This window comes from Bradyrhizobium sp. JR4.1 (genome assembly GCF_040548605.1).
GTDB lineage: Bacteria > Pseudomonadota > Alphaproteobacteria > Rhizobiales > Xanthobacteraceae > Bradyrhizobium > Bradyrhizobium canariense.
In genome coordinates, this window is sequence record NZ_JBEPRY010000003.1 from 391244 (window position 1) to 447169 (window position 55926).

Consider the following 55926-nt stretch of genomic DNA (forward strand, 5'->3'; position numbering starts at 1 on the left):
GCGGGCTCGGCCACGGGCACGCGGGTGTGAAGGCGGATGATCTTGACGTGATCGATTCCGGCAAGATCCGCCATGATCTCGCTCATCCGCCGCGGCGACAACATCAGGGGATCGCCCCCGGTCAGGATCACCTCCCAGATCTCGCTGTGCGATCGGATGTAGTCGATCGCGGCGCGATAGGCGCCGTCCGAGAGCGCGTTCTCCTTGCCGGGTCCAACCATCTCGCGGCGGAAGCAGAAGCGGCAATAGACCGCGCAGACGTGAACGAGCTTGAACAGCACACGGTCGGGATAGCGATGCACGATCCCGGGAACCGGCGAGTACGGATGATCGCCGATCGGATCTGCGTTCTCGCCCGGCTGCATCTCGAGCTCCGCGGCAGTCGGAACGAATTGCCGCGCGATGGGATCGTCGGGATCGGACCTGTCGATCAGATCGACCAGCGCCGGCGTGATCGCAACCGCATAGCGTGCGGCAACGCGATCGAGCACCGGCAGCGCTGTGGCTGATACCAGCTGCTCGGCAACAAGTTCGGCCGGCTCGCGCAATGTGCGCGCAAGATTGCTCTTCATCATGTCTCGCTTAACGTTTCATCTGCAGGTGGCGTCCAGACCACCTGATCAATTCGCGATGCGCCGCTCGCCAGCATCACCAGCCGGTCGAAACCGAGCGCGACGCCGCTCGCCTCCGGCATCGCCGCGACCGCGGCCAGAAAGTCCGCGTCCAGAGGATAGGCTTCGCCGTAGCGGCGTTGCTTCTCCACCATGGATTGCGTGAAGCGCTTGCGCTGCTCCTCGGCGTCGGTCAGTTCGCCAAAACCGTTGGCGAGCTCGACACCGCAGGCATAGACCTCGAACCGCTCGGCAACGCGGGGATCGCCTGCCTTCACGCGCGCCAGTGCCGCCTCTGGAGATGGGTATTCGAACAGAATGGTCAAACGGCCCTGCCCCAGATGCGGCTCGACATGCTCGACCAGAACCTTGCTGAAGATGTCGGACCAGGTGTCGTCCTCGGCCACACGGACCTTGCCGGCAGCGGCCCGGGCAAGCGCGGCGCGGTCGCCTTCGCCGCCGGAAATGGTCGCAAGCAGGTCGATTCCCGCAAACTGCTCGAAGGCGCCGGCCACCGTCACAAGTTCAGGCTCGGCGAAGGGATCGGCGGTCCGGCCGCGGAAGGCGAAGGTGCCAATCCCGGTCGCTTGGGCGGCGCGGCCGATGAGGACGACGCAGTCGGCCATGATGGCGTCATAGGGGGCGCCTGCCCGGTACCATTCTAGCATGGTGAATTCGGGCAAATGCAGGTCGCCGCGCTCGCGGTCCCGGAACACCCGGGCGAACTCGAAAATCCGGGTCTCCCCGGCCGCCAGCAGCTTCTTGCAGGCGAATTCCGGCGAAGTCCGCAAATATCGGCTCACACGGCTGCCGTCGGGTCGCACGATCTCGGTCCGGGGGGCGTGCAGGTGGGTCTCGTTGCCCGGGGAGACCTGGAGAACGGAGGTTTCGACCTCGACAAAGCCCTGCTCGGCGAAAAATCCCCGTAGAGCCCCGGTGATTGCTCCCCTGGCCTGCAGGAAGGGCCGGCGGTCGAGATGCCGCGAGGGGGACCAGAACGGCGACATCGGCTTGTCCCCAGCCATTAACCGGCCGTCCCGCAGGCCAGCAAAATGCTGGCATCCAACGGCAAAACCAGTATGTTGCGGCCCGAAACGGGTGCCGCGGTCTGATTTGGGGCCCCAGGTCCCCCATCAATTTGACCACGTCCTGGCCCGAGCCGGGCCAAGCAAGCAGGAAATACAGCTTTGAGAGTCATCGCCAGTTCTATTCGCAAGGGCAACGTGATCGAGCAAGACGGCAAGCTATATGTCGTCGTGACCGCCGAGAACATCCATCCCGGCAAGGGCACCCCGGTCAGCCAGATCGAAATGCGCCGAATCTCGGACGGGGTAAAGATCTCCGAGCGCTACAAGACCACGGATCAGGTCGAGAAGGCCACGATCGAAGAGCGCAACTACACCTTCCTGTATGAAGATGGTGACGGCTATCACTTCATGAACCCGGAGACCTATGATCAGGTCCAGGTCTCCAAGGACGTGATCGGCGACGCGGCGGCCTATCTTCAGGAGAGCATGACGGTCAAGCTGTCGCTGCACGGCGCCAATCCGGTATCGATCGCCCTGCCGCAGCGCGTGACGCTGGAAGTGGTCGAGACCGAGCCCGTGACCAAAGGCCAGACCGCCTCCTCGTCCTACAAGCCCGCCGTGCTCTCGAACGGCCTGCGCACCACGGTGCCGCCGCACATCGCCGTCGGCACCCGAATCGTCGTGATGACCGAAGACGGCTCCTACTCCGAGCGCGCCAAGGACTGACGGAACCAAAGCGAGCGCAACAGGTGCCGCCGGGGGGCGAGACAGTGGTTGGGAAAAATTTCCGCTTCGTCTCGCAACTTCTGGCGTCGCTTTCGCTCCTCATTGCCTCTCCGCTCACTGCGGATGAATTCCGCAGCCCCTCGCTCACGGCGCTGCGCGTCGATTGGCGCGCGGCGCTCGATCAGCTGCGCACCGAAATCAACGCCCATCCCCGGGTCGCGGACGATTTCATCTTCGCGCCCCGTCGTTCGGTGCCGCGCTATGATCCGCGCACGATGCCGGCGCTGGTGCAGCTCAACGCGATCTCCTCGCAATTCTTCACCGGCATCTCCCGCAGCTCCGTGCCCGTGCTGCTGCCGTTCGACGCTGCTGCGCATTTCGAAGCACGGCGCAATGGTGCGCCAGCGACCGTCGCGCTGTCGCGCTACCAGGCCGACTTCAATTCCGTCGACATGTTCGATGCCGGCCCCGCCGGCTACAGCGCGACCTTCTCGTTCGAGCCTGGTACCGGAGACGGCATGCCGAGCCGGGTCTTCGCAAGACCGGTCGAGGTGCAGATCACGGGTTCGGCGCTCGTCTATGACATTGCCGATCCCTCGGGCGGCAAGGGCGAGCCGGTCAAACCGCTCGCAGCGCTCTACCCGGACCTGCGCAAATTCATCCGGGAAGGCTATGTGCGCTACGCTTTCACCCGTTTCGGCGTCGCCTATGTGGTGTCGATCCAATGCCTCGACAGCGTCGCCAAGCCGCGGCGGCTTGCCTGCAAGGAGGCCTATCCGGTCGCCGAGCGCTTCCTGAAGGCGCTGCGCGTGGCGGGCGGCCAGCGCATGCGGCCGCTCACGGACATCGCTTCCAACATTCTCGATCGTCCCGCGGCGCGTTCCCCGGACTTCACCTATCGGCCGAGCGGCGACATCATCCCGAACACCGGTTATCGCAAGCAGGGCGGCCATCCCGACGTGATGGCCTACGCACAGATCCGCTTTCCTCTCGAGAAGGCGCCCGCTTTCGTACACTCGCAATCCTATGCCAAGCGCGACAAGATGGAGAGCACGACCGCTTACCCCTGGCGCGACAATTTCTGCGAATCCCGCAGTTTCGAGGTCTGGCAATGCGGCGGCGGTTATGGCCATCAGGGCGAGGACATCCGCGCGGCTGAGTGCCCATCGCCTGGTGAAGGCCGCCAAGCCTGTGATCCCAAGCAGCGCGCCATCGTCGCCGTGCGCGATGCGAGGGTCATACGCGCTTCCAAGGACCAGGCCGTGACGCTGCAAATCAACAGCCGGACCGAGCACATCCGTTTCCGCTACATGCATATGAACCCGCAGGCGCTGAACGCCGATGGCCTGCTCAATGGTCGCATCGTATCGGAGGGTGAGAAGATCGGCGTGGTCTCGAACTATCTCGATCATCCCGCCGGCACCTCGATGCACCTGCATTTCGACGTGCAGGTGTTCACCCGCGACGGCTGGATCTGGGTCAGTCCTTACGTCACGTTGGTCTCGGCGTACGAGCGTCTGATCCATGCCCGCGGCCGCGAGGTCGGCCCGGAGATCGCCGGCACGCCGCAGCCCGTGGCACATGCGCTGCCGGAGGACGTGCTCAAGCCGGACCTGCGCGAGGGATCGGGCGGCGACGAGAATTGACGCTGCTTGCGCCATCTAGACAGCCAACCAAACTGTCTGATGACGGTCCTATGACAGCGAATTGCACGCACACCGCCTGACCGGCCCGGCCTCCTTATGACGGAGCCTTCTCTGGCCTCGAAATTGTCTGGCCTCAGAATTGCTTTCCTCCCCACGGATAAACAGGATGAAGGGAAGCACATGCGTTGTCTCACAATAACGGCCATTCTGGCCGTCGGGCTCGGCGTGCCGGCTCATGCGCAGGAATTGAGCGGGACCTTGAAGAAGATCAAGGACACCGGCGCGATCACACTCGGCGTGCGCGACAGTGCGGTGCCCTTCAGCTATATCGACGAGAAGCAGAAGACCGTCGGCTACGCCATCGACATCTGCATGAAGATCGTCGAGGAGATCAAGGCCGAGCTGAAGCTGGACAAGCTCGCGGTCAACGAGAACCTGGTCACCTCGTCCAGCCGCATTCCGCTGATGGCGAACGGCACCGTCGATCTCGAATGCGGCTCGACGACCAACAACGCCGATCGCCAGAAACAAGTGTGGTTCACCAACACGCATTTCCTCACAGCGAGCCGCTTCGTGTCCAAGAAGACTTCGAGGCTCGACCAAATCGCCGATCTCAAGGGCAAGGCCGTCGTCTCCGTCTCGGGCACCACCAACATCACGCAGCTCAACAAGGCCAATGCGGCCCGCTCGCTCGACATCACCGTGATGAACGCGAAGGATGTCCCCGAAGGGTTCCTAATGGTCGAGACCGACCGGGCCGTGGCCTTCGTCATGGACGACATCCAGCTGGCGGCGATGATCGCCTCCTCGAAGGATCCGTCGCTGTACGCGATCAGCACCGGCGCGTTCTCCGATCCGGAGCCTTACGGCATCATGCTGCGCAAGGACGACGCGCCGTTCAAGGCGGTGGTCGATCGCGCGACCGCAAAACTCTACAAGAGCCCGGAGATCGAGAAGATCTACAACAAATGGTTCATGGAGCCGGTGCCGCCGCGCGGCCTGAACTTCCACGTGCCCATGCCGGTGTCGATGAAGAAGTCGTTCGAGCACCCGTCGGACAACCCTGATCCAGCATCCTACGGCGGCTGACGAGAGAGCACGCTGGTAACGTTGCCCGGATGAGCGAAGCGACATCCGGGACTCACGCGACGACTGCCCCGGGTGTCGCTTCGCTCACCCGGGCTACGGATCAATCCAGCAACGTCGTCAGCTGCGCGCCCTCGTCTGCCACAAACACGGCGATCAGTTCCGCCGGCTCCGTGGTGCTGGCATTGGCCGAGACCAGATGCGTCGAGCCGGGCGGCTCGAAGAAGGACTGGCCAACGCCGAACGTCTCGACCGGACCGCCGCCGAGCTGAGAGCGGATCTCGCCTTTGGTGATGTAGGCGGTGACGGATCCTGCGTGACGATGCGGCCGCGAGAACCCGCCGGGGCCGTAGAACACGCGCACGATCGTGACGCGCTTGCCCGGCACGTTCGGCAGCGCGTAGGAGCCGATCGGTTCGACCTTGTCGAGCGGCGAGCTTTCGGCGGCGGTGGCGCAGAGCGGCGAGAGTGCGCCGGAGATGGTGTCCATCGTCACCGGCAACGTCTTCCCGATCGCAAACGCGCAGGCAAGCCCGCCGACGACGGCGATCGCCATCGAACGCGATGGCGCCGGACGCAGTGTGGTGGAAACACTCATTGCTGTCATCGTGATCTCCCTTCGTTGCAGTCAGGATGCCGCCGCATTCGCTGCGACCGGCCGCGTCGCCGGCGTCCAGCGAAACGCCGCACCGAAACGGTTCCAGATGTTGATCGAGGCGACCGCCGAGGTCAGGTACGTCAGCTCGGTCTCGGAGAATTCACGGCTCGCCTCGGCGTACACGTCTTCGCCGACGCCGTCGGGCAGGCAGGTCAGCGCCTCGGCCCAGGCCAGCGCGGCACGCTCCCGCACCGAAAAGATCGGCGCCTCGCGCCAGACCACGAGCAAATTGAGCTTGTCGACGGGCACGCCGATCCGCTCCGAAAGCAGGATGTGATGCTGCAGGCAGAAGGCGCAGCCGTTGATCTGCGATGCCCGCAGCTTGACCAGTTCGAGAAGCTGCTTGTCGAGGCCGGCCTTGGCCGCGACCTGACCGAGCGCCAGCACCAGCTCATACGCGTCGGGCGCGATCCTCTTGAAATCCTCGTATTCGCTGCGGGCGTATGACATTGCCGTTCACCTCGTGGTATTGTAAGAGTGCTGACACATTATAAGAGCACTTACATGTTGCGCAAGCCGCCCGATATCACGAGATCGCAACCGCGGCGGAAGGCCCCCACGTCTGCCCCGGCGGTGCGCGTGCCAGCCCCAGGGGAAGGCAAGCGCGGCGAGCAGGGCTATCTCGGCTATCTGCTGCGCCAAGCCCACGCCGCGGTCCGTCTGACGATGGAGCGGTCGCTGGCCGATCTCGGTGTCACCTCACCGCAATTCGCGGTGCTGACCATGCTCAACGCCTATCCGGGCCTCTCGGGCGCCGACGTTGCCCGCCTCACCTTTCTGACGCCCCAGACCGTCGGCGTCATCATCCGCAATCTCGAACGCGACGGTGCGATTGTGATGACGCCGCATCCCGTCCACGGCCGCATCCAGCAATGGACACTGACGCCGCGCGGCGCGACGCTTTTGAAAGCGTGCCGGGAAAGGGTGATCGCGTTGGAGAAGCGGCTGGCCGCCGGGCTCGATGCCAAGGCCGAGGCAAGCATTCGCCGGTGGCTCGCAGGCATCGCGGCCGATTTGCAGGAGGACTAGGCGAAGCGCGCTTGCCGCTGGCGGGACCTAGTCGCCGCCTCCTCCGTCGCCGCAGCCGCCACCATCCGAATCCGAGAAGTCACTGACGGCGCCATCGCCTTGAATACCGCGCCCAAAGTTCTCCGCCAGGATCATCAGGATGACGACGAACAACCCGGCGCCGAACGGCCAGGGATTAGCGCGGATGATGTCGAACAGCTCCTGCATTCACGCATTGTGCACAGAGGGAAACAAACCGACCGTAAAGTTGCAGGCTCAAAATTCGGGACATCCGTTACGGGCGCGCGCCCTATTTCCCCTTCAACACTTTCTTAACCTCGCCATCAGGCCAGGTCTCGCCCGCGGCAATCACCCGGACGCGGCTTTGATCGGTGTCATTCACCAGCTCATGCGAACTCACCCGGTCGCAGCTTCGCTCCAGGCGCAGGTCGGTTTCGGGCTTCCAGCTCAGCGTGGTCGCGAGATCGCCGGGAAAGATCTGCCATTGCGATCCGTCGTCGAGTTCGACGACATGACTTTCCGCATGCGCGCGTATCTTCATTCCACCCCGAATTATCGATGAACGGACTGCGTGCGACGGCAGGCCCCGGCCATCGGCCGGGGCCCCACTCCATCAGTCGTTGTCGTGATGAATCACGGTCTTGCTGCGATTGCCGAATTCATCTTCCTTCTTGATCACCGTGGTGCGATCGGCAGGTTCACGCTCCTTGATGACGGTGGTGCGGTCGCGATCGCGGTCCCGCTCACGATATTCGTGAGACTGTCCGACCGTCACGCCGGCACCGACCGGACCGACGTGAACGCCGACTTCGTCGGCAAAAGCAGGCGCAGCGATGGCGGTGACCATGGCCGCGGCAAACAGATATTTCCTCATCTTCTTCTCCTCCAAATTGGTGCTGGGGGAATGCGGGAGTGCGACAGTTTGTTCCGGGGAACGCGGGGCCCGCGTCTGTTCCTCCAGTTCCAGGAACCGGTCACAGCCGCCATGTTTCCCGCTAGAATGCATCCATGAAACACGCTGATTCTATATCCTCTCGCAGCCGCCGCGCTCTGCTTCGATCGACGCTCGGCGCAGCCGCCCTCATCGCATTCCCAACGCGCATCCTGGCCGCACCTCCGGGCTTCGAGGAATGGCGTGAGGGTTTTCGCGGTCGTGCAATGGCCAAGGGCATCTCGGCTGCGACATGGCAGCGCGCGATGGCGCGGGTCGAGCCCGACATGAGCGTCTTCAAGCAAATGCGCAACCAGCCCGAATTCCACGAGCAGGTCTGGCAATACATCAATCGCCGCGTCTCCGACTGGCGCATCATCAACGGCAAGATCGCGCTGAAGAACAACGAGGCGCTGCTCGCGCGCATCGAGCGCGATTTCGGCGTCGAGCGCGGTACGCTGCTGGCGCTGTGGGGCGTCGAGTCCGCCTATGGCGATCCGCTGGTGCAGCAGAACCACATGACGCCGGTGTTTCCCTCTCTCGCCGCCCTCGCCTGGAACGAGCCGCGCCGAAAAGCCTATTGGGAAACTGAGCTGATCAACGCGCTGCGCATCGTCGACAACGGTTGGAGCACGCCTGAGCAGATGCAGGGATCCTGGGCCGGCGCAATGGGGCATTCGCAATGGATGCCGGAAGTCTGGCTCAATGTCGGCATCGACTATGACGGCGACGGCAAGGTCTCGCCGTTCGGCAAGCCCGACGATGCCCTGGGCTCGACCGCAAAATATCTCGTCAATCGCGGCAAATGGCACCGCGGCGAGCATTGGGGCTACGAGGTGCGCACGCCCGGTGAGATGAGCGGCAGCCGGACCTATGCGGCTTGGCAGGCGGCCGGCGTCACCCGCGCCGACGGCCAGCCGTTTCCGCAAGCCTCCGCATCCGCGCAGATGTGGACGCCGGTTGCAGGCGGGCCGACATTTCTGCTGGGACCGAATTTCAACGCGGTGAAGAGCTACAATCCCTCGATGAACTATGCGCTGGCGATCTGCCATCTCGGCGACCGCTGCCTCGGCGCCCCGCCTTTCATCCAGCCATTCCCCGGCTCCGAGCGCGCATTGACGCTCGCCGAGGTGCAGGAGATGCAGACGCGCCTGACCAAGGCGGGTTTCGATACCGGCGGCACCGATGGCCGTGTCGGCAACGACACCATGAAAGCGATCAAGGACTTTCAGCAGCGCGCGGGCATCACGCCTGCGGACGGCTATGGCGGGCTGAAGGTGCTGGCGAAGCTGCGCCAGGGGTCTTAGTTATGGCTCCATCCGGGCTACGACGCGATCGCTAGTGCCGGTACTGCGGCTCTTCCGCATCGAGCTGGCGGCGGATTGCGGCAAGATGCAGCCGCGCGGATTCGGAATCTCCCTCGCGCATCTGCCTGTAGGTTTCGGCCGCAATCGCGGGATCGACCGGCAGCACCTGTCGCCCGGTCGACATCGCCAACACCTGCACCTCGGCGGCGCGTTCGAGATAATAAAGATCGTCCCAGGCCTCCGCGATGGTCGGCGCCAGCACCATCACGCCGTGATGCTTCATGAAGATGATGTCGGCATCCCCCACGGCCGACGCGATGCGTGCGCCTTCGCGGTTGTCGAGTGCGAGGCCGTTGTAGTCGCGGTCCACGGCCGTTCGACCGTAGAATTTGAGCGCGGTCTGGCCGGCCCAGATCAGCGGATCCCCCTCGGTCATCGACAGCGCCGTGGCGTAGGGCATGTGGGTGTGGAAGGCGACCTTGGCGCGCGGCAGGCGCTTGTGCATCTCGGCATGGATGTAGAACGCGGTCGCCTCGGGCACGCCCTCGCCGTCGAGCACATTGCCGTGGAAGTCGCAGATCAGAAGTTTTGACGCGGTCAGCTCGCGGAAGGCGTAGCCGTAAGGGTTGACCAGGAAGAGATCGTCATGGCCCGGCACCACGGCCGAGAAGTGGTTGCAGATGCCCTCCTCAAAGCCGTTGCGCGCCGCCATCCTAAAGCAGGCGGCAAGATCCTCGCGCGCGCTGCGGATCGCGTCGCTCGCGAGATCCGGACGGTTCGATCGAAACGTTGCTGGCGTGGATGACGAAGAGTCAAGGCTGTGCGCCATGGCGGAAGGACACCTCTGTCGGTCGGAAGACGCCCGCGTTGTACAGGTCCGACGCCTGCGCGTCAGCCCCCGCGGGCGCCACCCTGCCCTTCGCAGCCCGCGCGGCGGGCTATTGCCGCCGCTGTACGCCGCCGGCATTCATGCCGCCGTCGATGACGAGCTCGCTGCCGGTGACGTAGCGCGAGGCATCGGAGGCCAGATACAGCACGCCAGAGGCAATTTCCGCAGCCTGACCGGCGCGGCCGAGCGGCGTTACGACGCGCGCACGCTCCTCGGGATCGATCGGCGCATTGCCCTGGTTGCCGGTCGCGCCGGTCGGGATCTTGCCCCAAATCGGTGTGTCGATGATGCCGGGATGGACGGAGTTGACGCGGATGCCGTCACAGGCCGCCGCGCACTCCATCGCGATCGATTTTGCGAACAGCCGCACGCCGCCCTTGGTCGCCGAATAGGCCGACAGCCCGGGCGCGCCGCGCAGGCCCGCGAGCGAGGACATCATGACGATCGAGCCGCCGCCGGTCTTGCGCATCAGGGGCAGGCAATGCTTGACCGAGAGGAAGACGCCGTCGAGGTTGATCGCGTTCTGCTTGCGCCAATCGCTGAGCGTCATGTCGACGATCGAGGGCACGGCAATGCCGATGCCGGCGTTGGAGACGAGAATATCGAGCCGGCCAAAGCGCTTCGCGATCTTGGCTGTGATCTCGATCCAGCGCTCTTCGCTGGTGACGTCCTGCTCCAGGAAAATCGCCTTGCCACCGGCCTTGGTGATGCGATTGGCGAGCTCGGGGCCGCGCAGCTCGTCGATGTCGGTGGCGATGACGGTGGCGCCCTCGCGCGCGAACATCTCGACGACGGCCTCGCCGATGCCGGAGGCGCCGCCGGTCACCAGCGCGACCTTGCCCTCAACCTGCCCTGCCATGTTCACTCCCTTTTTTGCTATTCGTTTTTTGTTGTTTGCCGGACCTATCTAATCATGGATGGTCCCTGGTCGGGTAGCGCGACGTCGACGACGCGGAATTGCACACGCTCGGCGCCTTGGTAGCGATCGAGCGACAATGATCCCGCGACATGCAATTGCTGGCCGCGATTGGCAACGAGCGCATTGCCGAGCTTCTGTCCGATCGAACGGAACGCGATGCCGTTGACGATGGCGCCGTCGCCCGACTTGAAGCGTAGCCTCAAATGTGCCTGTCCCACCTCGTCGGCATAGACGAGCTGGTGCGCCGGCAGCGCCAACACGACTTCCGGATTGCCGCTGCCGAAGGGACCGGCGCGGTTGAGCGTCGTTGCAAGCTCGGTCGTCACCGCGCGCGCGGAGACCGCGCCGTCGATGTAGAGCTCGTTGACGTGGCGCGCCTCGGCAACGTCGCGGGCCAACGCATGCTCGAGGTAGGCGCGAAATTCGGCGAGCTTTTCCTTGCGCAGCGTGACGCCCGCGGCCATGGCGTGGCCGCCGCCCTTGAGCAGAATGCCGTCGGCGACCGCCTGGCGCACGGCCTTGCCGAGATCGACTCCGGCAATCGAGCGGCCGGATCCGGTGCCGATGCCGCCGGGCTCCAGCGCGATCGCGAAGGCGGGCCGCGAGAACTTCTCCTTCAACCGGGACGCAACGAGACCGACCACGCCGGGATGCCAGCCTTCGGAGGCCGTCACGAGCACGCCGATCTTGTCCTCGAGCCCGATCGAGGCGAGCGCCTCGGCTTCGGCCTGCGCTTCGGCCGCCTGCTCGATGATCCGGCGCTCGCTGTTGAGGCGGTCGAGTTCGGCGGCGATCCGCGCGGCCTCGACGCTGTCACCCTCCAGAAGCAGCCGCACGCCGAGATCGGCGCGGCCGATGCGGCCGCCGGCATTGATGCGCGGCCCCAGCATGAATCCGAGATGCCAGGCCTCCGGCGGGCCGTTGAGCCGCGCCACGTCCATCAGCGCGGTGTGGCCGACATGGTCGCGCCGCCGCATCGCGATCAGGCCTTTGGCGACGAAAGCGCGGTTGAGACCGATCAGCGGCGCGACGTCGGCAACCGTGCCGAGCGCAACGTGATGCAGCATGCCGAGCAAATCCGGCTCGGGCATCTCCGCGGTCCAGAAGCCGCGCTGGCGTAATTCACGATTGACCGCGACCAACGTCACCAGCACGAGGCCGACGGCGGCGAGATGGCCGAGGCCGGAGAGATCATCGAGCCGGTTCGGATTGACCAGCGCATCGACCAGCGGCAGCTCCGTGCCGGCTTGGTGATGGTCGATCACGACGACGGACATGCCGAGACGTTTTGCTTCGGCGAGCGGCTCGATGCTGGTGGTGCCGCAATCGACGGTGACGAGCAGCGTGGCGCCCTTTTCGGCCAGCGCACGCACGGCTTCCGTGTTGGGCCCGTAGCCCTCGAAGATGCGGTCGGGAATGTGGATCAGCGGATCGAGCCCGCAATGGCGCAGATGCCAGGTCAGCAGCGCCGCCGAGGTCGCGCCGTCGACATCGTAATCGCCGAAGATCGCGACCTTCTCACCGTTCCCTGCGGCATCCGCGATCCGCTTCGCGGCGGCCTCCATCTCCGTCACCGTGAACGGGTCCGGTAGGAGCTTGCGGATGGTTGGATCGAGGAAATCTGCGACAGCGTCGCTGTCGACACCACGGCCCGCCAGCACCCGCGCCAGCAGCTCGGGCAGTTGGTGGCGCTGCACGATGGCAAGCGCCTTCGCCGCCCCGCGCCCATCCAGCCGGTCGCGCCAGAGCTTGTCGGTGAGCGAGCGCGCCACCCCCAGGAATGCCTGGGGCGCTTCGACGGGCAAGGCGGTGGCGGGCGGCGTCATGAACAGCGGTCGGTTTGAGGAACCTGGGAGCCGGAGGTATTGCATCGCCCGGCCGACGGAACGATTGGCCCGCAATCCCCCGGGATTTGCAATGTCTGCGCCGCACAAAGCGGTGGATTGCCGCTTTGCTGCGCGGACTGACTATCATTTGAGCATTCCGCAAAACAGCAAATTAAGCAGGCGTTAGGCGGAATCTTCGAAAAAGAATTGTATTCGATCTGTCAGTGATTGTTCCGGGTTCGTTGCAGATCAGACCTCATTGCCAAGGGAAGCCCCCGATGTCTGCTGCGCTGGGTCTCAAAGCCAAGCCGATCGCAAATGAATCCGCCGAGGATGATTCCGACATCTCCGCGCTGATCAACCGCCTCACGGCGGAGGTCAACCAGATCGCGGTCGACAAGACCAAGTCGATCCAGCAGATCACCAACCAGATGAAGATGCTGGCACTGAACGCGCTGATCGAAAGCTCGCGCGCCGGCGCGCAGGGCGCAGGCTTCGCCGTGGTGGCGCAGGAGGTCCGCGGCGTCGGCCAGCAGGTCGAGACCATCGCCCGCGAGCTCGAAAGCCAATTGACGAAACGGACCGGCGATCTCGTCTCCTCGATCGACCGGATGAGCCAGCGCTCGCGCGGCGAGCGCATGGTCGATTTGTCGCTCAACGCCATCGAGCTGATCGACCGCAACCTCTATGAACGGACCTGCGACGTGCGCTGGTGGGCGACCGATTCCGCGTTGGTCGATTGCGCGGCCTCGCCCGACGGCGCGGCCGTGTCCCATGCCTCGCAGCGTCTCGGCGTGATCTTGGGGGCCTACACCGTCTATCTCGACCTCTGGCTCTGCGACCTCGATGGCAACGTCATCGCCAACGGCCGCGCCGATCGGTTTCACGCCGTCGGCCAGAACGTCGCCCACACCAAATGGTTTCGCGAGGCCAAGACCCTGCGCTCCGGCGACGACTATGTCGCCGGCGACGTCGAGAACCAGCCGCTGCTCGGCAACGCCCAGGTCGCGACCTATTGCGCCAGCGTCCGCGCCGGTGGACAGGCCAACGGCACGCCGATCGGGGTGCTCGCCATCCATTTCGACTGGGAGGCACAGGCCCGCGCCATCGTGCAAGGCGTGCGTGTCGGCGACAGCGACAAGGCGCGCGTGCTGCTGGTCGATTCCAATCTTCGCGTGATCGCCGCTTCCGACGGACAAGGCATTCTCAGCGAACGCATCTCGCTGTCGCTCAATGGCCAGCGTTCCGGCTTCTATCAGGACAGCTCGGGCACGCTGGTCGCGTTCCATGCCACCCCGGGCTACGAGACCTATCGGGGTCTGGGCTGGTATGGCGTGATCGTCTGCGGGGCGTAAAGCTGAAGGCGGCCTGCCTATCCAACTCAAAACCGTGAAAACAACCCCATGCACAGTAGCCATCTGGTTGTTTTCATGACGGTTTTTTTCGCCGTTTCACGCCGGCAAAACACCGGCACGCATGCCATCATGGCGTCGTTCGCGGTCCAGACTCAGAGCGCTAGGCTCCGGTGATATCGTCTTCGACGGCCTGCATCGTCGCAATTCCAAGCGTTTGCGACGGACGCTCCCCGAACATTGCCAGGTAATATTGCGAAAACCGGCCGAGCTCGTAAAAGCCCTGTTGCATGGCGACGGCTGTCACGGTGGTCGAGCCAGGTGCGCTCTGGTGCAGGATCGAATGAACAGCGCAGAGACGCTTGTGCCTGAGGAAGGTGACCGGGCCGAGACCGAATACCTCCTGAAAGGCGCGGTGGAGGGTGCGCCGCGATACGCCGAGCGCCGCGCAAATTTCCGACACGTGCACCGGACGGGTGCCCGCGTCGTCGAGAAACTCCTCGACCTTGCGAATCAGCCGTCGCGCGGAAGGCAGCCAGCCGTTGCCATCGGGTGGCAGCGACGACGCGACGTTGGCAGCCATGCATTCGGCGATCGATCGTTTCCAGAAATCGGCCGTTGATGGCGTCAGCCCATATTTGTTGTCGCGTAGGTGCGACATGATCCGGACCAGGCGGCGCGAGGCGATCGCGCCGGTCTCGATGTGCGCGCGGAAATGACCGCGGCTGCGCCAAGTGTCGGGGTCGCTCAGCCGTGCTTCTCCGCCGAACAGCGTCGCGACCTCGTTGAGGTCGAACCGCATGGCGGCGTAGGCGGAGCCGCCGTGAAAAACACCGTCATGTTCGAGCCGCGGCGGAATGACGAGCACATCGTTGAGCTGCATGTCGAACGACCAGTGGGCGACGCGCTCTTCGGCCGCGAGCAGCATCCCGATGATCAGTCTGTCGTCGCTGGAAACCCGCTGCGTGCGCATGCCGACGTTGAAAGCACCAATGCTGAGCGAGAAGTCGCCGATTCCGACATGGGATAAAGTTCCGCGCAACCGACCGCGGCCGAGTTGCATCACATCGACATGCGAGCCGTGGACGGCCTGCTGAAGACCTTCGAAACCATCCAGCTTGCGCGAATCAACCAGAAGGAATTGCCCCATGGCTGTACCGTGTTACTGAAGCGCGACAATTCTGCGGCACGCGATAGCAAAGTACCACTACAACGCGAGGTGGGTACGACAAGCTGACTTCGCGTTTTCAGGCAAGTCATCGCCGAATTTGTCGCAAGATTTGCTCTCAAATGCCTCTGCACTGAAGGATCTGAGCCATGGGGCACTAGGTCTCACTGCCCGGGCAGACTGGCACAAATTGCACATCACAGCCGTCCAATCTTCGAGTATCATTTGCAACCTTAGCGATATTAAGCGGAAGCGTTCTGCGGGTGGCAGAGCGCACGCGGCATGGATTTGCCGCGTGTTCGAAGACGTGCGTGCAAAGGAAAGAGATGTGGACGCAATGCAGCGTCCTCCTCTGCCCGGAGCGCCAAAAAAGTGGGGGACCAGACAATGCGTCCAATGGGCCGGGCAAGGAGCCATCGTCGAAGTCTGCCAGAGGTAGCGCAGTAGCATCGGGTGGAATGCGGGTATCGGAGCTTCCACCATGTTGCGAGCGGATCTGGATCACTGCGAGTGGTTGCCGGATGATTTGAAGACCGGCGAGATGGTCTTCATTCCCGGCGGAACCTTTCGCATGGGGTCCGACCATCATTATCCGGAGGAAGCGCCGAGCCATCGCGTCGCTGTCGACGGCTTCTGGATGGACCGCACGCCGGTGACCAACCGACAGTTCAAGCAGTTCGTCAACGCAACCGGCCATGTCACCGAGGCGCAGATCGTTCCCGATCCGAACGATTATCCAGGCGCGCTGGCAGAGATGCTGTACGCGGGATCGCTGGTGTTCTCACCGCTGCCGCGCATCACCGATCTGACCGATTGGAGCCAGTGGTGGACATTCTTGCGCGGCGCCAACTGGCGTCATCCCTATGGTCCCGGCAGCAACATCAAGGACCTCGACGACCATCCCGTCGTTCACGTCTCCTTTAGCGATGCGGCAGCGTATGCCCACTGGGCCGGCAAGGACTTGCCGACGGAGGCGGAGTGGGAGTTCGCCGCGCGTGGCGGCCTCGAGGCGGAGGAATACGCCTGGGGCGATGCGCTGGTGCCGGGCGGCAAGCACATGGCCAATATCTGGCAGGGCAACTTCCCCGTCCAGAATCTCGGCGAGGATGGGTACGAGCGTACCTCGCCGGTCATGGCCTTCCCGCCGAACGGCTACGGTCTCTACGACATGATCGGCAACGTCTGGGAGTGGACCTCCGACTGGTGGTCGTCGAAGCACGCCGCCGACGCTGCAAAGCCCTGCTGCATCCCCAAAAATCCCCGCGGCGGCGGTGAGCACACAAGCTACGACCCTCGCCTCCCCGACATCCAGATTCCGCGCAAGGTCCTCAAGGGCGGCTCGCATCTTTGCGCGCCGAACTATTGCCGCCGATATCGCCCGGCTGCGCGGCACGCCGAGCCGGTCGATACCTCGACCGGCCATGTCGGGTTCCGCTGCGTGGTGCGAATGCCGTCTGTAACCGAACGCCAACGAGACGGACGTGCTGCAATCTAGCGAGCGCCGCTGGCGGATGCCGGCGTCAGCGGTGCGCTCCGTGCGTCGGACTATTTCGATACGCAACTTTATCTATCGGCGATTGGACAGACGTCTTCAGCATTTTTGGACAAGGCAGGCCGGTTACAGGCAAGAGCCTGCCCCATTTCCCCGGTAAGAGTCGCCTCATCGCTTTCGCGACGCGGGCGCCGTCGATCCTGAAAGGCTCGCGCTCGCAACGTGCCGAGGAGATAGGCCATGAAGATCGTCGTGATCGGCGGGACCGGATTGATCGGATCCAAGCTCGTAACGAAGCTCAAGCAACAAGGCCACGACGCTGTTGCGGCTTCGCCGAAGTCAGGCGTGAACGCCGTGACCGGGGAAGGCCTCGCAGCCGTGCTGGCGGGTGCGGATGTCGTGGTTGACGTTGCCAACGCGCCGTCCTGGGAGCCTGCCGCCGTGCTCGAATTCTTCGAGCGTTCGAGCAAAAACCTCGCTGCGACCGAGGCGGCTGCGGCCGTGAAGCATCATGTGGCGCTCTCGATCGTCGGGACCGAGCGCTCGCCCGACATCGCCTATTTTCGTGCCAAGCTGGCGCAGGAGACCATCGTCAAGGCATCTCCGGTCCCCTACTCGATCGTCCGCGCCACCCAGTTCTTCGAATTCCTCAGCGCCATCGGTGACATGGGTGCGGCCGAGGGCCGGATCGTCGTTCCATCGGCATTGTTTCAGCCGATCGCAGCCGAGGACGTCGCCGATCGCCTTGCGGAGGTCGCGATGGGCCAGCCGCTCAACGGCACGATCGATATCGCAGGACCTGAGAAGGCGCCCTTCAACGAATTCATCGCACGGCGCCTGAAGGCGTCCGGCGACGCTCGACCCGTGGTGGGAGACCCAAAGGCGCCGTACTACGGCGCTCCCATCGACGACACATCGCTGAACCCTCTCGGCGAGGCGCGGCTCGGCAAAACGTCGCTCGCAACATGGCTCGCGAGACTTTGAGGAGATTCCCATGCGCAGATTGCTGATCGCAACCGCTGTTTATGCCGCATCATTCCTGACGACCCATGCCGCCGAGACGGCGCCACCCACGGCCAAGGTGACGGTCGTGTTCGACCAGGCGCTGCCCAATGTTCCGGGCAAGAGCATGAAAGGCGTGCTGGTCGAGTATGGTCCCGGAGGGTCCTCACCGGCCCACATCCACGCGCCCTCGGCTTTCATCTACGCCACTGTCCTGGAAGGCGCGATCCGCAATCAGGTCAATGACGGCCCCGCCAAGGTCTTTCACAAGGGCGAGAACTTCTCTGAAAAGCCCGGCGACCGTCATGCCGTCAGCGCCAATGCCAGCGACACCGAACCCGCAAAATTGCTGGCTGTCTTCGTGGTGGATACGGCCGACAAGGAGCTGACGATGCCGATCCCGAAATAGCGCACAATCGGCGAGCGGCGTTGCCACCTCGAGGCGTTCGTTCATCCGGGGCTGCCCACGAATGCCACCGGCGTGCCTTTCGAGACACGGCCGGCGACGCGCTCGGCATCCCAATTGGTCAGACGCACGCAGCCGTGAGATTCCGCCTTGGAAATCTTCTCCGGCGAAGGCGTGCCGTGAATGCCGTAGCCCTCGGCAGACAGGTTGATCCAGACCGTGCCGACCGGATTGTTCGGGCCGGGCTTGATGGTGAAGGGCTTGCGGGAATGGACGCCCTTGAAACGATAAGCGGGATTGTAGCGATAGTACGGATTTCGGCTGACTTCCGTGACCTTGAGCGTGCCTGAAGGCGACGGCTTCTCTTCGCTGCCGACCGTCGCGGGATAAAATCCGATCAGCGCATTCGATTTGTCGAACAGTTTTACAGTCTGCCTGACCTTGTCGACCTCGATCCTGTCGGCCTTGGTGGAGATGCCCTCGCCTGCGCCTGATGTGTCCACCACGACGATGGTGTCGCCGGCGCGATCGAAATGGCGCCCGGAGTTGAGCGCGGCCAGAAGCTGCTCGCTCATGTGAAATTTCTCGGCCAGGGCCTCGCGCGCACTGGTGAAGCCTAGCTTTGTAAGCTCCATCATGTCCTCCATCTTCGACGGCAGCTTTTTCAGGAAAGGACCCGCCACGTCCTGCTCGGTGATGGCATAGGTCATCGTCACCGGCCGGTCGTCCGCCCGTAACGCGGTCCAGACATCGTCCGTCACGGTGTCCGAAACCGGCAGCTGCCGCGCTTCGGCATAGGCCCGCAACGCCTTTTTGGCGTTCTCGCCGAACCTGCCGTCGATCTCGCCGGGCGAGAAGTGCGCGCGGTCCAGCAGGACCTGCAACCGGACACCCGCCGCGGTCGGCTTATCGTTCGACAGGGTTTTCTTCGACGGCTCAGCGACCTTGATGGCAGCGGCGTCGATCTCCGCGGCGAACGCCGGCGGCGCAGCCAGAGCGAAGACCAGAAAGATGCAAATCTGCCCCGCTTTTCCGAGCGACATCGCCGGGTCCTTTCACGTTTCCGACGGTTCAGTGATCAACTCCCGAGCCGCGGCGGCAGCCAGTTTGCGGTACTGGTCTTCGTACTGCCTCGCCATTCGGCTCGCGGAAAAGCGCTCCTCGAAGCGGGCGCGCACCTTCCTTCGATCCAGCTTGCCCAATTCGCCGACTGCCCTGACGGCCTGCTCCTCGTTCTCGACGATGAAGCCTGTCAATCCGTGCTCGACGACTTCGGGGACAGAGCCGGAGCGATAGGCGATCACCGGGGTTCCGCATGCCATGGCTTCGATCATGACCAGCCCAAACGGCTCCGGCCAGTCGATCGGAAACAACAGCGCAGCGGCTTCGGCAAGGAAGGGCTGTTTCTTCGCGTCATCGACTTCACCAACAAGCTGGATGTTCTTACCGTCGATGTTGGGCTCGATGTGCTTCCTGAAGTAGGCTGTCTCGGCGCGGGGGACCTTCGCGGCGATGCGGAGGGGCATCTGGACCGCACGTGCGATGCGAATGGCGTCTTCCGGACCTTTGTCTGCGGTGAGACGCCCGAGAAACGCCAAATAGGACCCCTGTTCGTAGGACGGACGAAACAGGTTGGACGGCAGCCCGTGCTGGATGGTTCCGATCCATTTCGCATCGGGAAGCGGCAGGCGCTGATGATCGGAAATCGACACAAAGCATGCTTCAGGGAATTGCCTGGCTACGTCGGGTAGCCCAGGCAAGTCGAGGCGACCGTGCATGGTCGTGAGGAACGGCACGCCGAGACGGCTGAGCAACGGCAACGACAGCCAGTCGACATGCGCGTGGATCACGTCGAACTCCTTCGCACGCCTTGCAATCGCCTCCATCAGCATGGCGCTCGCGGCCGTCGGGTCCGCCCCCTTCCGCCCGAGACGCAGCGCGCGTGGCCAAACCGGATGAAGCGCACCATTCGTCCTGGAATCGCCGCTCGCAAACAGCGTGACCTCGTGGCCGAGCTCGACCAGCCCATCCACCAGCCAGGCCACTACCCGCTCGGTGCCGCCGTAAAGTTTCGGAGGGACGCTTTCGGCGAGGGGAGCAATCTGAGCGATGCGCATGAGAGGCTACCCGTTAAACCGCCGCACGCACGACCAGAATGATCGCGGCGGACAGAAGGTTCGAAATCGCGAGCAGCGTCCAATTCGGCCTGGCACTTGCGGCCGCGACCCGGCAGACGAGCCCTTCCATGAGCCTCAACATTCGTCGTCAGGAAGCCGATCGAGGAAGGCAATCCCGAATTGCGTGAGTTCTTCGGCATCGCTCCCGCGCGCTTTCCATCTCCCTTGCAGATGACGCTCAAGCAGGCAGCGACGACTATCCGCGGCATCGACGTGGCGATGCCGGGCGCGGTAAACGGACCAAGCAATATCCACCGCCGTTCGTAGCGGGTCGTCGTCGACCATGTTCCAACTCCGAGATTGGAGACGTTCATGCGACGGCAACTCGTTACGAGGACGGAAGTTTCCACTTCTTCCCGGAAAGTCCGAAACTGCGCGGCCACCGCAGACACAAGCAGGCGCCCACCTCCCCGTCGGAGAAATCAGGCGACGCGACGCACGGCCATCTCCGCGGCGAGCAACACCGCGGCACGACTGGCACCGACTGATGCAATGCCTTGGCCGGCGATGTCGTAGGCAGTGCCGTGCGCCGGCGTGCAGATCGGAAATGGAAAGCCGCCGAGCAACGTCACGCCGCGATCAAAGCCCATCAGCTTCATCGCGATCTGGCCCTGGTCGTGATACATCGTCAGCACTGCATCGAAGGCGCCGCTTTTGGCGCGCAGGAACACGGTGTCGGCCGGGAACGGCCCTTCGGCGGCAATGCCCTCGCGCTGGCCGGCCGCGACCACGGGTGCGATGACATCGATCTCCTCGCGGCCGAAATTACCGCCGTCGCCGGCATGCGGATTGAGACCGGCGACCGCGATGCGCGGCCGGGCGAAGCCGGCATTGCGCATGCAGGCATCAGTCAGCTTGAGCGCGCGATGGATACGTTCGCCGGACAGTCGCGCGGCGACGTCCTTGAGCGGGATGTGGGACGTCACGCGGGCGTTCCAGAGCCGGTCCAGCACATTGAACTCGCTTGCGGGAGTTTTGAGTCCGACCACTTCGGCGGAGAACGCGATCTCATCGTCATACTCGGCGCGGGCCAGCCGCATCGCCTGCTTGTTGAACGGCGTAAAGCAGGCGGCATCGACCCGGCCGTCGCGGCCGAGTTCGAGCGCGTGCTTGTAGTTGGCAAGCGCGAACTTGCCGCCGGCGAGGCTCGCGATCCCCTGCTGGACCTCGCCGGGATCGAGGTGGCCGAGATCGACGAACAGCGTCTCGCCCACCGCCTCGCGCAGATCGGCCCCCTGCTCCACCATGGTCAGCTCCGGCTTGACGCCGGCAACGCGCGCGCCATCGTCGAAGATGCGGCGGTCGCCGATCACGACGATCCGGCAGCGGGCGCGGATGTCGTCCTGCACCACGAGCTTTGCTGTCAATTCCGGGCTGATGCCAGCGGGATCTCCCATTGCTAGCGCAATGAGCGGCTTTGCGGTCATATGATCACCTTCTCTCGAGCGGTCTCTCGAGCTGTGTTCTGGACTGTCGTCTCGTGGATCGACGGCGCAGGCTTGCGCAGCAAGCGCGCAAGCTGCAGCACGAGCGGAAGCAGCAACAGCACGATGCCCGCCACGATCAGGCATGTCACCAGCTTGTTGGCGAAGAATATCCCGAGCGATCCCTTGGACATCAGCATCGACTGCCGGAACGCGTCCTCAGCCTTGTCGCCGATGACGATCGCGAGCACGAGTGGCGCCAGCGGATAGAACAGCTTCTTGAAGAGATAGCCGACGATTCCGAAGCCGAGCATCATGACGACATCGAGATAGGAGTTCGACACCGAATAGGCGCCGACAACGCAGATGATCACGATCAGCGGCGCGATGATCACGAAGGGAATCCGCATCAGCGCCGCAAAGACCGGCACGGTCAGCAGCACCAGCACAACGGCGACGATGTTGCCGACATACATCGACGCAATCAGGCCCCAGACAAAGTCCTTTTGGTCGACGAACAGCATCGGCCCGGGATTGAGGCCCCAGATCATGAGCCCGCCCATCATGACGGCCGCGGTGGCCGAGCCGGGAATGCCGAGCGAGAGCATGGGCAAAAGCGCGCTGGTGCCGGCGGCATGATCGGCCGTCTCCGGCGAGATGATGCCTTCGACCTCCCCCGTGCCGAAATATCGGCCGCGGCGCGAGAAGCGTCGGGCGATGCCGTAGCTCATGAACGACGCCGCAGTCGGACCGCCCGGCGTGATCCCCATCCAGCATCCGATGGCCGCGCTCCGCAGCAGCGCAACGCTATGGCGCGGCAGGCGGACGACGGCACGAAACACCTCGCGCCACTCTATCTTCGACGAGACTGCGCGGGCATGAAACTCTTCTTCGACGGCGACGAGCAGCTCGCCGATGCCGAACAGGCCCATCACCGCGACGACGAAGTTCACGCCTTTGACGAGCTCGTCGACACCCATGGTGAGGCGCACGCTGCCGGAGACCGTGTCGATGCCGATGGCGGCGATCGCAAAGCCGATCGCCAGCGCGACGACGGTCTTGATCGGGGCCGCCCCGCCCATGCCGACGAAGCTGGCGAAGGCCAGGAAATAGACTGCAAAATATTCCGCGGGCCCGAAGGCGAGTGCGACCTGTGCCACCCATGATGCGAGGAAGGTGATGAGGATGACGCCGATCAGCGCGCCGAACGCCGCCGAGCCAAAGGCGGTGGCGAGCGCCGTCGTCGGCCGTCCGTCGCGCGCCATCGGGTAGCCGTCGAAGGTGGTGGCGACAGACGACGGCTCGCCCGGGATGTTGAACAGGATCGAGGTCACGGACCCCCCGAATAACGCGCCCCAATACATGCTGGAGAGCAGGATGATGGCAGAGACCGGCTGCATGCCGAAGGTCAGCGGCAGCAGCAGCGACACCCCGTTCGGAGCACCCAGCCCAGGCAGCACGCCGACGAGAATGCCGAGCAGCACGCCGATCACCATCAGCGCCAGATGCGGCAGCGTGATCGCGATGCCAAAGCCGTGAAGGAGTTCCCCGAGATTGTCCATCGGCCTCTCCGTCAGAAGCCGAATGCCGCGGCGAGCGCGCCATGCGGCAAGCTCACCTGGAACATGCGCTCGAACACGACGTAGAGCGCAAGCGCTGTCGCCGCCGCCATGCCAAGCGCGCGCGGCACGGATTGTTGTCTGGGGATCGCCAGCACCGCGAAGATGTACAGCGCCGAGGCGACGTACATCCCGGCCAACGGGATCGCAGCCACGAAAATCGCGGCCGGCACGAACAGGCCGGCAAGCCGGCGTAGCTCGATCGATGTGATGGCAATTGGGACGTTCGCCAGTGACGCAACCGGCATCAAACCGCGCACCAGATTGTAGAGACTTCCGAGCACGATGATGATCCCGGTCAGGAACGGAAACGTCCCGGCGTCCACGCCCGCGCTTGACCAGCCGATGCCGTTGCCGAGACTGGAAACGACGACGGCCACACCAAAGCTGCCGGTGAGAACGGCGGTCGCAAGTTCGAGGGCGCGGCGCGAGATCATGGGCCGCTCCAGCGAAGCGCCAGATGTTTGCTCAGTCCTCGTCCTGAGGAGCGCGCTTTGGCGCGCGTCTCGAAGGACGGCTCCGGACGACATCCCATCCCCGGCCATCCTTCGAGACGCCCGCCTGCGGCGGGCTCCTCAGGATGAGGACGGTGGTTGAACTCGGCTGCGCGATCGAACGCCATCGGCCGCCTCACTTGACCAACCAGCCCTGCTCGCCCGCGACCTGCTTGACGTGCTCGAGGTCCTCCTTGATGAACTTGTCGAGTTCGGCGCCGGTCAGGAACGTGTCGACCTGGGAGGTTTTCTCGATGTAGTCCTTCCAGTCCGGCGTCGCCTGCACCTTCTTCATGAGGTCGACATAGAACGCGGCCTGGTCCGGGGTGACCTTGCCGGGGAGCCACACCGTCCGCGGCTGCTCATATTGCTTGATGTCGAGACCCTGCTCGACGCAGGTCGGAACGTCGCCCCAGCCTTCGGTCGCGGTGACCTTGGCGCCCTGCGGCAGCCGCTTCGGGCTGAAAACGCAAAGCGGTCGTTGCGTTCCACCGCGCCATTGCCCGAGACTTTCGCTGGGATTGTTGACGTGGGAGTCGAGGTGTCCGCCGGCGAGCTGCACGGCAGTCTCTGCGCCGCTCTTGAAGGGGATGTAGGTCAGCTTGATGTGGCCGGCTTTCTCGATCATGCGGGTCAGCACCTCGTCGGTATCCTTCGACTGCGCGCCACCCATCTTGAATTCGCCCGAGGCGGCCGCCTTCAGATAGTCGCCCGCCGTCTTGTAGGGCGCGTCCTGCTTGACCCAGAGCAGGAACTCGTCCTGCGCCATCGCCGCGATCGCTGTGAGATCGGTGTAGTTGAAGGCGACCTTGGAGACGAGCGGCTGCTGCCAGGCATTCGACGTGCCGAAGATCACCTTGTAGGGATCGCCGGCGGACGCCTTGCCGTAGACATAGCCTTCCGCGCCGCTGCCGCCCCCCTTGTTGACGACAACGATCGGCTGCTCCACCAGCTTGTGCTTGGTGATGATGTTCTGCACCGCGCGCGCGAGATTGTCGGTGCCGCCGCCGGGCCCGGCGGTCGCCACGAACTCGATCGGCTTTTGCGGCTGCCAGGCGCTGAGCGCCGGCATCGTGCCGGCGAGCACAATTGCGGCGGAGAGCAGAAGTGTTGACGTCCGACCCATGATGTCCTCCAGCTGATTTTTGTCTCTTGTTGTTTTCGACATCCGATCAGGCGACGCGTTCCTCGCGTCTTCCTGATGCCAGGACGATTGCGCCTTCTTTTTCGAGCGCTTCGATCTGCTTCTGGTCGAACCCGTGCTCGACCAGCACCTCGCTTGTATGCTCACCGTAGACCGGCGCGCCCGTGCGCACTTTGCCTGGGGTCTGCGAAAACTTGACCGGCAAGCCGATCGTCTTCACGGGACCGAGCGTGGAATGCTCGACCTCGACGACCATCTCGCGCGCCAGCGTCTGCGGATCGCTGAGTGCCTCCAGCATGTCGTGGACGGGTCCGCAGGGCACGCCCTTCTCGTCCAGCGCCGCCAGCCAGTGCGCGCGCGTGCGGGTGCGGAAGCGCTCGCTCAGGACAGCTTCGAGCTCCTTCAGATTGGCCATGCGGTCGGCGCCATTGATGAAACGCGGATCGGCCGCGAGCTCGCTCGCGCCGAGCGCTTCCAGCATCAACAGCCAGTGCTTCTTGTTGGCGCCGCCGACCACGAGCCAGCCATCCGCGGCCTCGAAGGCCTGGTACGGCGCGTTGAGCGGATGGGCCGAACCCATCGCACGCGGTGCGGTGCCCGCTGCGAGCGCGATGGTCGATTGCCAGTAGGTCTGCACCAGCGCGGCCTCATAGAGCGAGGTTTCGACCCACTGCCCTTCGCCGGTCTTGAGACGGTGCGTGTAGGCCGCGAGGATGCCCATGCTCGCCAGCAGGCCGGCGGTGATGTCGGACAGCGGCGGGCCGCATTTCACGGGCGGACCATCGGGACGTTCGCCGGTAAAGCTCATGATGCCGCTCATCGCCTGGGCGACCAGATCGAAGCCGCGGCGGTGCTTGTAGGGTCCGGTGCGGCCGAAGCCCGACAGCGAGCAATAGATCAGCGTTGGATGCTGCTTGTGCAGGTCGTCGTAGCCGAAGCCGAGGCGCTCCATGGCGCCCGGCGCAAAATTCTCGACCAGCACGTCGGCGCCCGCGATCAGCCGCCGCAACACCTGCTTGCCGCCATCGGTCTTCAGATCCAGCACGATGCCACGCTTGTTGCGGTTCATCATCAGGAAGGAGGCCGCCTCGTCGCCAATCTTCGGCGGCACCGAATGGCGGGTGTCGTCACCGTTCGGCGATTTCTCGATCTTGATCACGTCGGCGCCCATGTCGGCCAGCATCAAAGTGCAGGTCGGCCCCGCCATGACATGGGTGAGATCGATGACCTTGAGGCCGGCAAGCGGCCCCGAACGGCCGGAGGTTGATTGCGAGCGATCGCTTTGCATCGGGGCGTCCTATTGGCCGCGCCATTGCGGCGCGCGCTTGGTGAGGAAAGCATCGAGCCCTTCGCGAAAATCCTGGCTCGTGTAGCACATCAGGATGAGGTCCTCGCCCTCGTCCGGCGTCAGCCGCCTTTGCAGACGCGCCACGGCCTGTTTGGTCGCATTCAGCGTCAGCGGCGCGTGGCTGGCAAGCAATCGGGCAACCTCGTCGGCGCGCCTGTCGAGCGCGGTAAGATCCTCGACGACCTCGCCGAGCAGCCCGACACTGGCCGCCTCCGTCGCGTCGACGAGGCGCGCGGTGAAGATGAGATCCTTGACGCGGGCAGCGCCGATCAGCGCGGTGAGACGACTGACATTGGACATCGACAGGCAATTGCCGAGCGTGCGGGCAATGGGAAAGCCGATTTTCGCGCTTTGGGTGCCAATACGGAGGTCGCAGGCCGCGGCAATGCCCGCGCCGCCGCCGGTGCAGAACCCGTTGATCGCCGCGATCGTCGGCACGCGGCACTGCTCGAGCGTGGTCAGCACCCGATCGATGCGGTTCTCGTAGTCGATCGCGTCCTGCGGCGACTTGAAATCGCGGAACTGATTGATGTCGGTGCCGGCGGCAAACGCCTTGTCGCCGGCCCCGCGCAGCACCAGCACCTTGACCGCGTGATCGTCGTTGATCTCCTCGCAGATCGCGGCGAGCCGCTCGTACATCGCGAAGGTGAAGGCATTGCGCGCCTGCGGGCGGTTGAAGGTGATCCGCCCGATACCGTCCTGGCGCTCGAAACCGAGGTCTTCCGCCACCACCTGCTGGTCCATTTCCTCATGTCCTTCTGCTTTTCTACATTTTTGAATGCAAAATGATCGATGTACAAGCTGGAACTTGCATTAATTCGCATATAGCCTCATTTTTGCATTCAAATGGACTTCAGACCCATGCTCCATGAGGAAGTCGTCGGCCGCATCCGTGCCATCCTGCTCGACGGCGAAATCCCGCCGGGCGCGCGGATTCCCGAGCGCGAGCTGTGTGAGCGGCTTCAGATATCGCGCACGCCGCTACGCGAGGCGCTCAAGGTGCTCGCCGCCGAAGGGCTCGTGCAGCTTTTGCCGCATCGCGGTTCGCGCGCCGCAAAACTGACCGACAAGGACATACGCGACCTCTTCGAGGTCTGCCAGGGTCTCGAAGCGCTCGCCGGCGAACTCGCCTGCGAACGCATCACCGATCCCGAGATCGACGCGATCGCCGCCGCGCATGCGGAGATGGTGCATCATCATCGCGAGGGCGACCTGATCCGGTACTATCGCGGCAACCGCGCCATTCACGAAGCCATCGTCGCTGCGGCCGGAAACCCGGTGCTTGCAGGGCTGTATGCGTCGGTGACCGCGCGCATCCGGCGCGCGCGTTATGTCACGCCGATGACGCCCGAGCGCTGGGCGGTCGCCGTGAAGGAGCACGATGCCATCCTGAACGCACTGCAGAGGCGCGACGGCGTCGGCCTCGCCCATATCCTGCGCGCGCATCTACGCCACAAGCGCGAAGAGGTTTTGCAGGCGGGCTTTGCTGAAACGGAAGGGAGCGAACTCACGCCGAGAATTGCGTGAGACGGCGTTCGCCACTTCGGCTTCTATCCGTCGCACCATTTCCCTGCCATAACCGCCTCGCACATCGATCACGACCATCAGGCCAAGCCGCAATGACCAAGCCCCTGCTTTCCGATCCCGGCGCTCGCGCGACCTCCGACAGCACCGGAAATACGCCGCAAGGCGGCTTTGCCGATCTCGTTCCCGAACTCGGCGTCACCAGCATTCAAGACAGCCTGTCGTTCTGGCGAGGCCTGCTCGGCTTCGAAATCGCTTATGACCGCCCCGATGCGCGATTTGCCTATCTCGTCCGGGGGCGTCTGCAAGTGATGCTCTGCGAGTTGAACGGACGCTGGGAAACGGCAGAAATGCAGCGCCCGTTCGGACGCGGCGTCAATTTTCAGATGGCCGTCGATCACATCGATCCGATGCTGAGGGCTCTCGACGATGACAACTGGCCGCTCTACGAGCAGCCGAATGAAGCCTGGTACCGGGTCGGTGCTATCGAGTACGGACAACGGGAATTTCTCGTTCAAGATCCGGATGGTTACCTCGTGCGCTTCGTCGAACGCCTGGGCATGCGCACGCCTTCCTGACACAAAAAGATTCATGCGTCCCGCCGTATCGCGGCCAGCAGACACAATCACGACACAATCATTGATTGCATTCGATCGCACTGGTCGGATCGTGCTGACGAAGGTCGTCGGCAACAGACGTCTTTTGTCGCGCGCCGCAATTGCGACCAAGGCCGGCGAAGGATTCCACTATTATCCCGAACCGATGCAGATGACGTTGTAATCGGCGGATCAGGTCCGGGTGGCGCACGCGGCGCCCGGGCCGTCCGAACGATCACCACTGTCCGGCTGACCGGCAAGCAATTGCAATCCGCAATGTCTCCGGCGGCGTTGGCAGGCGGACATTTTGGTGTTATTGAACTACAGCTACTAATTGCAGATCGCATTTATTGACGTGAATTGTTTGGGAGCGTCAATGTCCCGCGAGAACGATGGTTTTGTCTTCCATCGTGACCGGCTCCAATGGGTCCCGGATGTTGTCTATCGGGCCGTCAACTTCTTTGTCACATGGGACAAACTGCCGACCCTGCTCGGAGCTGCCAATCTCTCGGCGTTCCGCGACCGGCTGCGTGAGCACAATCTGCACCATACCGGCTACGGCACGACATCGCCTCGCTGGAGCACGGGCAATGACCGCTGGCGTTCCGCCGACGGCTCGTTCAACAGTCTCGACCATCCGCGCATGGGGATGGCTGGCGCCCGGTTCGGACGCAATTTCGCGCTGCCCGAATGTGTACCGGACAGTCTGGACGACCTGCTCGAACCCAGTCCGCGCGTGATCTCGGAGGAATTGCTGGCGCGCCGCGAATTCATTCCCGCGACCAGCCTCAATCTGCTGGCCGCCGCCTGGATCCAGTTCGAAACCCATAATTGGTTCAGCCATGGGGCCCCTAAGTCGGGAAACGAGTTCAAAATTCCGCTGAAGCCAAACGACGAATGGCCTGCGGATGAGCGGATCGACGGCTGCATGAAGATCCGTCGGACCGTTTGCGACGAGACGCCACGTGAACCATGGCTCGGCGCGACTCCCACGTTCCGCAACCTCAACTCGCACTGGTGGGACGCCGGACAGATCTACGGCAGCGACCGCGCGAGGCAGATGCAGATCCGTTCCGGGGCAGATGGGAAGATCGCTGTCGGCGATGATGGGATGCTTCCAGCCGATCCAGTCCATCCGGGCGCCGATCTCACCGGCTTCAATGACAATTGGTGGGTGGGGCTCAGCCTGCTGCACAACCTCTTTGCACGCGAGCACAATGTCATCTGCGACGGCTTGAAGACGCGGTATCCGACCTGGAACGACGAGGCGCTATTCCAGCATGCGCGCCTGATCAACGCAGCCCTGATCGCCAAGATCCACACCGTCGAATGGACGCCAGGCATCCTCGGCCATCCCGCACTGGACTTCAGCATGCACGCCAACTGGTCGGGGATCCCGTGCCGGGTGCTGCGCGCAGTGCTCGGCAAGGACAGCGAAGCCGCCTTTGGTATCATCGGCTCTCCGACGGATCAGCACAGCGCGCCCTACGCGATGACGGAGGAATTCACCGCCGTGTACCGCCTGCACCCGCTGATCCCCGAAAAGATGGATGTACGGCGGCTCGATAGCGCAGAGATTACCCCTAGCGATTTGGTCCATATGCAGGGCCCCGCCTCCCGCAAGTTCATGCAGACTCACGGCTTCGCCAACCTGCTCCACTCCTTCGGCACCGCTCATCCAGGCGCCATTCGCCTCTACAATTTTCCCAACTTCCTGCGCCAGTTCACGAAAGACGGCCAGCCGTTGCTGGACGTGGCCGCCATCGATATCATGCGCGATCGCGAGCGCGGCGTGCCGCGCTACAATCGGTTTCGCGAACTGGTCGGCAAGAAGCGGGTCAACACATTCGAGGAAATCACCAGCATCCCCGGCGCGGCCAGGAAGATGCGCGCGATCTACAAGGGCGACGTCGATCGCGTTGATCTGATGGTCGGACTATTGGCCGAGGACCTGCCGGATGGTTTTGGCTTCAGCGATACCGCCTTCCGCATTTTCATCCTGATGGCATCGCGGCGTCTCAAGAGCGACCGGTTCTTCACCGATGACTACCGGGCGGAAGTCTACACCAATTTCGGTCTGGACTGGATCCACAACAACGGAATGAAATCGGTGCTGCTGCGGCATGTGCCGCAACTCGGACCGGCGCTCGAGGGCGTCAACAACGCCTTCGCCCCGTGGAACGTGCTGCGAGGCTGAGCCTTGGCCCTCTGCAAAGTCGCAGCCACCTTAGCACCCGAGCTTGTCGGCGATTCCGCCAAAATCCCTGGCGACGATGTCCCAATTGCCGGTGGCCTCGAAATCGACCTTCTGGAGCGGACCGTATTCGGTCGGTCGCGCCACGAAAGCCGTCTTCAGCCCGTTCTTCTGCGCGGCAGCGAGATCGCCGTTGTGGGCGGCGACCATCATCACCTCTTCCGGCTTGAGGCCGAGCAGGCGCGCGGCGCCGAGATAGGTTTCGGGATCGGGCTTGTAGTGCTCGAACAGCTCGGCCGACATGATGAGGTCCCAGGGAAGCCCTGCGAACTTCGCCATGTTGGTGAGCAGCGCGACATTGCCGTTTGACAGCGGCGAGATCACGAATTTCGTCTTCAGCCGCGTCAGGCCCGCGACACTGTCGGGCCACGGATACAGGCGGTGCCAGCCCCTGGTGAGGTGATCGAGATCGGCTTCGGTCAGGCCTGGAATCGAAAATTGCGCGACCAGCTTTTCCAGCGAGCGGCGATGCAGATCATCGAGCATGACATAGCCGCGCTCGGGATGTTTGCGCACGTCATCCATCGAGGCCATGTACATGCCGCGCCAGCCGTCGACGAGTGCGGTCCAGTCGGCGGAGATGCCGCGGCCCTTCGCCCACCACATGAAGTCCGTGATCAGGCTGGTGCGCCAGTCGACGACTGTGCCGAACACGTCGAAGACGAGGGCTTTGACGGCGGAGAGATCGGATGTCGTGGTCATGTTTCGCTTCGCGGATTTTCCGCGCCCCGGCTGGCTTCGTCTCAGATGAAAGGCTTTAAAGCATGATCCTTTCCGTGCAACAATAGCGCTAGTCCCGCACATCAAACACGCGCAAGATGAACAAAGTGACGGGTCTCAACCAGTCGGGGTGCAGCGCATCCGTCATGACCACCATCCCTGTTGCATGTATATTGCTTGAGGATGCCCGCCTTCCGGACGAGGCATCTTTAATCGAGACGTTACGCGTTCGTCATCCTGGCTTGCGGTGGGACCGCAGCCCAGTCGCACCAAGTAACGATACCGACGGTCCGATGTTCATCCGCGTCGGCGATCATCTCATGACCATCCTCTTGATGCCCGCACCCATGCCCTACGATCAGCAGCTGTGGCAGCGAGCCTCCTGGGTATGGCCGGAGGCTTTCCACGCCGCCGGCCGCCACCGCGCGCACCTCGTCGTCGCGACAATGGGCTCCGCCGAAGACAACTCAGAAACGAAAGCGCTTGGGTTCGCCGAGAGTGTGCGCCTTACGACTGCCTTTGTCGGCGCCGTGCTTGAAGCACTTCCCGGCTGTCTCGGCGTCGTCTGGCGCGGCAATGTGGGCCGCTCGCCCGAGATGTGGCTCGAGCAGTCACGCCGCTCGTTCGAGCCGTTTCCGGATCATCCGTTCGGATCGTGGATGGAAATCATTCCCTTCCGTTCCGGAGAGACCGTCGGAGCCTATACGGTCGGACTGTCCGCATTCATCGGACGCGAGATCGAATTTGAGGTGGACGGACTCGACCAACGCGGCGTCACGCTTCGTGTTGCCAACGCTTCGTCCTATTTGATTGCAAATGGCCTCGACAAAAACATCGAGAGCGGGACGGTGTACAAAGACGATGACGAGAACATCGGTCACGTTGCGGTGCTCCACCGCAACTCGCGCTTTCGGATCGGGCCGGTCATTTCGTTCTTTTCTCTTCAAGACCGAGCTGGAAGGCTCAAGACCTACCAGATCATTCCGTCATCTCTCGCGCGAAATCACCCGCTTCTGATCATGCTGGGCAAGGTCGGGCTTTTCGATCCGGCGAAGTCAGAGAACCTGATAGAGCTGCGGCCAGATCACTACGTATCGGAAGCTCGCCTGGAAATCCTCGATGGCGGCGTATCGCAAGAGCTGTCCAAAATGCTCGCGACCGACGCCTATGCCGAGGCGGACACGAATGCGCGCCGCGCGCTCGCGAGCGGAGACATTGCGTCAGCGAGGGCTTTTTTGCTGCCTTGGGCTGAGGAAGTTGGTGAGCTCCAAAAAGCGCTCCAACTCGCTCTGACCTTGCGCGATGCGTTCTTGTTCATGCCGGCCGCGCCGCGCAGCCCTTAGTAGACAGGCGATGGATCATGTCCATCCTGGTGCTGTATGCGACGACGTCCGGCTAATTTCGCCGAACGAACGCAGGCGGACGTCGCTGACACTAGTCCAAATGGAACTTCGCCAGTTCGCGATGCTCGGCCTTGATGTAGCGCACGGTGCCGGTGACGGAACGCATCACCACCGTCTCGGTCTCGATCACGCCGTCCTTGCGGAATTTGACGCCTGACAGCAGCGAGCCCGTGGTGACGCCGGTGGCGGCAAACAGGCAGTCGCCGCGCGCCATGTCCTCGATGCCGTAGATCATCTTGGGATCGTTGACGCCCATCTTGGCGGCGCGTTCGCGCTTCTCTTCGGAGTCGAGGATGAGACGGCACTGCATCTGGCCGCCGATGCAGCGCAGCGCCACGGCCGCGAGCACGCCTTCCGGCGCGCCGCCGGTGCCGAGATACATGTCGACGCCGGTATTGTCGGGGTCGGCGCAGTGGATCACGCCGGCGACGTCGCCGTCGGTGATCAGGCGCACGGCGGCGCCGGTCGAGCGTACGCTCTCGATGATGCTGGCATGGCGCGGCCGGTCGAGCACGAGAACGGTGATGCCGTCGGGCTTGACGCCCTTGGCCTTGGCGAGGCGGTGGACGTTTTCGGCCGGTGTCGCATCGAGCTCGACGACGCCCTTGTCATAGCCGGGACCGATCGCGAGCTTCTGCATGTAGACGTCGGGCGCGTGCAGCAGCGTGCCGCCGTCGGCCATCGCCATGGTGGCGATCGAGCCCGGCATGTTCTTGGCGCACAGCGTGGTGCCTTCGAGCGGATCGACGGCGATGTCGACCTGCGGGCCGGCGTTCATGCCGACCTTCTCGCCGATGAAGAGCATCGGCGCCTCGTCGCGCTCACCCTCGCCAATGACGATGGTGCCCTCGATCGGGAGCTTGTTGAGCTCGCGCCGCATCGCGTCCACCGCGGCCTGGTCGGCCGCCTTCTCGTTGCCGTGCCCGCGCAGACGCGCCGAAGACACCGCCGCCCGCTCCGTCACACGCACGATCTCCAGCGTGAGAATGCGCTCGAGCAACGCTTGCGGCGGGACTGAAATATGGGTCGACATCGGCTCACTCCTTCGAAACAGTTTTGGACGGACATCTCCGTCGCATCAACTCGTAACACCCACAGTTCGTTCGAACCGTGTCTTATTCTTGGAACATGACCTTTCCGGAAAACCGCTTCACACTTTTCCGGGTCATGCTCAGTTCTTCTCGATCCTGATGACCTGGGGTCGCCCACTGATCACCTTGTCCTTCTGCACGGCCGCGAGCGCGCGGCGCACGGCGTCCTCGTGCGTGGCATAGGTGATGAGGATGACGGGCACCGGGACCGCCTTGCCGTCTGCCGGCGCAGCGCCGCCATTGGGATGGCGCTGCACGATCGACTCGATCGAAATCTTCTGCTCCGCAAGCCGCGTCGCGATCGCAGCCGCGGTGCCCGGGAAATCGCGTGCCAGAAGTCGGATGTAGTAGCCGCCCTCATGGCGCTCCATCGGCGCCTTCTTGGTATCGCGCAGCTGCGAAATCGGCCGGCCGAACGGATTGGCGCGAATGCCGCGCGCGACGTCGGCGATGTCGGCCACGACGGCGGATGCGGTCGCAGCGCCGCCGGCACCGGGGCCGACCAGCGTGATCGGCGGGATGCCCTCGCCATCAATCGTGACCGCATTGGTGACACCCATCACCTGTGCGATCGACGAGGATTTCGGAACCATGGTCGGATGCACGCGCTGCTCGATGCCCTTGGCGGTGCGAACCGCGACGCCGAGGAGCTTGAGCCGGTAACCGAGATCGTCAGCGGCACGGAGATCTTCCGGCGCGATGGAGGAGATACCTTCGACATACACCGCGCTTTGAGCAACTTTCGTGCCGAAAGCGAGGCTGGCGAGAATGGCGAGCTTTTGCGCGGTATCGTGGCCGTCGACGTCGAAGGACGGATTGGCCTCGGCATAGCCGAGCCGTTGCGCGTCCTTCAGGCATTCGGCGAAGGACAGGCCCTCCTGCTCCATCCGGGTCAAGATGTAATTGCAGGTGCCGTTGAGGATGCCGTAGACCCGGTTGATGCCGGTTCCGGCAAGGCCTTCGCGTAACGTCTTGATGACAGGGATCGCAGCGCCGACGGCTGCCTCGAAATTCAGCGCGCCGCCGTGCTTTTCGGCGGCCTTTGCCAGCTTGAGGCCGTGCTTTGCCAGCAACGCCTTGTTGGCGGTGACGACGGATTTACCGGCAGCGAGCGCGGCCTCGACCGCCGACAAGGCGGGATCGCCGGAGCCCCCCATCAGCTCGACGAAGCAGTCGATGCCGGGATGCGTGGCGAGGGCAAGCGGATCCTTGACCCACTCGACGCCGCGCAGATCGACGCCGCGTTTCTTGGCCTTCGAGCGCGCGGTGACGGCGACGACGCGGATGCCGCGGCCGCTGCGGCCGGCAAGCACGCGCGCCTGCGTTTCAATCAGACGGACAACTTCGGCGCCCACGGTGCCGAGCCCCGCTATGCCCACTTTCAGGGGTGCAACCATGATGCCTTGGAAAACCTGCGGAAGAGAACTTAACGCCGAGTGGCGAGCGGAACGACGTTGTGCAACGTTTCGATGCCGCTTTCAAGGAAGCGGCGCACGCCGCGCGCGGCCTGCCTGATCCGTTGCTCGTTTTCCACCATGGCGATACGGACATATCCTTCACCATGCTCGCCGAAGCCGACGCCGGGCGAGACCGCGACACCGGATTTCTCCACCATCAGGGTCGCGAACTGCATGCTGCCGACGCTGCGGAAGGCTTCCGGCAGCGGCACCCAGGCGAACATCGACGCTTCCGGCGGTGGGATCTCCCAGCCGGCACGGCCGAACGATTCCACCAGCGCGTCGCGCCGCTTGCGGTAGGTGTCGCGCATCTCCTTGATGCAATCGTCCGGTCCGTTCAGCGCGGCGGTCGCTGCGACCTGGATCGGCGTGAACGCACCGTAATCGAGATAGGATTTGACGCGGCCGAGTGCCGCAATCACGCGCTCGTTGCCGACCGCGAAGCCCATGCGCCAGCCAGCCATCGAATAGGTCTTCGACATCGAGGTGAACTCGACGGCGACGTCCATCGCGCCCGGCACCTGGAGCACCGAGGGCGGCGGGTTGCTTTCGTCGAAATAAACCTCGGCATAAGCGAGATCGGACAGGATCAGGATCTCGTGCTTCTTCGCGAACGCGACCAGGTCCTTGTAGAAGTCGAGGCTCGCAACATAGGCGGTCGGGTTCGAAGGATAGCAGACGACGAGCGCCAGCGGCTTCGGGATCGAATGCACGATCGCTCGCTCGACCGCCTCGAAGAATTGCGGCGTCGGCTCTGAGGGCACCGAGCGGATCACGCCGCCCGCCATCAAGAAGCCGAAGGCGTGAATCGGGTAGCTCGGATTGGGACAGAGGATGACGTCGCCGGGCGCGGTGATCGCCTGCGCCACGTTGGCAAACCCCTCCTTGGAGCCGAGCGTCGCCACCACCTGGGTGTCGGGATTGAGCTTCACGCCGAAACGGCGGGCGTAGTAGCCGGCCTGGGCCCGGCGCAGCCCGGGGATGCCGCGGGAGGCCGAGTAGCGGTCGGTGCGCGGCTTGCCCAGCGTCTCCTTCAGCTTCTCCAGCACATGCGCCGGCGCCGGCAGGTCCGGATTGCCCATGCCGAGGTCGATGATGTCGGCGCCGGCATTCCGCGCGGCTGCCTTGGCCCGGTTGACCTGTTCGAATACGTAAGGCGGAAGGCGGCGGATGCGGTAAAACTCTTCCATGGCTCTCTCGGCTCCGGGCAACCGGTCAGGACAGAATCGACAGGCCATAAAGACCAGGCGGAAGGCGCCCGCGTCCTTCGCGAAAATTACTCAAGATCAAATACTTAGAGCAATTATCGACGACGTTGACTGAAGTCGTTCGCCCTGACTCTCGGCTGAACTAAGGTCTTTTAGCACGGCGAGGCGGAGGCGCCAGCGATTACCTTGCAGGGCCCTATTTCGCGTCCTTGGTGGCGACCGCCTGACGGTCGCGCGCGGCAGCAAGCTCGGCCTCGATCTTGGCGCGTTGGTCCGGCGGGATGACCGCCTGATCGCGATCCGGAGGCAGATCGTGCACCGGCAGATAGCTCCCGGCCTCCCTGGGATGCGCTTGCGCATCGGAAGGCGTCATATCCGCAAGCTGACTCGAGCAGCCGCCTAGGGCGAGCGCCACCATCAGCAGCGCGCCACAGATCCGCCGCGACTTTTGCAGGTCCCTCAACGCCAACACTAGGGAAATCCCCACTTCGTCCCAAAGCACGGCCCCGGGCAACCTTACCCAAGCCCGCGCCCAAGCTCAAACCATTGCTGCCCAAATGGTGCGAGCGAGAAAATAGCCCAGATACCCCACCAAGCCGAGCGGTGCGGCTCGATTGTGACGGAACCAAGAAAATTTGTCGCACTGCAACACATCTTCGCGAGTGTTTAACGCCAAACATGCGAGCTTCGCGGTGACGAATACGGAATGAATCGTTACTGTTCTGCTCATGAGTATGGCCACGATCGATACGCCCAAACCCGAGACGAAGTTCGATGCGGAAGCCTTCGCGATGAATGTCGCGCGGGCGATGGAGAGCGGCGGCAAGGCGCTCGCCGCGTACCTGAAGCCGCGCGAAAGCGGCGAGGTGCAGGATCGTCCGCCGGCCGAGCTAGCCGAGGTCGTCAAGACCTTCACCGCCGTCGCCGAATACTGGCTGTCGGATACGTCGCGGTCTTCCGCACTCCAGACCAAGCTCGCCAAGGACTATCTCGACCTCTGGGGCTCGGCGGCGCGCCGCATGGCCGGTCAGGACGCCCCGCCCGCGATCGCGCCCTCGCCGCGCGACAAGCGCTTTGCCGATCCGGAATGGAAGTCGAACCAGTTCTTCGATTTCGTGATGCAGCTTTATCTGCTCACTACCAAATTTGCGCAGGAGCTTGTGCGCGACGCCGAGGGGCTCGATCCGCAGACACGCCGCAAGGCCGAGTTCTACGTCCAGCAGCTCACCAACGCGATGTCGCCGTCCAACTTCGTGCTAACCAATCCGGAAGTGCTGCGCGCGACGGTGGCCAGCAGCGGCGAAAATCTCGCGCGCGGGCTGAAGATGCTGGCCGAGGACATCGCCGCCGGCAAGGGCACGCTGAAGATCCGTCAGTCCGATCCGGACAATCTCGTCGTCGGCGTGAACATGGCGACGACGCCCGGCAAGGTGATCTACCAGAACGAGATGATGCAGCTGATCCAGTATGCGCCGGCGACGGAGAACGTGCTGCGGACGCCGCTCCTGATCATCCCGCCCTGGATCAACAAGTTCTACATCCTCGACCTCAAGCCGGAGAAATCCTACATCAAGTGGTGCGTCGATCAGGGCATCACCGTGTTCGTGATCTCATGGGTCAATCCCGACAAGCGGCTCGGTGCCAAGAGCTGGGAAGACTACATGAAGGAAGGCCCGCTCACGGCGATGGACGTGATCGAGAAGGTCACCGGCGAGATGAAGGTGCACACCGCCGGCTATTGCGTCGGCGGCACCATGCTCGCGACCACGCTGGCCTGGCTCGCCGAGAAGCGCCGCCAGCGTGTGGCGTCCGCGACATTCTTCGCGGCACAGGTCGACTTCACCCATGCCGGTGATTTGCTCGTGTTCGTCGACGAGGAGCAGATCGCATCCCTCGAGCAGGACATGAAGGCGGCCGGCGTGCTCGAAGGCTCGAAGATGGCGATGGCCTTCAACATGCTGCGCTCCAACGATTTGATCTGGTCCTATGTCATCAGCAATTACCTCAAGGGCCAACAGCCGAGCGCGTTCGACCTGCTGCACTGGAATTCGGACGCGACGCGCATGACCGCGTCGAACCATTCGTACTATCTGCGCAATTGCTATCTTGAGAACCGGCTCTCGACCGGCACGTTGGTGCTGGACAACACCTTGCTCGATCTCTCCAAGGTCATGGTGCCGATCTACAATCTCGCAACCCGCGAGGACCATATCGCGCCGGCAGAATCGGTGCTGTACGGCTCCCAGTTCTTCGGCGGTCCGGTGAAATACGTATTGTCCGGCTCGGGCCACATCGCCGGCGTGGTCAATCCGCCCGCCTCGAACAAATACCAGTACTGGACCAACGACAACGTGAAGTCCGCCAATGTCGCCGAGTGGATGAAGGGCGCGGTCGAGCACAAGGGCTCGTGGTGGCCGGACTGGCGGCAATGGCTGGGCGCACTCGATCCCGAGGAAGTCCCGGCCCGCACGGTCGGCAGCGAGGCGTTTCCCCCGATCGAGGACGCGCCCGGCAGCTATGTCAGGGTTCGCGCATAGCAGAATCTTCCGCGCTTTCGTATAAGCTCCACGCCTGCGGCAGAAATTGATGAGGGGACCGGGTTATGACGCGTGAATTGTTCTGGCTGACACTGACGGTGGTCCTGACCGGAATCCTCTGGATTCCCTACACCATCAACCGCTGCCAGATTCGCGGCCTCGGTGGCGCGATGGCCAATCCCTCGCGCACCGACAAGCCGCAGTCGGAATGGGCGAACCGTCTGATGTTCGCGCATGACAATGCCGTCGAGAACCTCGTGCTGTTCGCCCCGCTGGTGCTGATCCTGAACGCGATCGACCATTCCTCGAAATGGACGGTGCTTGCTTGCGCCGTCTATTTCTGGTCCCGCGTCGCGCATCTGATCGTCTATGCGCTCGGGATCCCGGTGTTCCGCACATTGGCCTTCACCGTCGGCTTCATCGCGCAGGCCGTGCTGGCCGTCGCGATCTTCAAGGTGGTTTGAGATCAGGCCTTGTAGTCTGAAATCAGGCCTTGCGAACGACGAGATGCAGCATGTTCGCCGGCGTCTCGTCGAAGCTCTGGATCACGTTCCTGTCCGACGACAGCGTGATCCATGGACCTGCGCTGGCGTAGGTCGCCTCGAGCCATTCCGGCGACGCATAATTGTAATAGCGCCCGAGACTGTCCCGGCCATCGCCCTCGCCCATCTTGTAGCTGGCGTAGAACACGCCTGACGGCCTGAGCGCGCGACGAATCTGCGCCAGGATGCCGGCGAGTTCGTCGCGCGGTACGTGCAGGAGACAGGCGCTGGCCCAGACGCCGTCATAGGCCTCGTGCGCGTCAAGCTGGTCGAACCGCATCGCCTCGACGGCATGACCGAGCCGCTGCGACGCGATCTCGGCCATTTCAGGCGAGCCGTCGGTGGCGCGCACCGAAAAACCTTCGGCCAGCATCACCGCCGAATGATTGCCGGCGCCACAGCCGAGCTCGAGGATCGAGCCGCCGGACGGCAGCAGAGCGAGAAAGCCTCGCAGCCGCGTCGAGGGCGCCTTCGCCCAGTCCGCATAGGACCTGGCGTTGCTCCGATAGAATTGCAGAGTCCCTTGGTCCACGGCGGCCACTCCGATCAGGGAAACAGCGCGATCTGCTCCAGTCCAGCGGTCTCGGGAAATCCGAACATCAGGTTCATGTTCTGGATCGCCTGACCGGCCGAGCCCTTCACCAGATTATCAAGCACCGAAATCACGATGGCGCGGTTCTTGATCCGGTCGGCGATGACACCGATCTGGACATAGTTCGAGCCGCGTACGTTCTGGGTCTGCGGTAGCACGCCCTTCTTGACGACATGCACGAACGGCTCGTTCGCGTAGGCTTTCTCGAGGGCGGCCCGCAAATCGTCCGGCGTCGCGCCATTGAGCTTGACGTAGGACGTGCAGAGCTCGCCCCGCGACATCGGTATGAGATGCGGCGTGAAATTGACGGTCACGCTCGCGCCCGCCGCGACGCCGATCTCTTGTTCGATCTCCGGCGCATGCCGGTGCGTGCCGACCGAATACGGCGAAATCCCCTCGCCCGCCTCGCTGAATAGCGTGTTCTGTTTCAGGCCGCGTCCGGCGCCGGTGACGCCTGACTTGGCGTCGATCAGGATGTCATCGACGTCGATCAGATTTGCTTTCGCCAGCGGCACCAGCGCCAACAACGCTGCCGTCGGATAGCAGCCGGGACAGGCGACCAGCCGCGCCGCGGCAATCTTCTCCCGATAGAATTCGGTCAGGCCGTAAACGGCTTCGCCCTGCAACTCGAGTGCCTGATGTTCGTGGCCGTACCACTGCGCGTAGGTGTCCTTGTCGCGCAGCCGGAAATCGGCGGACATGTCGAGGACCTTGATCTTCGGGTTGGCCTTCAGCACGGCCGCGATGATCTGCTGCGTGGTGCCGTGCGGCAGCCCGCAGAACACCGCATCGAGCTTGCTCCAGTCGACCTCTTCCCATTCCACGAGTTGGGGCAAATCCAGCATGAAGAAATGCGGAAACACCTCGCCCATCGACTTGCCGGCGTGGGTGTTGGCGGTGAGCGCGACGATCTCGGCATTCGGATGCCGCGCCAACAGGCGCACCGCATCGGCCCCGGTGTAACCGGAGGCGCCGAGAATGCCGATCTTCTTCGAGCTCATCACGCGTTCCTTTCAGGCGTCACTGGATCGTCTTGCCGGGCCGAAAGTTGCAGCATCGCTTCGTCCGCCGGGCTGGCCTCGCGAGCAACGCTCGATCGGCTACTCGTCGGCAAGGCCCAACATCAGTCGCATGTTCTGCACGGCCGCGCCGGACGCACCCTTGCCGAGATTGTCGAGCCGCGCGACCAGCACCGCCTGGTGGTATTTGTCGCTGGCGAAGACGTAGAGCTCGAGCATATTGGTCTCGTTGAGCGCTTCCGGCTCAAGCTTGCCGTCCTTGGTCGCTTCGTTCTGAAGCGGCATCGCCGAGACGTATTTCGAGCCGGCGTAACGCTTTGCCAGCGCGGCGTGGAGATCGGCGCCGCTGGGCTTGCCGGGCAGCGTGTCGAGCTGCAGCGGCACCGAGACCAGCATGCCCTGCCGGAAATTGCCGACGGAAGGGATGAAGATCGGCCGCCGGGTCAGGTTCGAATAGAGCTGCATCTCCGGCAGATGCTTGTGTTCGAAGCCGAGGCCGTAGAGTTCGAAGGACGGCGCGCTGCCGTCCTCGAAAGTCGCGATCATCGACTTGCCGCCGCCGGAATAGCCGCTCACCGCATTGACGGTGACGGGATAGTCCGCAGGCAGCAGGCCGGCATCGACGATCGGTCGCAGCAGCGCGATCGCGCCGGTCGGATAGCAGCCGGGATTGGAGACCTTCTTCGCAGCCTTGATCTTGCCAGCCTGATCCGGCGTCAGTTCCGGAAAGCCATAGGCCCAGTCGGGCGCGACCCGGTACGCGGTCGAGGCATCCAGCACCTTCGGCCCCGACGGCCCCATGCTGTCGATCAGCGCAACCGTTTCCCTGGCAGCATCGTCCGGCAGGCAGAGGATGACGAGGTCGACCTCCTCCATCAGTGCCTTCTTCGCGGCGGGATCCTTGCGCTTGTCGTCGGCGATCGTCTTCACGACCACGTCGTTCTGCAGCTTCAGCCGCTCGTTGATGCCGAGCCCGGTGGTGCCGGAGCCGCCGTCGACGAAGACGGTGGCGGGCTTTGTCGCAGCGCCGGCCTTGGGGGCATTTTTGGTGTCAACGAGGCTGGCTTCAGAAAAGGTCATGGCGCGCTCCTTTCGAGCATGTTGGTTTCGGGTGCGAAGGCCTCCGGCCTCACGTCCTGCATCAGTTGCGAGATTTCCCTGGCGTCGGCATGGGCTTGCGCGCCGAGCGCATTGGCGATCGCCGTATAGTCGGCGTCGGACTTGTGCTGGTTGAGCTTGAAGCTGCCTTCGACCTCTTCAACCGCCATGACCAGCCCTACGATTCCCTTCTTCAACGCTTCCAGCCTGCCGGCCATCATCTTGCCCGACGTCCATGGCGTCTTCGGCAACAGCCAGTTTTCGAACTTCTCGCTGAGCGTGTCGATCTGCACCGCCAGCTCGTCATCCGACAGAAGCCGCACCGGCCCGCTGAGATGCACCGACTGGTACAGCCAGGTCGGCACCTGATCCGGCGAGACGTACCAGTCCGGCGACACGTAGGCATCGGGGCCGTTGACCGCGAGCAGCCAGGAGCTCGTCCCGTCCGCAAGCTTTAGCAGCGGATTGTGACGGGCGACATGAAAGGCAGCCTGCGGCGTGCCGTCCGCGGCATAGGTCAGATAGAACGGAATTGGCGAGGCGACCGGCTTGTGGCCGTCGAAGGCGCACACGGTGCCGAAGCCGCGCGTGTCGGCAAATTTCAGGCTCGCGGCGCGGTCTTGCTTGAAAAAGGGTGGCGTGTACATCGTTGTCTCCTGCTGGGCCTCCTTGGGGGCCGCCGGATCAGATCGCGCTGACAGGAGAGAGAATGCCGCGGATCGGATCCAGCGGCAAAGACGATGATCTCAAACGCGATCGACCGCCCAAACCGCTAAAGAGCGGCGGCGGCGACGGGCGAACAAAAGGGTCGCGGCGTTGATCATGGCGCGGGGCTATAGGGCCATATCGGCGAGCCGTCAAGGTATTGGAACCGGTCATTCCGGGCTGCCGTAGCCAAGAGAGGGGGCCGGTGCGCTCGATCGGCTGGCCTGCACTCGCCGTCGCTACCACCTGGCCATGCCGAGCCGGCTGAAGAGAATCTCCCAAAAGGAACCTGCGCGGGTTAGCTCGTATAAATGGGCGCTTGCCTGGCCGTTTCCAAGATTGGACGCTTTGCTGTACCACTTGATCGCCTGCCGGGTGTCCTTGGGCACGCCCGTGCCGCTCTCATACGCCCACCCCAGATTGTATTGGGCCAACCCGTCGTTCTGATCAGCGGCCTTGCGCAGCAAGGATATACCCTTGGCGAGATCCTGCGGCACGCCTTCGCCTTTGATGTGCAAGAGGCCCAGACGTGTTTGCGCGAACGTCAAGCCTTGGTCAGCCGCCTTCGAAAACAGATCGAAAGCCAAAGAGAAGTCTTGGGGAACGCCGCGTCCGTCCCAGTACATAGCTGCAAGTCGGGATTGGCTAAAAGCGTTCCCCTGATCCGCTGCCTTGGCGTACCAGTCGGCCGCCTGCTTCTCGTCGCGAGCTGTACCCAGGCCCATCTCATAGACGTACGCAAGATTCTCCTGGCCGTAGGCATCGCCCTGTTCGGCAGACAGGCGAAACCATTTGATGGCCTCCGCGCTATTGCGCTTAGTCCCACTTCCGTTCCGGTACATCGCTCCCAGATAGAATTGCGCACGTGCGCTTCCGATTTCAGCCAGCGGCTTCAAGCGCTCCATCGCGCGTTCAAAATCATGCGCAAGATATGCGCTCACGCCGTCCTTGAAGTCGGCGCTGACGTCGATGACCGAAGATCCGCCTTTCGAGGTCACGCCGATCAGCCCGTACTTGAACTCGTCAAGCTTATCGAACCCTTTCTCGATTGCCGGAGCAAACTCTGCCGGACAGACCGGCGCATCGAGTGTAAGGCGAAGAACTGCGTTGGAACGAATGGTTCGGCCATCGAGGTCAATGGTACCACTTACGTCAATCCGGCCGTGAACGTCTCCGTAGCCTGTCCTGCCCTCGAAAGTCGCCGAATAGACGACCGGCGCCGGTTTTTCGTAGAAGAAAGTGCTTTCGGGAATCGTGAGCGAAGCGGCCTCGCGGTATTCCATCGGCCGACAAACAAACGGCCGCCCGCTCGCCTGGCGCGCAACCAACCGCAAGAGCGATTGCCTTGGATCCGTCAAAGGCAACATCCTGACGCGCGTGGGCCGATCAACTTCGAGGGCTTTGCTGATCTGAAATGTTGACGTGATGGCGTAGTTGTCCGTCAGCTCGCGCGGATTGGGGTAAGTATAATCACCGGTGCCGGTCAGGCCGGCCTGCTCGATCAGCCGGCTGGCGGCCATCCGCCGATCCGCATCATCCAAGCCCTGCGCGACCACGCGTCCTAATTGTGCACCGACGCCTGTCCCGGACAGGATCGACCGGACCTCGCGCTTCCCGTCCTTGCCAAGGACGTAGTCCGTTTCCGCGGCCAGCCGGAAGCGCGCCGGCTCGGTCATGGGGATGCGGCCCAAGACACCTCTGTCGATGTTGAGGACCGGCTTGCCCGCAAGCTCCGGCGGCAGCGATCCGAAGGCAAAGAGAGAGGCTGTCGGATCGAGGTACTGGTCAATCTCCGGGACGTAAGCGATCGCGTGGTCAAAATTTGGCGTCGCCACTTCGGTGAGCGTGTACCTTGCGTCCGAGTTCACCGCGACCAGATTGGCTTCTATGCCCTGGGCGGCGAGCAGCGCCTTGAACAGTGTCGCATGCGCCTTGCAGTCGCCATAGCGCGACGCAAGCACGGCCGAGGCGGGCTGAGACGTCCAGCCGCCGTCCTCGAGGCCAATGCCGACGTAGCGGATATTACGGGCCACCCAATTGTAGATGCGCTCGATCTTCGCGCGTGCGCCGATGGCGTCGCCGACGATCTCCTGCGAAAGTCGTGTAATCCTCTCATCCGGTCGCGCCACGGGCGCGTTGCGGGAGTTCAGCGTCGCCGCGAAAGCGGAATAGTCAGCAAACGTGCTCACCTCGAAACGCTCTGCACCCGCGAGAGTCTCCTCGTCGATCTGCCGGGGTCTCGGCGCGTCTTGCCGGAAACGCACCCGATGGATGATCCGATCGTTCACTCTCTCTTCATGGTGCTCGACGTTGCGCAATGCGATCCGCAGCGGCCTGGATGCCGGTCCGTCAACGGTCACTTCGAGTAACTCGGGTGGCTGGTTAGCCGGCTCGCTCCAAAAGCGCGCAAACTCACCCGGAAATCTCGGCTGCTTGGCCTTGTAGACCAGACGCCCGCGGATGCTGTCGCCGGGAGCAACATGCGGAAAGGCGATGATCCTGTCGCGCACCTCGTCGAAATAGGGCGATGAGGAATCTGTCGATGCCGGTTGATCGCGAATGGCGCGCTGATCCACCGCGACCACGCCGCCGTCTGCCTTGAGAGTGGCAAGCTCGATTGACGTCAAATCGTCAAAATAGCTGTTGTATTGAAAACGTTGCTGCGCGATGGCTGCTGCGCCCTTCTCGTCGAGCGCCTTGATTTCGAACTCGAAGACCTCGGTGCTGAGCCCGTTCTCATCGAAGCTAACGGCATCGCGGGCCACCGTTCGGCGCCAGCCCGGGTCGATCCAGCCGGGTCTACCGTCGCTATCCGGTGACTCGGCGGCACGCAATTTCATGCACGGCGACGAGAGCAGCAATGCTGCCAGAAAAGCTGAACAAATTCGTACGATCATATGCTGAGCGCTCGGCCCTCAGGTCGGCAGCTCAACTAGCAGGTGAAAATTACCAGCCGCACTCTCGGAAAGAACAACTTTTAAGTTTCTCCACGACCCTTCCAATCCGTGCGTCTTGTCACACCACCCGCCAGAGCCATTCCATGATCTTGGCGATCACGTCGCCGAACAGCAGCAGCGCCGCCGACCAGATCAGCGCCGAGACGAAATTGGCGGCCTGGAAGCTCCAATAGGGCATCTCGAAAATGCCGGCTGCAAGCGGCACGGAGGCACGCAAGGGGCCGAAGAAGCGGCCGATGAAGATGCTCGGCACGCCCCAGCTGCGCACGAAGGCCTCACCCTTGGGCAGGAGTTCCGGGTAACGCGAGAGCGGCCACATCTGGGCGACCTTCTCCTTGTAGCGATAGCCGAACCAATAGGAGACCCAGTCGCCCAGCGCCGCGCCGACGCCGCCGGCGATCCAGACCGGATAGAAGCTGATGCCACTCGCGCCGATCAGCGCGCCGATCGCGACCAACGCGCCCCAGGCCGGGATCAGCAGCGAGATGAACGCGAGCGACTCCCCGAAAGCGAGCAGGAACACGATGGGAGCTGCCCACGTCTGATGAGCGCGCACGAAATCGGCCAGCGCGTGCGCAAACTGCTCCATTCAAAATAGCCTTTCCGCCCTGCCCGAAGGTGCTGCTCGATGAAAAGGACTGGTAAGCCAAGGACTTGTGTGACATCAAGTCACAAAGTCCGGTCCAGACCGGACCGGACCGTCACATTGCCGGGAACTGGTGGGGCTGCGGCGTAAAATTGCCGGGATTGGCTCCCAACCACACCGCCCGGCCCGCCCTGCGATAACCTTTCAAGGTCAGAAGTGGCATAGTCGGCCCAACCGATTCGCCGCTCATGCGGCCCTCAAAGCGCATAAAGATATATGTCCAAGCAGTTGAAGCCCAAAGCAAAAGACGATTTTTTCGGCGGCGATGAGCCCAAGCCCCGCGCAGCCAAGGCCGCCCCGCGCGCGGGCGGCGCCGAGGCCGACTACACGGCAGCCGACATCGAGGTGCTCGAAGGTCTGGAACCGGTGCGCCGCCGGCCCGGCATGTATATCGGCGGTACCGACGAGAAGGCGCTGCATCACCTCTTCGCCGAAGTTATCGACAACTCGATGGACGAGGCGCTGGCGGGGCACGCGACCTTCATCGGAGTCGAGTTGAGCGCGGACGGCTTTTTGACGGTCACAGACAACGGCCGCGGCATCCCGGTCGATCCGCATCCAAAATTCCCGAAGAAGTCGGCGCTCGAAGTCATCATGTGCACGCTGCACTCGGGCGGCAAGTTCGACTCCAAGGTCTACGAGACCTCGGGCGGCCTGCACGGCGTCGGCATCTCCGTGGTGAACGCCCTCTCCTCGCTGCTCGAGGTCGAGGTCGCGCGCAGCCAGAAACTCTATCGCATGACGTTCGAGCGCGGGCACCCGAAGGGCAAGCTCGAGGATCTCGGCAAGATCAACAACCGCCGCGGAACCCGCGTGCGCTTCAAGCCGGACACCGACATCTTCGGTGCCAAGGCCGCGTTCAAGCCGCAGCGCCTGTTCAAGATGACGCGTTCGAAGGCGTATCTGTTCGGCGGTGTCGAGATCCGCTGGAATTGCGCGCCCGAACTGCTCAAGGGCGTCGACGACGTGCCGGCGGAAGCGACGTTCCACTTTCCCGGTGGCCTCAAGGATTATCTGGCGGCCGCGATCCATGCCGACACGCTGGTGCATCCCGACATCTTCTCGGGCAAGTCGGGCCGCAACGGCGCGCATGGCGCCTGCGAATGGGCTGTGGCCTGGACCGCGGATGCCGACGGCTTCCTCTCCTCCTACACCAACACCGTGCCGACGCCCGACGGCGGCACGCACGAATCCGGCCTGCGCAGCGCGCTGCTGCGCGGCCTCAAGGATCACGCCGAACGCGTCGGCCAGGGCAAGCGGGCGTCGTCCATTACGTCTGAAGACGTGATGGTGGGCGCAGCCGTGATGCTCTCGGTATTCGTGCGCGAGCCTGAATTCCAGGGCCAGACCAAGGACCGTCTCGCCACCGCCGAAGCGCAGCGCATCGTCGAACAGGCGATGAAAGATCCGTTCGACCATTGGCTGTCGGGCAATCCGAACCAGGCCAACCGGCTGCTCGACTTCGTGGTCGACCGCGCCGAGGAGCGACTGCGCCGCCGGCAGGAGAAGGAGACCGCGCGCAAGACCGCCGGCAAGAAGCTGCGCCTCCCCGGCAAGCTCGCCGATTGCAGCGATGCCGGCTTGGAAGGCTCAGAACTCTTCATCGTCGAGGGTGACTCGGCCGGCGGCAGCGCCAAGCAGGCGCGCGACCGCAAGACCCAGGCCGTGCTGCCGCTGCGCGGCAAGATCCTCAACGTCGCGTCCGCCGGCAAGGACAAGCTGACGGCAAACACGCAGCTCGCCGACCTCGTGCAGGCGATCGGCTGCGGGATGCTCGCGCAGTATCGCGAAGAGGATTTGCGCTACCAGCGCATCATCATCATGACGGACGCCGATGTCGACGGTGCCCACATCGCTTCGCTGCTGATCACCTTCTTCTATCGGCAGATGCCGCGGCTGATCGACGAAGGCCACCTCTTCCTCGCCGTACCGCCGCTCTACAAGCTGACCAACGGCACGAAGTCGGTCTACGCCCGCGATGACGCGCACAAGGCGGCGCTGATCAAGAGCGAGTTCAACGCCAACGCCAAGGTCGAGGTCAATCGCTTCAAAGGCCTCGGCGAAATGATGCCGGCGCAGCTCAAGGAAACCACCATGGATCCGGCAAAGCGGACCATGCTGAAAGTGGTTCTGCTCGCCGACGACCGCGACACCACGGCGGATTCGGTGGAGCGCTTGATGGGCACCAAGGCCGAAGCGCGCTTCGCGTTCATCTCGGACAAGGCCGAATTCGCCAATGACGATTTGCTGGACGTCTGATCCGCAGGCGCTACCCGGTCGCATCCCATCCAGAGCCCCGGCATGAAGCCCGGGGCTCTTTTGTTTTTGGGGACGACAACCGCTCTTTCCCGCCGATCCTGCCCGCCGATCCTGCCCGACCATCCTGCCAACGGTCCGCCTCGATTTCGGTGATTCCCTGCCTCGTCGCATCGCGACTCGGCCAACGACTCACCCAGTCAGGCTGATGCAGGATTGCCTCCGTTTCGGACAAAGCCGGATTCACTAACGAGAAGTTACCAAAATACAAATCGCAAAATTCGGCGTATCACTTTGATAATGCAGGGTTATTGCATACTTCGACAGCGACACTCGGAATCCCTGCCGTGCGGCGTTTCCCGGCAACTGTGCCTGCTCTGCAACAGCATTTCGGAGAGAAGCAGGTATAGTCCGAGACATCAGATGACACGGACTTCAGTGCGCTCGCGCCTGCCAGACAGACCAAAGCTTGGGGATTTTAAGATGAAGAAGATTTTGCTCGCACTGACCGCGGTTGCCGCGATGACCGGTTCGGCCTCGGCCGCTGACCTTGGCGCCCGTCCCTACGTGAAGGCCCCGATGGCAGCGCCTGTCGCCAGCTGGACCGGCTTCTATCTCTTCGGCGGCGCCGGCGGCGGCCTCTCGGCCGCTGACCAGCGCGTGCAGACCACGGTCGGCGCAGTTCCCCTGACGATCGATCAGCGCCAGGGTGGCTCGGGCTGGTTCGGCACCGTCGGTCTCGGCTACGACTGGCAGTTCAGCGGCACCTGGGTCGCCGGCGTATTCGCTGACGGTCAGTTCGGCAGCATCCGTGCTACCATCCAGGATCCGATCGCTGGCATCACTGGCAACCAGAAGCTGGAAGATTCCTGGGCCGCTGGTGTCCGCCTCGGCTGGCTGGTCGCTCCGAACGTTCTCTCCTACGTCAACGGCGGTTACTCGGGCGCTCACTTCGGCCAGACCAACTTCATGACCCTGGCCGGCGTGCCCGCCGGTATCCATCTCAACAGCTACAACCGCAATGGCTGGTTCGTCGGCGGCGGCGTCGAGAACAACCTGAACATCTTCGGCATCCAGTCGCCCGGCTGGTTCATGAAGACCGAATATCGCTCGGCCTTCTACAACGCCAAGACCCAGAACGAACTGTTCGATGCTGGCAACGTCCTTGTGGGCCGCGACATCCGCGCCAACACCTGGAACCAGACGATCTCGACTTCGCTGGTCTACCGCTTCAACTGGACCGGTCCGGTCGTCGCGAAGTACTGATCTGATCTGACCTAATCTTCAGACGTCAAAGCCCCGGCATCGCCGGGGCTTTTTCGTTGTACGGTGCTTCAGCGGACCTTGCGTGGACATGCATCCGCCCTGCGGCCTGCATCAGCAGCCATTGTATCCCAACCGCGGCTGCGGCTAGTCTCCCGCCAAGTTTTCGGGCCGCGGTAATCGTCAAGCCGCGTCACGACAGAAGCGGACCCATGGGGAGGAATGCATGCGCAGATTTCTGCTTGTAGCAGGCCTGTTTGCCCTTGCCGTCGGGCTGCTCTGGATCGGACAGGGCACGGGCACCGTCGCGTGGCCGCGATCGAGCTTCATGGTCAACCAGTTGCAATGGGCCGGCTATGGCGCAGCCATGGCCGGCTTCGGGCTGGTGCTGATCTGGCAAAGCAACCAATAAAAGAAACCAGGGAATAGCAGCATGACATCCAGTCGGTTCGATCTCCGCGGCAAGGTCGCGATCGTCACGGGAGGCAATGGCGGCATCGGGCTCGGCATGGCCCGTGGCCTCGCCGACGCCGGCGCCAACATCGCCGTGGTCGGACGCAACGAAGCCAAATCTACCGCCGCCGTTGCCGATCTCAGTCAACGCGGCGTGAAGGCGATCAGTGTTCCCACCGACGTCACCGACAAGGCGGCCATCGCCGCGATGGTCGAGCGTGTCGTCGGGGACCTCGGCCGCATCGACATCCTCATCAACAATGCCGGCATGAGCATCCGCAAGCCGCCGCACGAGCTCGAGCTCGACGAGTGGAATACGGTGATCAACACCAACCTCACCAGCGCCTTCCTGTGCTCGAAGCTGGCCTATCCGGCGCTGAAGGCGTCCGGCAACGGCAAGGTGATCAACATCGGCTCGATGATGTCGATCTTCGGCGCGAGCTTCGCGACGGCCTACGCGGCGAGCAAGGGCGGCATCGTTCAGTACACGCGCGCCTGCGCCAACGCATGGGCGCCCGACAACATCCAGGTCAATGCCATCCTGCCGGGCTGGATCGACACTGACCTGACCCGCGGTGCGCGGCAGCAGGTATCGGGATTGCACGAGCGGGTGCTGGCACGCACGCCTGCGGGGCGGTGGGGCGACATCGACGATTTCGCCGGCATTACCGTGTTCCTTGCCTCGTCCGCCTCTAACTTCGTCACCGGCACCGCGATCCCCGTCGATGGCGGGTTCTCGGTGATGGCGTAGATCGTACGCGATAAACCTGCACACAAAAAAGAAGCCCCGGACAATGCCGGGGCTTTTGAATTTGGGTAGTGATCGTCTTTTATGGCTGCTTGGTCGTTCGTTGACCCACTCAGTAGCGGGCGATGACTGGCGCGTCGAACTTGTAGCTGGCGCGCACGACGGCCCACTGGATGTCGCGCGGCTTGGCATCGAAGCTGTAGTTGCCCGACGTGCCGCCAAGTTGATAGGTCTGGCTGGCGAAGGCTGCGTAGTTGTATTCGAGGCCGACGATCCAGTTGCGGGTGATGCCGTATTCCCAGCCGGCACCGACGGTCCAGCCGTTGGCCCAATGGGTTTGACCGCCGGAACCGGTGGCCGGACCGACCGTATCGGTGACCGACAGACGGTTGTTCACGCCGGCATAGCCGCCTTTGATGTAGAACAGGTTGTTCTGCACGGCGAAGCCCGCGCGACCGACGACGGTGGCAAGCACATTGGCGCGCCAATCAAAGACGTTGCCGCCCGGAGCAAATGCCGTGTTCACGACCGTGCCCTTGTTGTCGAGGCCGGAGATCGTGCCTTCCATACCGAAGACGTAGTTGTTGGCCTGCCAGTTGTAGCCGATCTGGGCGCCGCCCATGATGCCGGCGCTGCGCTGACGGTAGCCCTGCCCCAGGGTCAGATCGCCGAACGGCGCGCCGGTCCCGTTGTTGATGAACTGCTCGTTGGTCCATGCGCCGCCGATGTGGCCGCCGACATAGAAGCCGGTCCAGTTGAACATCGACTCCATATAGGCCGGCGCCTTCGTGTAGCGCGCGCCGAGATCGGCGGCGGAAGCGGCGCCCGTCGAAACCAGAGCGGTCGTGCAGGCGAAGGCGGCAATCAACTTGGTACGCATGGTACACCCCGTGTCCTTTGATGGGTGCACGCTCACACGCAGGTCTTACTCAAATTTGAATCAAGACAGTTAAGACGCCGGATTGGCAAGCAGCGCGCCTTCAATCCATCTGAACTGTTGTACGCAGGCAACGCCCTGAGCGCGATTTAACGCCGCGTTATCCCTACCGGGTCCTTGCGCTACCGTGCCGCCGCAGCCTTCGACTGCACGTGCTCGGGCCGGACGCCAAGCGCGATCAGGCGCGCCGGAATGCCCTGGAGCCACGGCAGCGCGGTGATCAGGCGCACGATCAGCGGCACTTTCAACGGCCGGTCGCCGCCTCGCAAGGCGCCGCTGATGATGTTGTTCTGCACGATCATCTGCATTCGCTGCGTCATCTTCACCGGGAATTCGCGGCGACGGCGCACGGCGTCGAGCTCGTTCTCCGACGGACAGCCGTGCTGCAGCTTGTCCGCCAGCAAATTTGCGGTCGCGACCGCATCCTGCACGGCGAGATTGACGCCGACGCCGCCGACCGGCGACATCGCATGGGCGGCGTCGCCGATGAGAAGCAGGCCCGGCTGCGTCCAGCGCTTCAGGCGGTTGATCGCAACGGTCAGCAGCTTGAAATCGTCGAAGCTCTTCACGTCGGCAATGCCGTTCTTCAGGATCGGCGCCATGCGGACGACCTCGTCAAGCAGCGCCTGCAATCCCCTCGCCTTCACCGCGTCGTATTGTCCCTTGGCGATGACATAGGCGCACTGCCAATAGTCGCCGCGGTCGAAGGTGATCATCATCTTGCCGGGCTCGACGCGCGCGAACACGTTCTCGGTCTCGTTCGCCTTGCGGCCGACGCGAAACCACAGCACGTCCATTGGCGCGCCGATCTCCTCGACCTCGAGGCCGGAATGCTGTCGCACGGTCGAATGCCGGCCGTCACAGGCGATGGTGAGATCGGCTTCGATGTCCACGATGCCGTCAGGCGTGTTCGCCCGCACGCCGGCGATGGTCTCGCCGTGGCGGATCAGATCGACGGCCTCCGTGTTCATCATCACCTTCAGCGAAGCGAAGCGCTGGCCGGCCTCGCGCAGGAAATTCAGGAAATCCCATTGCGGCATGAAAGCGATGAACGGGTACTTGGTGCGGAGGCGGCTGAGATCGGCGATGCGAACGGGGGTACCGCCGAACAGGCCGTCCATCTTCTGCAAGCGCTGATGCGGCAGCTTCAGAAATCCGTCGATCAGGCCGAGCTCGTCCATCACCTGGAGTGTCGAGGGATGCACGGTGTCGCCGCGGAAGTCGCGGAAGAAATCCGCATGCTTCTCCAGCACCACAACATCGATGCCGGCGCGCCCGAGGAGATAGCCGAGCATCATGCCGGCCGGTCCGCCGCCGACGATGCAGCACCGCACTTTCAACGAAGAGCCCTGGGGATGCTGCGAGGTATCGGGTTTCACGGCCGGGCCCTCATTTACGGGTCAAGGTTTCTGTGCAGTGCAACAAGCAAGATTCATTTGCCGCGATTGTGAATGGCCGTTAGCCTCGCCGCCAATTCCGACTCATTCAGGAAATGGCAGTGCAGACAATCCTCATACTGCTCGGCGTCTGGATCCTGATCAACGTGCTTTTCGTCTTGATCATGATCGCACCGCGCAGGCCGCCGCTTGCGCCGGTGCGCATCGAACAGAACGGTTATCCGTACGAGGAGTAGGAGAAGTTCCTGCTGCGCCGCGTCATCATCTCGATCGCGATGGGCGCGTTCTTCTCGCCGACTCCGCCCTTGATCGAGGCCGTCAAGCGCTTCATCAGGAAGCGCCGCGAATAGCTACGGCGGACGCGGCCTGCTCGACACTTCAGTTGTTGCTGCGGTTCGCGCTGCGGAAGCTCTTGATCTCCGACACGCTGCCGTCGCGATAGGTCAGCTCCACCGAGATGAACTGCGTTGCCGGCGCGAGCTTCATGTAGAGCGGCATGCCGGCGCTGATCGCGCTGGGATCGCGCATGTCGCAGCCCGGCATCTTCAAGACCTGGTTCGGAACGGCGGTGTCGATGCCGATGCGCACCTCGCGGATGGCGCAGCGGTAGGACACGAGGTGCGTGTAGTAGACCAGCAGCCCGTTGAACTCGCGGAATGACAGCCAGCTCGTCGCGGTCATGTCGAGGATCTTGCGCTGGTCACGGATCAGCGCGGCTTCGGGATCGAACCTGATCGGGAACGGCCCCTGCATGTCACCGGACTGGTCGACATAGCGGACCTCGATGGTGCCGGCTTGCGCGTCCGGCGGCAATTCGATCGACGGGTTCGGCATTCTCTTGCGCGTGCGCGGGTCGAGCGTATCGATGAAGCCGGTTTCGCGGAAGTCGCCATTGCCGGCCATGCGCCAGGAAACGCCGAGGGTCGGATCGGCAAAGGAGAACACCACGCTCCAGCCGCCATTGTGACGCGAGAAGCTCGCGATCGGCGCGTTGGTGGTCTCCTCCTTCGGCACGCGCGGCACCGAGACCGGTGGCAGCGCCGCGAGCTTCTGCGCCGGCGGATCGGCCGGGCGCGCGGCGGCATCCTTCGCGACGCCGCCGAGGAAGACGTCATCGACCATCTGATCGAAATAGACCGGCACCTGCCTGTGCTTGACGGTGTCGGCCATCTCGCTGACGAGACGGCGCGTACGCTGCGCCACTTGCACCAGGTTCTCGCCGGGCTGGAGCAGTTCCTTGGCGAAGGTGCGCGTAAACACCGAATTGGGATTTGCGTCATCATTGGAGAGACGGTCGAGCGCGGTCTGGCGCGGGCCCGCGGAGAAGACCGAGAACACGCCTTCGGGCAGCTGCACCATCGGGGCAAGTCCGCCGCCACCGGCGACGGCGCGGGTACCCTTGCGCTCGAACGGGTTGTTGCGGCAGGCGTCGAACACCAGGATCGAGGTTCGCGCCTTCTTGTTCTGGAGGCGCTCGACGATGCGATCGGCCAGGATGGAGGCGTCACGCACCAGCTCTTCCTGCCCTTCCGTGGCCGCCGGCACGTCCGTCGGCAGCAGGTAGTTCTGGCCTGCGATTTCGAAGCCGTGGCCGGCATAGAAGAAGAACGCGGTGTCGCCGGGCTCGATCGTCCGATCGAACGCGAGCAGCGTCTCCGAAAATTGCTGCCGGCTCTGGTTTTCGGCGACCATCACCGAGAAGCCGAGCTGCTTTAGCGTATCGCCCATGGTGCGGGCGTCGTTGACCGCCTTGAGCAGTTTCGGAACGTTCCTGTAGTCGTTGTTGCCGACGACGAGCGCAACGCGCTTCTCGGCACAGGCGGGAAGCGCGAAACCGCTGAGGCCGGCCGCGAGGCCAAGCGCTGCCAGTACTCTGAAAAGCCGACGCGTCATCGAAAATCCCTCAAGAACAGCCCACGCCGGTTCCTTCGAACAGCGGTTCATGGGAACCGCGTCGCTGATGTGATAGTCGGCCCAGCCATAGTGCTGGTTCAACAGCCCTGAGGACTCAGGTTCTGTCGTCTAGCCTATGGCAGATCCCGCTGGAATCTGCTTTTTCTCAATCAATTCTTGTGGGCAATTCCGCTGGAAGCGAGGGGCCGCCGTGTATCGCTGGTGCACCGACGAGGTCGAGCCGCACGATCGCTTCGACTTTTGGCGCGAGGTGCGCGCCAAGGGCCTGTTCGGCGTCACCGCCGAACTCGAGCGCGAACGCCGCGCCGACTTCTTCGGCGAATTCTC

At 63.4% G+C, this 55926-nt stretch carries 56 protein-coding genes (2 of these 56 only partly in view); 22 read left to right on the plus strand and 34 right to left on the minus strand.

Going from position 1 to position 55926, the window contains the following annotated elements; genetic code table 11:
- Positions 1 to 575, minus strand: the 5' portion of a protein-coding gene (locus ABIB90_RS10435; RefSeq protein ID WP_354160566.1) for a lysine-2,3-aminomutase-like protein. The gene continues 520 nt to the left of window position 1, outside the view; only the first 575 of its 1095 coding nucleotides appear in the window; it begins with the start codon at positions 573 to 575; its stop codon lies off the left edge, out of view.
- Positions 572 to 1636, minus strand: coding sequence for an EF-P lysine aminoacylase EpmA (gene epmA / locus ABIB90_RS10440; RefSeq protein ID WP_354160564.1), 1065 nt, complete (start codon positions 1634 to 1636; stop codon positions 572 to 574). The genes ABIB90_RS10435 and epmA overlap by 4 nt, the downstream gene beginning before the upstream one ends.
- Positions 1637 to 1798: 162 nt before the next feature.
- On the opposite strand from epmA, the gene efp reads away from it, so the two are divergent.
- The 3 genes from efp (at position 1799) to ABIB90_RS10455 (ending at position 5100) form a co-directional block, all read left to right on the plus strand.
- The gene (gene efp / locus ABIB90_RS10445) at positions 1799 to 2365 is read left to right on the plus strand and encodes an elongation factor P (protein WP_007591435.1); all 567 of its coding nucleotides are present in this window, start codon (positions 1799 to 1801) and stop codon (positions 2363 to 2365) included.
- 23 nt (positions 2366 to 2388) lie between these two features.
- The gene (locus ABIB90_RS10450; RefSeq protein ID WP_354160562.1) at positions 2389 to 4011 is read left to right on the plus strand and encodes a M23 family metallopeptidase; all 1623 of its coding nucleotides are present in this window, start codon (positions 2389 to 2391) and stop codon (positions 4009 to 4011) included.
- Between the two features lie 180 nt (positions 4012 to 4191).
- Positions 4192 to 5100 (plus strand): amino acid ABC transporter substrate-binding protein, encoded by a 909-nt coding sequence (locus tag ABIB90_RS10455; protein ID WP_354160560.1) that lies wholly within the window; start codon positions 4192 to 4194, stop codon positions 5098 to 5100.
- A 100-nt stretch (positions 5101 to 5200) separates the two neighbouring features.
- On the opposite strand, the gene ABIB90_RS10460 is transcribed toward ABIB90_RS10455, so the two are convergent.
- Positions 5201 to 5704 carry a cupin domain-containing protein gene (locus ABIB90_RS10460; protein ID WP_354160558.1) on the minus strand — a complete coding sequence of 168 codons (504 nt, stop codon included), beginning with the start codon at positions 5702 to 5704 and terminating at the stop codon, positions 5201 to 5203.
- 21 nt (positions 5705 to 5725) lie between these two features.
- Positions 5726 to 6205, minus strand: a complete 480-nt coding sequence (locus ABIB90_RS10465; RefSeq protein WP_354160556.1) for a carboxymuconolactone decarboxylase family protein — start codon at positions 6203 to 6205, stop codon at positions 5726 to 5728.
- A gap of 54 nt (positions 6206 to 6259) precedes the next feature.
- Between ABIB90_RS10465 and ABIB90_RS10470 the strand changes: the two genes are divergently transcribed.
- Positions 6260 to 6784, plus strand: coding sequence for a MarR family winged helix-turn-helix transcriptional regulator (locus ABIB90_RS10470; protein ID WP_354160554.1), 525 nt, complete (start codon positions 6260 to 6262; stop codon positions 6782 to 6784).
- 27 nt (positions 6785 to 6811) lie between these two features.
- Here the strand turns inward: ABIB90_RS10470 and ABIB90_RS10475 are convergent, their stop codons facing one another.
- The 3 genes from ABIB90_RS10475 to ABIB90_RS10485 form a co-directional block, all read right to left on the minus strand.
- Positions 6812 to 6991 (minus strand): hypothetical protein, encoded by a 180-nt coding sequence (locus ABIB90_RS10475; protein ID WP_354160552.1) that lies wholly within the window; start codon positions 6989 to 6991, stop codon positions 6812 to 6814.
- An 82-nt stretch (positions 6992 to 7073) separates the two neighbouring features.
- A complete protein-coding gene (locus tag ABIB90_RS10480; RefSeq protein WP_354160550.1) occupies positions 7074 to 7325 on the minus strand; it encodes a hypothetical protein in 252 nt (83 codons plus the stop codon).
- A 72-nt stretch (positions 7326 to 7397) separates the two neighbouring features.
- Positions 7398 to 7658, minus strand: a complete 261-nt coding sequence (locus ABIB90_RS10485) for a hypothetical protein (RefSeq protein WP_219680264.1) — start codon at positions 7656 to 7658, stop codon at positions 7398 to 7400.
- 134 nt (positions 7659 to 7792) lie between these two features.
- Between ABIB90_RS10485 and ABIB90_RS10490 the strand changes: the two genes are divergently transcribed.
- The gene (locus ABIB90_RS10490) at positions 7793 to 9022 is read left to right on the plus strand and encodes a lytic murein transglycosylase (RefSeq protein ID WP_354167774.1); all 1230 of its coding nucleotides are present in this window, start codon (positions 7793 to 7795) and stop codon (positions 9020 to 9022) included.
- A gap of 31 nt (positions 9023 to 9053) precedes the next feature.
- Here ABIB90_RS10490 and ABIB90_RS10495 read toward each other — a convergent pair whose 3' ends face one another.
- The 3 genes from ABIB90_RS10495 to recJ all read right to left on the minus strand — a co-directional run bounded on the left by ABIB90_RS10495 (position 9054) and on the right by recJ (position 12656).
- Positions 9054 to 9851 (minus strand): aldolase, encoded by a 798-nt coding sequence (locus tag ABIB90_RS10495; protein ID WP_354167771.1) that lies wholly within the window; start codon positions 9849 to 9851, stop codon positions 9054 to 9056.
- A 109-nt stretch (positions 9852 to 9960) separates the two neighbouring features.
- Complete coding sequence (locus ABIB90_RS10500; RefSeq protein ID WP_354167768.1) at positions 9961 to 10770, minus strand: SDR family NAD(P)-dependent oxidoreductase; 810 nt, start codon at positions 10768 to 10770, stop codon at positions 9961 to 9963.
- A gap of 44 nt (positions 10771 to 10814) precedes the next feature.
- Positions 10815 to 12656 carry a single-stranded-DNA-specific exonuclease RecJ gene (gene recJ, locus ABIB90_RS10505; protein WP_354167765.1) on the minus strand — a complete coding sequence of 614 codons (1842 nt, stop codon included), beginning with the start codon at positions 12654 to 12656 and terminating at the stop codon, positions 10815 to 10817.
- A gap of 278 nt (positions 12657 to 12934) precedes the next feature.
- Here recJ and ABIB90_RS10510 point away from each other — a divergent pair, with 278 nt between their 5' ends.
- Positions 12935 to 14011: a methyl-accepting chemotaxis protein gene (locus ABIB90_RS10510; protein WP_354167762.1), complete on the plus strand. Its 1077-nt coding sequence runs from the start codon at positions 12935 to 12937 to the stop codon at positions 14009 to 14011.
- Between the two features lie 160 nt (positions 14012 to 14171).
- Here the strand turns inward: ABIB90_RS10510 and ABIB90_RS10515 are convergent, their stop codons facing one another.
- Positions 14172 to 15158 (minus strand): helix-turn-helix domain-containing protein, encoded by a 987-nt coding sequence (locus ABIB90_RS10515; protein WP_354167759.1) that lies wholly within the window; start codon positions 15156 to 15158, stop codon positions 14172 to 14174.
- Between the two features lie 499 nt (positions 15159 to 15657).
- Between ABIB90_RS10515 and ABIB90_RS10520 the strand changes: the two genes are divergently transcribed.
- From ABIB90_RS10520 to ABIB90_RS10530, 3 genes are all read left to right on the plus strand, one after another.
- Complete coding sequence (locus ABIB90_RS10520; protein WP_354167756.1) at positions 15658 to 16671, plus strand: formylglycine-generating enzyme family protein; 1014 nt, start codon at positions 15658 to 15660, stop codon at positions 16669 to 16671.
- Between the two features lie 237 nt (positions 16672 to 16908).
- A complete protein-coding gene (locus ABIB90_RS10525) occupies positions 16909 to 17652 on the plus strand; it encodes an SDR family oxidoreductase (RefSeq protein WP_354167753.1) in 744 nt (247 codons plus the stop codon).
- Between the two features lie 10 nt (positions 17653 to 17662).
- The gene (locus tag ABIB90_RS10530; RefSeq protein WP_354167750.1) at positions 17663 to 18079 is read left to right on the plus strand and encodes a cupin domain-containing protein; all 417 of its coding nucleotides are present in this window, start codon (positions 17663 to 17665) and stop codon (positions 18077 to 18079) included.
- Between the two features lie 41 nt (positions 18080 to 18120).
- Here the strand turns inward: ABIB90_RS10530 and ABIB90_RS10535 are convergent, their stop codons facing one another.
- The 9 genes from ABIB90_RS10535 to ABIB90_RS10575 form a co-directional block, all read right to left on the minus strand.
- The gene (locus ABIB90_RS10535) at positions 18121 to 19119 is read right to left on the minus strand and encodes a L,D-transpeptidase family protein (RefSeq protein ID WP_219680279.1); all 999 of its coding nucleotides are present in this window, start codon (positions 19117 to 19119) and stop codon (positions 18121 to 18123) included.
- A gap of 12 nt (positions 19120 to 19131) precedes the next feature.
- Positions 19132 to 20193 carry a glycosyltransferase family 4 protein gene (locus tag ABIB90_RS10540; RefSeq protein WP_354167746.1) on the minus strand — a complete coding sequence of 354 codons (1062 nt, stop codon included), beginning with the start codon at positions 20191 to 20193 and terminating at the stop codon, positions 19132 to 19134.
- A 135-nt stretch (positions 20194 to 20328) separates the two neighbouring features.
- Positions 20329 to 20538 (minus strand): hypothetical protein, encoded by a 210-nt coding sequence (locus ABIB90_RS10545; protein WP_007591507.1) that lies wholly within the window; start codon positions 20536 to 20538, stop codon positions 20329 to 20331.
- 137 nt (positions 20539 to 20675) lie between these two features.
- Positions 20676 to 21680, minus strand: coding sequence for a 4-hydroxythreonine-4-phosphate dehydrogenase PdxA (locus ABIB90_RS10550; protein WP_354167742.1), 1005 nt, complete (start codon positions 21678 to 21680; stop codon positions 20676 to 20678).
- Entirely contained in the window at positions 21677 to 23239 is a 1563-nt protein-coding gene (locus ABIB90_RS10555; protein ID WP_354167739.1) for a tripartite tricarboxylate transporter permease, read from the minus strand. Before ABIB90_RS10555 ends, ABIB90_RS10550 begins: the two co-directional genes overlap by 4 nt.
- Positions 23240 to 23250: 11 nt before the next feature.
- On the minus strand, positions 23251 to 23733 hold the full coding sequence (locus ABIB90_RS10560) for a tripartite tricarboxylate transporter TctB family protein (protein ID WP_354167736.1): 483 nt from the start codon (positions 23731 to 23733) through the stop codon (positions 23251 to 23253).
- Between the two features lie 193 nt (positions 23734 to 23926).
- Complete coding sequence (locus tag ABIB90_RS10565) at positions 23927 to 24916, minus strand: Bug family tripartite tricarboxylate transporter substrate binding protein (RefSeq protein WP_354167733.1); 990 nt, start codon at positions 24914 to 24916, stop codon at positions 23927 to 23929.
- 46 nt (positions 24917 to 24962) lie between these two features.
- Positions 24963 to 26222: a CaiB/BaiF CoA transferase family protein gene (locus ABIB90_RS10570; protein ID WP_354167730.1), complete on the minus strand. Its 1260-nt coding sequence runs from the start codon at positions 26220 to 26222 to the stop codon at positions 24963 to 24965.
- A gap of 9 nt (positions 26223 to 26231) precedes the next feature.
- Positions 26232 to 27026: an enoyl-CoA hydratase/isomerase family protein gene (locus ABIB90_RS10575; protein WP_354167727.1), complete on the minus strand. Its 795-nt coding sequence runs from the start codon at positions 27024 to 27026 to the stop codon at positions 26232 to 26234.
- A 117-nt stretch (positions 27027 to 27143) separates the two neighbouring features.
- On the opposite strand from ABIB90_RS10575, the gene ABIB90_RS10580 reads away from it, so the two are divergent.
- The 4 genes from ABIB90_RS10580 (at position 27144) to ABIB90_RS10595 (ending at position 30599) form a co-directional block, all read left to right on the plus strand.
- Positions 27144 to 27809, plus strand: a complete 666-nt coding sequence (locus ABIB90_RS10580) for a GntR family transcriptional regulator (protein WP_354167724.1) — start codon at positions 27144 to 27146, stop codon at positions 27807 to 27809.
- 92 nt (positions 27810 to 27901) lie between these two features.
- Positions 27902 to 28384 (plus strand): bleomycin resistance protein, encoded by a 483-nt coding sequence (locus ABIB90_RS10585; protein WP_354167721.1) that lies wholly within the window; start codon positions 27902 to 27904, stop codon positions 28382 to 28384.
- A gap of 61 nt (positions 28385 to 28445) precedes the next feature.
- Positions 28446 to 28586 (plus strand): hypothetical protein, encoded by a 141-nt coding sequence (locus tag ABIB90_RS10590; protein WP_354167718.1) that lies wholly within the window; start codon positions 28446 to 28448, stop codon positions 28584 to 28586.
- A gap of 192 nt (positions 28587 to 28778) precedes the next feature.
- The gene (locus ABIB90_RS10595) at positions 28779 to 30599 is read left to right on the plus strand and encodes a peroxidase family protein (RefSeq protein WP_354167715.1); all 1821 of its coding nucleotides are present in this window, start codon (positions 28779 to 28781) and stop codon (positions 30597 to 30599) included.
- A gap of 30 nt (positions 30600 to 30629) precedes the next feature.
- On the opposite strand, the gene ABIB90_RS10600 is transcribed toward ABIB90_RS10595, so the two are convergent.
- The gene (locus tag ABIB90_RS10600) at positions 30630 to 31358 is read right to left on the minus strand and encodes a haloacid dehalogenase type II (RefSeq protein WP_219680299.1); all 729 of its coding nucleotides are present in this window, start codon (positions 31356 to 31358) and stop codon (positions 30630 to 30632) included.
- A 311-nt stretch (positions 31359 to 31669) separates the two neighbouring features.
- On the opposite strand from ABIB90_RS10600, the gene ABIB90_RS10605 reads away from it, so the two are divergent.
- The gene (locus tag ABIB90_RS10605; RefSeq protein ID WP_354167711.1) at positions 31670 to 32719 is read left to right on the plus strand and encodes a hypothetical protein; all 1050 of its coding nucleotides are present in this window, start codon (positions 31670 to 31672) and stop codon (positions 32717 to 32719) included.
- Between the two features lie 91 nt (positions 32720 to 32810).
- On the opposite strand, the gene glpX is transcribed toward ABIB90_RS10605, so the two are convergent.
- The 4 genes from glpX to ABIB90_RS10625 all read right to left on the minus strand — a co-directional run bounded on the left by glpX (position 32811) and on the right by ABIB90_RS10625 (position 37007).
- Positions 32811 to 33812, minus strand: a complete 1002-nt coding sequence (glpX, locus tag ABIB90_RS10610; protein WP_007591522.1) for a class II fructose-bisphosphatase — start codon at positions 33810 to 33812, stop codon at positions 32811 to 32813.
- A gap of 138 nt (positions 33813 to 33950) precedes the next feature.
- Complete coding sequence (locus ABIB90_RS10615) at positions 33951 to 35267, minus strand: homoserine dehydrogenase (protein ID WP_007591523.1); 1317 nt, start codon at positions 35265 to 35267, stop codon at positions 33951 to 33953.
- A gap of 29 nt (positions 35268 to 35296) precedes the next feature.
- Positions 35297 to 36517 carry an LL-diaminopimelate aminotransferase gene (locus ABIB90_RS10620; protein WP_018454429.1) on the minus strand — a complete coding sequence of 407 codons (1221 nt, stop codon included), beginning with the start codon at positions 36515 to 36517 and terminating at the stop codon, positions 35297 to 35299.
- Between the two features lie 214 nt (positions 36518 to 36731).
- Complete coding sequence (locus ABIB90_RS10625; protein WP_035992760.1) at positions 36732 to 37007, minus strand: hypothetical protein; 276 nt, start codon at positions 37005 to 37007, stop codon at positions 36732 to 36734.
- Between the two features lie 256 nt (positions 37008 to 37263).
- Between ABIB90_RS10625 and ABIB90_RS10630 the strand changes: the two genes are divergently transcribed.
- Both ABIB90_RS10630 and ABIB90_RS10635 read left to right on the plus strand, forming a co-directional pair.
- Positions 37264 to 39072: a PHA/PHB synthase family protein gene (locus ABIB90_RS10630; RefSeq protein WP_007591526.1), complete on the plus strand. Its 1809-nt coding sequence runs from the start codon at positions 37264 to 37266 to the stop codon at positions 39070 to 39072.
- Between the two features lie 65 nt (positions 39073 to 39137).
- Positions 39138 to 39536 (plus strand): MAPEG family protein, encoded by a 399-nt coding sequence (locus ABIB90_RS10635; protein ID WP_354167706.1) that lies wholly within the window; start codon positions 39138 to 39140, stop codon positions 39534 to 39536.
- A gap of 22 nt (positions 39537 to 39558) precedes the next feature.
- Here ABIB90_RS10635 and ABIB90_RS10640 read toward each other — a convergent pair whose 3' ends face one another.
- The 6 genes from ABIB90_RS10640 to ABIB90_RS10665 form a co-directional block, all read right to left on the minus strand.
- Positions 39559 to 40146: a class I SAM-dependent methyltransferase gene (locus ABIB90_RS10640; protein WP_007591528.1), complete on the minus strand. Its 588-nt coding sequence runs from the start codon at positions 40144 to 40146 to the stop codon at positions 39559 to 39561.
- Between the two features lie 14 nt (positions 40147 to 40160).
- Positions 40161 to 41207: an N-acetyl-gamma-glutamyl-phosphate reductase gene (gene argC, locus ABIB90_RS10645; RefSeq protein ID WP_007591529.1), complete on the minus strand. Its 1047-nt coding sequence runs from the start codon at positions 41205 to 41207 to the stop codon at positions 40161 to 40163.
- 99 nt (positions 41208 to 41306) lie between these two features.
- Positions 41307 to 42305, minus strand: a complete 999-nt coding sequence (argC, locus tag ABIB90_RS10650) for an N-acetyl-gamma-glutamyl-phosphate reductase (protein WP_354167702.1) — start codon at positions 42303 to 42305, stop codon at positions 41307 to 41309.
- Positions 42302 to 42970: an FMN-binding negative transcriptional regulator gene (locus ABIB90_RS10655; protein ID WP_354200676.1), complete on the minus strand. Its 669-nt coding sequence runs from the start codon at positions 42968 to 42970 to the stop codon at positions 42302 to 42304. Before ABIB90_RS10655 ends, argC (ABIB90_RS10650) begins: the two co-directional genes overlap by 4 nt.
- Before the next feature lie 297 nt (positions 42971 to 43267).
- Complete coding sequence (locus ABIB90_RS10660; protein ID WP_354167696.1) at positions 43268 to 45925, minus strand: DUF3857 domain-containing protein; 2658 nt, start codon at positions 45923 to 45925, stop codon at positions 43268 to 43270.
- Positions 45926 to 46043: 118 nt separating this feature from the next.
- Positions 46044 to 46574, minus strand: a complete 531-nt coding sequence (locus ABIB90_RS10665; RefSeq protein WP_354167694.1) for a DedA family protein — start codon at positions 46572 to 46574, stop codon at positions 46044 to 46046.
- A gap of 273 nt (positions 46575 to 46847) precedes the next feature.
- Between ABIB90_RS10665 and parE the strand changes: the two genes are divergently transcribed.
- From parE to ABIB90_RS10685, 4 genes are all read left to right on the plus strand, one after another.
- Entirely contained in the window at positions 46848 to 48890 is a 2043-nt protein-coding gene (gene parE / locus ABIB90_RS10670) for a DNA topoisomerase IV subunit B (RefSeq protein WP_018454437.1), read from the plus strand.
- A 480-nt stretch (positions 48891 to 49370) separates the two neighbouring features.
- Positions 49371 to 50153: an outer membrane protein gene (locus tag ABIB90_RS10675; protein ID WP_007591537.1), complete on the plus strand. Its 783-nt coding sequence runs from the start codon at positions 49371 to 49373 to the stop codon at positions 50151 to 50153.
- A 223-nt stretch (positions 50154 to 50376) separates the two neighbouring features.
- A complete protein-coding gene (locus tag ABIB90_RS10680) occupies positions 50377 to 50562 on the plus strand; it encodes a hypothetical protein (protein ID WP_007591540.1) in 186 nt (61 codons plus the stop codon).
- 21 nt (positions 50563 to 50583) lie between these two features.
- On the plus strand, positions 50584 to 51354 hold the full coding sequence (locus tag ABIB90_RS10685) for an SDR family NAD(P)-dependent oxidoreductase (RefSeq protein ID WP_007591541.1): 771 nt from the start codon (positions 50584 to 50586) through the stop codon (positions 51352 to 51354).
- A 109-nt stretch (positions 51355 to 51463) separates the two neighbouring features.
- Here the strand turns inward: ABIB90_RS10685 and ABIB90_RS10690 are convergent, their stop codons facing one another.
- Together ABIB90_RS10690 and ABIB90_RS10695 are read right to left on the minus strand one after the other, a co-directional pair.
- Positions 51464 to 52231 (minus strand): outer membrane protein, encoded by a 768-nt coding sequence (locus ABIB90_RS10690; protein WP_007591542.1) that lies wholly within the window; start codon positions 52229 to 52231, stop codon positions 51464 to 51466.
- Between the two features lie 179 nt (positions 52232 to 52410).
- Positions 52411 to 53667, minus strand: a complete 1257-nt coding sequence (locus ABIB90_RS10695; protein WP_354167688.1) for an FAD-dependent oxidoreductase — start codon at positions 53665 to 53667, stop codon at positions 52411 to 52413.
- Positions 53668 to 53786: 119 nt separating this feature from the next.
- On the opposite strand from ABIB90_RS10695, the gene ABIB90_RS10700 reads away from it, so the two are divergent.
- Positions 53787 to 53921: a hypothetical protein gene (locus tag ABIB90_RS10700; RefSeq protein ID WP_007591544.1), complete on the plus strand. Its 135-nt coding sequence runs from the start codon at positions 53787 to 53789 to the stop codon at positions 53919 to 53921.
- A gap of 142 nt (positions 53922 to 54063) precedes the next feature.
- Here the strand turns inward: ABIB90_RS10700 and ABIB90_RS10705 are convergent, their stop codons facing one another.
- Entirely contained in the window at positions 54064 to 55578 is a 1515-nt protein-coding gene (locus ABIB90_RS10705; protein ID WP_007591545.1) for a caspase family protein, read from the minus strand.
- A gap of 211 nt (positions 55579 to 55789) precedes the next feature.
- On the opposite strand from ABIB90_RS10705, the gene ABIB90_RS10710 reads away from it, so the two are divergent.
- A protein-coding gene (locus ABIB90_RS10710) for a helix-turn-helix transcriptional regulator (RefSeq protein WP_354167683.1) crosses the window boundary here: on the plus strand, positions 55790 to 55926 show its beginning. The gene runs 829 nt beyond the window's last position; only the first 137 of its 966 coding nucleotides appear in the window; its start codon is at positions 55790 to 55792; its stop codon lies off the right edge, out of view.

Bases quoted from the DNA above. Each gene is read 5' to 3' on its own strand.
- ABIB90_RS10495 (WP_354167771.1), bottom strand. From the start codon at position 9,851: ATGGCGCACAGCCTTGACTCTTCGTCATCCACGCCAGCAACGTTTCGA.
- ABIB90_RS10635 (WP_354167706.1), top strand. From the start codon at position 39,138: ATGACGCGTGAATTGTTCTGGCTGACACTGACGGTGGTCCTGACCGGA.
- ABIB90_RS10565 (WP_354167733.1), bottom strand. From the start codon at position 24,916: ATGGGTCGGACGTCAACACTTCTGCTCTCCGCCGCAATTGTGCTCGCC.
- ABIB90_RS10485 (WP_219680264.1), bottom strand. From the start codon at position 7,658: ATGAGGAAATATCTGTTTGCCGCGGCCATGGTCACCGCCATCGCTGCG.
- ABIB90_RS10475 (WP_354160552.1), bottom strand. From the start codon at position 6,991: ATGCAGGAGCTGTTCGACATCATCCGCGCTAATCCCTGGCCGTTCGGC.
- epmA (WP_354160564.1), bottom strand. From the start codon at position 1,636: ATGGCTGGGGACAAGCCGATGTCGCCGTTCTGGTCCCCCTCGCGGCAT.
- ABIB90_RS10680 (WP_007591540.1), top strand. From the start codon at position 50,377: ATGCGCAGATTTCTGCTTGTAGCAGGCCTGTTTGCCCTTGCCGTCGGG.
- ABIB90_RS10685 (WP_007591541.1), top strand. From the start codon at position 50,584: ATGACATCCAGTCGGTTCGATCTCCGCGGCAAGGTCGCGATCGTCACG.
- ABIB90_RS10600 (WP_219680299.1), bottom strand. From the start codon at position 31,358: ATGACCACGACATCCGATCTCTCCGCCGTCAAAGCCCTCGTCTTCGAC.
- ABIB90_RS10570 (WP_354167730.1), bottom strand. From the start codon at position 26,222: ATGCAAAGCGATCGCTCGCAATCAACCTCCGGCCGTTCGGGGCCGCTT.
- ABIB90_RS10460 (WP_354160558.1), bottom strand. From the start codon at position 5,704: ATGACAGCAATGAGTGTTTCCACCACACTGCGTCCGGCGCCATCGCGT.
- ABIB90_RS10530 (WP_354167750.1), top strand. From the start codon at position 17,663: ATGCGCAGATTGCTGATCGCAACCGCTGTTTATGCCGCATCATTCCTG.
- ABIB90_RS10535 (WP_219680279.1), bottom strand. From the start codon at position 19,119: ATGTCGCTCGGAAAAGCGGGGCAGATTTGCATCTTTCTGGTCTTCGCT.
- ABIB90_RS10675 (WP_007591537.1), top strand. From the start codon at position 49,371: ATGAAGAAGATTTTGCTCGCACTGACCGCGGTTGCCGCGATGACCGGT.
- ABIB90_RS10555 (WP_354167739.1), bottom strand. From the start codon at position 23,239: ATGGACAATCTCGGGGAACTCCTTCACGGCTTTGGCATCGCGATCACG.
- ABIB90_RS10480 (WP_354160550.1), bottom strand. From the start codon at position 7,325: ATGAAGATACGCGCGCATGCGGAAAGTCATGTCGTCGAACTCGACGAC.
- ABIB90_RS10550 (WP_354167742.1), bottom strand. From the start codon at position 21,680: ATGACCGCAAAGCCGCTCATTGCGCTAGCAATGGGAGATCCCGCTGGC.
- ABIB90_RS10560 (WP_354167736.1), bottom strand. From the start codon at position 23,733: ATGATCTCGCGCCGCGCCCTCGAACTTGCGACCGCCGTTCTCACCGGC.
- ABIB90_RS10580 (WP_354167724.1), top strand. From the start codon at position 27,144: ATGCTCCATGAGGAAGTCGTCGGCCGCATCCGTGCCATCCTGCTCGAC.
- ABIB90_RS10490 (WP_354167774.1), top strand. From the start codon at position 7,793: ATGAAACACGCTGATTCTATATCCTCTCGCAGCCGCCGCGCTCTGCTT.
- ABIB90_RS10665 (WP_354167694.1), bottom strand. From the start codon at position 46,574: ATGGAGCAGTTTGCGCACGCGCTGGCCGATTTCGTGCGCGCTCATCAG.
- ABIB90_RS10655 (WP_354200676.1), bottom strand. From the start codon at position 42,970: ATGTACACGCCACCCTTTTTCAAGCAAGACCGCGCCGCGAGCCTGAAA.
- ABIB90_RS10500 (WP_354167768.1), bottom strand. From the start codon at position 10,770: ATGGCAGGGCAGGTTGAGGGCAAGGTCGCGCTGGTGACCGGCGGCGCC.
- ABIB90_RS10615 (WP_007591523.1), bottom strand. From the start codon at position 35,267: ATGGTTGCACCCCTGAAAGTGGGCATAGCGGGGCTCGGCACCGTGGGC.
- ABIB90_RS10660 (WP_354167696.1), bottom strand. From the start codon at position 45,925: ATGATCGTACGAATTTGTTCAGCTTTTCTGGCAGCATTGCTGCTCTCG.
- argC (WP_007591529.1), bottom strand. From the start codon at position 41,207: ATGAGCTCGAAGAAGATCGGCATTCTCGGCGCCTCCGGTTACACCGGG.
- ABIB90_RS10540 (WP_354167746.1), bottom strand. From the start codon at position 20,193: ATGCGCATCGCTCAGATTGCTCCCCTCGCCGAAAGCGTCCCTCCGAAA.
- ABIB90_RS10595 (WP_354167715.1), top strand. From the start codon at position 28,779: ATGTCCCGCGAGAACGATGGTTTTGTCTTCCATCGTGACCGGCTCCAA.
- ABIB90_RS10575 (WP_354167727.1), bottom strand. From the start codon at position 27,026: ATGGACCAGCAGGTGGTGGCGGAAGACCTCGGTTTCGAGCGCCAGGAC.
- recJ (WP_354167765.1), bottom strand. From the start codon at position 12,656: ATGACGCCGCCCGCCACCGCCTTGCCCGTCGAAGCGCCCCAGGCATTC.
- glpX (WP_007591522.1), bottom strand. From the start codon at position 33,812: ATGTCGACCCATATTTCAGTCCCGCCGCAAGCGTTGCTCGAGCGCATT.
- ABIB90_RS10465 (WP_354160556.1), bottom strand. From the start codon at position 6,205: ATGTCATACGCCCGCAGCGAATACGAGGATTTCAAGAGGATCGCGCCC.
- ABIB90_RS10585 (WP_354167721.1), top strand. From the start codon at position 27,902: ATGACCAAGCCCCTGCTTTCCGATCCCGGCGCTCGCGCGACCTCCGAC.
- ABIB90_RS10605 (WP_354167711.1), top strand. From the start codon at position 31,670: ATGTTCATCCGCGTCGGCGATCATCTCATGACCATCCTCTTGATGCCC.
- ABIB90_RS10470 (WP_354160554.1), top strand. From the start codon at position 6,260: ATGTTGCGCAAGCCGCCCGATATCACGAGATCGCAACCGCGGCGGAAG.
- ABIB90_RS10545 (WP_007591507.1), bottom strand. From the start codon at position 20,538: ATGGTCGACGACGACCCGCTACGAACGGCGGTGGATATTGCTTGGTCC.
- ABIB90_RS10705 (WP_007591545.1), bottom strand. From the start codon at position 55,578: ATGACGCGTCGGCTTTTCAGAGTACTGGCAGCGCTTGGCCTCGCGGCC.
- ABIB90_RS10525 (WP_354167753.1), top strand. From the start codon at position 16,909: ATGAAGATCGTCGTGATCGGCGGGACCGGATTGATCGGATCCAAGCTC.
- ABIB90_RS10690 (WP_007591542.1), bottom strand. From the start codon at position 52,231: ATGCGTACCAAGTTGATTGCCGCCTTCGCCTGCACGACCGCTCTGGTT.
- ABIB90_RS10620 (WP_018454429.1), bottom strand. From the start codon at position 36,517: ATGGAAGAGTTTTACCGCATCCGCCGCCTTCCGCCTTACGTATTCGAA.
- ABIB90_RS10510 (WP_354167762.1), top strand. From the start codon at position 12,935: ATGTCTGCTGCGCTGGGTCTCAAAGCCAAGCCGATCGCAAATGAATCC.
- ABIB90_RS10515 (WP_354167759.1), bottom strand. From the start codon at position 15,158: ATGGGGCAATTCCTTCTGGTTGATTCGCGCAAGCTGGATGGTTTCGAA.
- argC (WP_354167702.1), bottom strand. From the start codon at position 42,305: ATGACCTTTTCTGAAGCCAGCCTCGTTGACACCAAAAATGCCCCCAAG.
- ABIB90_RS10520 (WP_354167756.1), top strand. From the start codon at position 15,658: ATGTTGCGAGCGGATCTGGATCACTGCGAGTGGTTGCCGGATGATTTG.
- parE (WP_018454437.1), top strand. From the start codon at position 46,848: ATGTCCAAGCAGTTGAAGCCCAAAGCAAAAGACGATTTTTTCGGCGGC.
- ABIB90_RS10455 (WP_354160560.1), top strand. From the start codon at position 4,192: ATGCGTTGTCTCACAATAACGGCCATTCTGGCCGTCGGGCTCGGCGTG.
- ABIB90_RS10630 (WP_007591526.1), top strand. From the start codon at position 37,264: ATGAGTATGGCCACGATCGATACGCCCAAACCCGAGACGAAGTTCGAT.